Annotated in this window: 53 protein-coding genes, 6 tRNA genes and 1 riboswitch (1 of these 60 running past the window's edge); of the genes, 39 read left to right on the forward strand and 20 right to left on the reverse strand. The window is 49.6% G+C overall.

Annotation, left to right across the window (positions count from 1 at the left end; translation table 11 throughout):
- Nucleotides 1-239: 239 nt before the first annotated feature.
- From gtfA to CK797_RS04000, 7 genes are all read right to left on the reverse strand, one after another.
- Nucleotides 240-1,697 carry a sucrose phosphorylase gene (gtfA, locus tag CK797_RS03970; protein ID WP_104688508.1) on the reverse strand — a complete coding sequence of 486 codons (1,458 nt, stop codon included), beginning with the start codon at nucleotides 1,695-1,697 and terminating at the stop codon, nucleotides 240-242.
- Between the two features lie 25 nt (nucleotides 1,698-1,722).
- Nucleotides 1,723-2,940, reverse strand: coding sequence for an MFS transporter (locus tag CK797_RS03975; protein WP_104688509.1), 1,218 nt, complete (start codon nucleotides 2,938-2,940; stop codon nucleotides 1,723-1,725).
- Between the two features lie 260 nt (nucleotides 2,941-3,200).
- Entirely contained in the window at nucleotides 3,201-3,848 is a 648-nt protein-coding gene (pcp, locus tag CK797_RS03980; protein WP_104688510.1) for a pyroglutamyl-peptidase I, read from the reverse strand.
- Nucleotides 3,849-3,871: 23 nt separating this feature from the next.
- Entirely contained in the window at nucleotides 3,872-4,786 is a 915-nt protein-coding gene (locus tag CK797_RS03985; protein WP_104688511.1) for a DUF979 domain-containing protein, read from the reverse strand.
- Between the two features lies 1 nt (nucleotide 4,787).
- Nucleotides 4,788-5,459, reverse strand: coding sequence for a DUF969 domain-containing protein (locus CK797_RS03990; protein ID WP_104688512.1), 672 nt, complete (start codon nucleotides 5,457-5,459; stop codon nucleotides 4,788-4,790).
- A gap of 191 nt (nucleotides 5,460-5,650) precedes the next feature.
- Complete coding sequence (locus tag CK797_RS03995) at nucleotides 5,651-6,493, reverse strand: aldo/keto reductase (RefSeq protein ID WP_104688513.1); 843 nt, start codon at nucleotides 6,491-6,493, stop codon at nucleotides 5,651-5,653.
- A gap of 64 nt (nucleotides 6,494-6,557) precedes the next feature.
- Nucleotides 6,558-7,349: a serine hydrolase gene (locus tag CK797_RS04000; RefSeq protein WP_104688514.1), complete on the reverse strand. Its 792-nt coding sequence runs from the start codon at nucleotides 7,347-7,349 to the stop codon at nucleotides 6,558-6,560.
- A gap of 190 nt (nucleotides 7,350-7,539) precedes the next feature.
- Between CK797_RS04000 and CK797_RS04005 the strand changes: the two genes are divergently transcribed.
- Entirely contained in the window at nucleotides 7,540-8,781 is a 1,242-nt protein-coding gene (locus CK797_RS04005) for a serine hydrolase (RefSeq protein ID WP_225365021.1), read from the forward strand.
- 240 nt (nucleotides 8,782-9,021) lie between these two features.
- Nucleotides 9,022-10,491 (forward strand): C69 family dipeptidase, encoded by a 1,470-nt coding sequence (locus tag CK797_RS04010; RefSeq protein WP_225365022.1) that lies wholly within the window; start codon nucleotides 9,022-9,024, stop codon nucleotides 10,489-10,491.
- A gap of 133 nt (nucleotides 10,492-10,624) precedes the next feature.
- Here the strand turns inward: CK797_RS04010 and CK797_RS04015 are convergent, their stop codons facing one another.
- Entirely contained in the window at nucleotides 10,625-11,662 is a 1,038-nt protein-coding gene (locus tag CK797_RS04015; RefSeq protein WP_104688516.1) for an aldose epimerase family protein, read from the reverse strand.
- A gap of 165 nt (nucleotides 11,663-11,827) precedes the next feature.
- Between CK797_RS04015 and CK797_RS09075 the strand changes: the two genes are divergently transcribed.
- Nucleotides 11,828-12,004, forward strand: a complete 177-nt coding sequence (locus CK797_RS09075) for a hypothetical protein (protein ID WP_181049518.1) — start codon at nucleotides 11,828-11,830, stop codon at nucleotides 12,002-12,004.
- Nucleotides 12,005-12,053: 49 nt separating this feature from the next.
- Here CK797_RS09075 and CK797_RS04025 read toward each other — a convergent pair whose 3' ends face one another.
- Nucleotides 12,054-13,442: a DUF2252 domain-containing protein gene (locus tag CK797_RS04025; RefSeq protein ID WP_104688518.1), complete on the reverse strand. Its 1,389-nt coding sequence runs from the start codon at nucleotides 13,440-13,442 to the stop codon at nucleotides 12,054-12,056.
- Nucleotides 13,443-13,581: 139 nt separating this feature from the next.
- On the opposite strand from CK797_RS04025, the gene CK797_RS04030 reads away from it, so the two are divergent.
- From CK797_RS04030 to CK797_RS04040, 3 genes are all read left to right on the forward strand, one after another.
- Nucleotides 13,582-15,120, forward strand: a complete 1,539-nt coding sequence (locus CK797_RS04030; RefSeq protein WP_104688519.1) for a plasmid pRiA4b ORF-3 family protein — start codon at nucleotides 13,582-13,584, stop codon at nucleotides 15,118-15,120.
- 79 nt (nucleotides 15,121-15,199) lie between these two features.
- Entirely contained in the window at nucleotides 15,200-16,249 is a 1,050-nt protein-coding gene (locus CK797_RS04035) for a zinc-dependent alcohol dehydrogenase family protein (protein ID WP_104688520.1), read from the forward strand.
- A gap of 45 nt (nucleotides 16,250-16,294) precedes the next feature.
- On the forward strand, nucleotides 16,295-16,879 hold the full coding sequence (locus CK797_RS04040; protein ID WP_104688521.1) for a peptidylprolyl isomerase: 585 nt from the start codon (nucleotides 16,295-16,297) through the stop codon (nucleotides 16,877-16,879).
- Between the two features lie 60 nt (nucleotides 16,880-16,939).
- Here the strand turns inward: CK797_RS04040 and CK797_RS04045 are convergent, their stop codons facing one another.
- Nucleotides 16,940-17,815, reverse strand: a complete 876-nt coding sequence (locus CK797_RS04045) for a LysR family transcriptional regulator (protein ID WP_104688522.1) — start codon at nucleotides 17,813-17,815, stop codon at nucleotides 16,940-16,942.
- 129 nt (nucleotides 17,816-17,944) lie between these two features.
- Here CK797_RS04045 and CK797_RS04050 point away from each other — a divergent pair, with 129 nt between their 5' ends.
- From CK797_RS04050 to CK797_RS04085, 8 genes are all read left to right on the forward strand, one after another.
- On the forward strand, nucleotides 17,945-19,564 hold the full coding sequence (locus tag CK797_RS04050) for a malolactic enzyme (RefSeq protein WP_104688523.1): 1,620 nt from the start codon (nucleotides 17,945-17,947) through the stop codon (nucleotides 19,562-19,564).
- Nucleotides 19,565-19,875: 311 nt separating this feature from the next.
- On the forward strand, nucleotides 19,876-21,267 hold the full coding sequence (locus tag CK797_RS04055) for a class II fumarate hydratase (RefSeq protein WP_104688524.1): 1,392 nt from the start codon (nucleotides 19,876-19,878) through the stop codon (nucleotides 21,265-21,267).
- 70 nt (nucleotides 21,268-21,337) lie between these two features.
- Complete coding sequence (locus tag CK797_RS04060; RefSeq protein WP_104688525.1) at nucleotides 21,338-22,732, forward strand: flavocytochrome c; 1,395 nt, start codon at nucleotides 21,338-21,340, stop codon at nucleotides 22,730-22,732.
- Nucleotides 22,733-22,816: 84 nt separating this feature from the next.
- Nucleotides 22,817-24,238, forward strand: a complete 1,422-nt coding sequence (locus CK797_RS04065) for an anion permease (RefSeq protein ID WP_104688526.1) — start codon at nucleotides 22,817-22,819, stop codon at nucleotides 24,236-24,238.
- A gap of 120 nt (nucleotides 24,239-24,358) precedes the next feature.
- The gene (locus CK797_RS04070) at nucleotides 24,359-25,246 is read left to right on the forward strand and encodes a LysR family transcriptional regulator (protein ID WP_104688527.1); all 888 of its coding nucleotides are present in this window, start codon (nucleotides 24,359-24,361) and stop codon (nucleotides 25,244-25,246) included.
- An 84-nt stretch (nucleotides 25,247-25,330) separates the two neighbouring features.
- Nucleotides 25,331-26,695 carry a threonine/serine ThrE exporter family protein gene (locus CK797_RS04075; protein WP_104688528.1) on the forward strand — a complete coding sequence of 455 codons (1,365 nt, stop codon included), beginning with the start codon at nucleotides 25,331-25,333 and terminating at the stop codon, nucleotides 26,693-26,695.
- Between the two features lie 13 nt (nucleotides 26,696-26,708).
- Nucleotides 26,709-27,362 (forward strand): uracil-DNA glycosylase, encoded by a 654-nt coding sequence (locus CK797_RS04080; RefSeq protein WP_104688529.1) that lies wholly within the window; start codon nucleotides 26,709-26,711, stop codon nucleotides 27,360-27,362.
- A 112-nt stretch (nucleotides 27,363-27,474) separates the two neighbouring features.
- Nucleotides 27,475-28,953, forward strand: coding sequence for an MFS transporter (locus CK797_RS04085; RefSeq protein WP_104688530.1), 1,479 nt, complete (start codon nucleotides 27,475-27,477; stop codon nucleotides 28,951-28,953).
- Nucleotides 28,954-29,145: 192 nt separating this feature from the next.
- On the opposite strand, the gene CK797_RS04090 is transcribed toward CK797_RS04085, so the two are convergent.
- On the reverse strand, nucleotides 29,146-30,480 hold the full coding sequence (locus tag CK797_RS04090; RefSeq protein WP_104688531.1) for a replication-associated recombination protein A: 1,335 nt from the start codon (nucleotides 30,478-30,480) through the stop codon (nucleotides 29,146-29,148).
- A 108-nt stretch (nucleotides 30,481-30,588) separates the two neighbouring features.
- Here CK797_RS04090 and CK797_RS04095 point away from each other — a divergent pair, with 108 nt between their 5' ends.
- Together CK797_RS04095 and CK797_RS04100 are read left to right on the forward strand one after the other, a co-directional pair.
- Nucleotides 30,589-31,575 carry an alpha/beta hydrolase fold domain-containing protein gene (locus CK797_RS04095; protein ID WP_104688532.1) on the forward strand — a complete coding sequence of 329 codons (987 nt, stop codon included), beginning with the start codon at nucleotides 30,589-30,591 and terminating at the stop codon, nucleotides 31,573-31,575.
- A 15-nt stretch (nucleotides 31,576-31,590) separates the two neighbouring features.
- Complete coding sequence (locus CK797_RS04100) at nucleotides 31,591-32,163, forward strand: DJ-1 family glyoxalase III (RefSeq protein ID WP_104688533.1); 573 nt, start codon at nucleotides 31,591-31,593, stop codon at nucleotides 32,161-32,163.
- Between the two features lie 107 nt (nucleotides 32,164-32,270).
- Here the strand turns inward: CK797_RS04100 and mprF are convergent, their stop codons facing one another.
- Nucleotides 32,271-34,859, reverse strand: coding sequence for a bifunctional lysylphosphatidylglycerol flippase/synthetase MprF (gene mprF, locus CK797_RS04105; RefSeq protein WP_104688534.1), 2,589 nt, complete (start codon nucleotides 34,857-34,859; stop codon nucleotides 32,271-32,273).
- Nucleotides 34,860-34,990: 131 nt separating this feature from the next.
- On the opposite strand from mprF, the gene CK797_RS04110 reads away from it, so the two are divergent.
- Together CK797_RS04110 and CK797_RS04115 are read left to right on the forward strand one after the other, a co-directional pair.
- A tRNA-Asp gene (locus CK797_RS04110) sits at nucleotides 34,991-35,065 on the forward strand.
- Between the two features lie 61 nt (nucleotides 35,066-35,126).
- Nucleotides 35,127-36,002 carry an RluA family pseudouridine synthase gene (locus CK797_RS04115; RefSeq protein WP_104688535.1) on the forward strand — a complete coding sequence of 292 codons (876 nt, stop codon included), beginning with the start codon at nucleotides 35,127-35,129 and terminating at the stop codon, nucleotides 36,000-36,002.
- A 131-nt stretch (nucleotides 36,003-36,133) separates the two neighbouring features.
- Here the strand turns inward: CK797_RS04115 and CK797_RS04120 are convergent, their stop codons facing one another.
- Entirely contained in the window at nucleotides 36,134-36,850 is a 717-nt protein-coding gene (locus CK797_RS04120; protein WP_104688536.1) for a DUF4811 domain-containing protein, read from the reverse strand.
- The gene (locus CK797_RS04125) at nucleotides 36,850-38,295 is read right to left on the reverse strand and encodes an MDR family MFS transporter (protein ID WP_104688664.1); all 1,446 of its coding nucleotides are present in this window, start codon (nucleotides 38,293-38,295) and stop codon (nucleotides 36,850-36,852) included. The genes CK797_RS04120 and CK797_RS04125 overlap by 1 nt, the downstream gene beginning before the upstream one ends.
- A 190-nt stretch (nucleotides 38,296-38,485) precedes the next feature.
- Here CK797_RS04125 and CK797_RS04130 point away from each other — a divergent pair, with 190 nt between their 5' ends.
- From CK797_RS04130 to CK797_RS04145, 4 genes are all read left to right on the forward strand, one after another.
- Nucleotides 38,486-38,935: a MerR family transcriptional regulator gene (locus CK797_RS04130; protein ID WP_104688537.1), complete on the forward strand. Its 450-nt coding sequence runs from the start codon at nucleotides 38,486-38,488 to the stop codon at nucleotides 38,933-38,935.
- A gap of 70 nt (nucleotides 38,936-39,005) precedes the next feature.
- Nucleotides 39,006-39,353: a hypothetical protein gene (locus CK797_RS04135; RefSeq protein WP_104688538.1), complete on the forward strand. Its 348-nt coding sequence runs from the start codon at nucleotides 39,006-39,008 to the stop codon at nucleotides 39,351-39,353.
- Between the two features lie 225 nt (nucleotides 39,354-39,578).
- Nucleotides 39,579-41,438 carry a ribonuclease J1 gene (gene rnjA, locus CK797_RS04140; protein WP_104688539.1) on the forward strand — a complete coding sequence of 620 codons (1,860 nt, stop codon included), beginning with the start codon at nucleotides 39,579-39,581 and terminating at the stop codon, nucleotides 41,436-41,438.
- Nucleotides 41,439-41,583: 145 nt separating this feature from the next.
- A complete protein-coding gene (locus CK797_RS04145) occupies nucleotides 41,584-42,771 on the forward strand; it encodes a CPBP family intramembrane glutamic endopeptidase (protein WP_104688540.1) in 1,188 nt (395 codons plus the stop codon).
- A gap of 73 nt (nucleotides 42,772-42,844) precedes the next feature.
- Here the strand turns inward: CK797_RS04145 and CK797_RS04150 are convergent, their stop codons facing one another.
- The 4 genes from CK797_RS04150 to CK797_RS04165 are packed head-to-tail and all read right to left on the reverse strand — an operon-like array spanning nucleotide 42,845 to nucleotide 45,740.
- Nucleotides 42,845-43,498: an amino acid ABC transporter permease gene (locus CK797_RS04150; RefSeq protein ID WP_104688541.1), complete on the reverse strand. Its 654-nt coding sequence runs from the start codon at nucleotides 43,496-43,498 to the stop codon at nucleotides 42,845-42,847.
- A 13-nt stretch (nucleotides 43,499-43,511) separates the two neighbouring features.
- Nucleotides 43,512-44,150 carry an amino acid ABC transporter permease gene (locus tag CK797_RS04155; RefSeq protein WP_104688542.1) on the reverse strand — a complete coding sequence of 213 codons (639 nt, stop codon included), beginning with the start codon at nucleotides 44,148-44,150 and terminating at the stop codon, nucleotides 43,512-43,514.
- Nucleotides 44,150-44,980, reverse strand: a complete 831-nt coding sequence (locus CK797_RS04160) for a transporter substrate-binding domain-containing protein (protein WP_104688543.1) — start codon at nucleotides 44,978-44,980, stop codon at nucleotides 44,150-44,152. Before CK797_RS04160 ends, CK797_RS04155 begins: the two co-directional genes overlap by 1 nt.
- A gap of 13 nt (nucleotides 44,981-44,993) precedes the next feature.
- The gene (locus CK797_RS04165; RefSeq protein WP_104688544.1) at nucleotides 44,994-45,740 is read right to left on the reverse strand and encodes an amino acid ABC transporter ATP-binding protein; all 747 of its coding nucleotides are present in this window, start codon (nucleotides 45,738-45,740) and stop codon (nucleotides 44,994-44,996) included.
- A 266-nt stretch (nucleotides 45,741-46,006) separates the two neighbouring features.
- Here CK797_RS04165 and CK797_RS04170 point away from each other — a divergent pair, with 266 nt between their 5' ends.
- The 3 genes from CK797_RS04170 (at nucleotide 46,007) to CK797_RS04180 (ending at nucleotide 48,061) form a co-directional block, all read left to right on the forward strand.
- Nucleotides 46,007-46,483, forward strand: a complete 477-nt coding sequence (locus tag CK797_RS04170; RefSeq protein WP_104688545.1) for a universal stress protein — start codon at nucleotides 46,007-46,009, stop codon at nucleotides 46,481-46,483.
- 194 nt (nucleotides 46,484-46,677) lie between these two features.
- Entirely contained in the window at nucleotides 46,678-47,361 is a 684-nt protein-coding gene (locus tag CK797_RS04175) for a VIT family protein (protein ID WP_104688546.1), read from the forward strand.
- A gap of 13 nt (nucleotides 47,362-47,374) precedes the next feature.
- Nucleotides 47,375-48,061 carry a VIT family protein gene (locus CK797_RS04180; RefSeq protein ID WP_104688547.1) on the forward strand — a complete coding sequence of 229 codons (687 nt, stop codon included), beginning with the start codon at nucleotides 47,375-47,377 and terminating at the stop codon, nucleotides 48,059-48,061.
- Between the two features lie 57 nt (nucleotides 48,062-48,118).
- Here CK797_RS04180 and CK797_RS04185 read toward each other — a convergent pair whose 3' ends face one another.
- Nucleotides 48,119-49,045 (reverse strand): cation diffusion facilitator family transporter, encoded by a 927-nt coding sequence (locus CK797_RS04185; RefSeq protein ID WP_104688548.1) that lies wholly within the window; start codon nucleotides 49,043-49,045, stop codon nucleotides 48,119-48,121.
- 211 nt (nucleotides 49,046-49,256) lie between these two features.
- Here CK797_RS04185 and CK797_RS04190 point away from each other — a divergent pair, with 211 nt between their 5' ends.
- From CK797_RS04190 to CK797_RS04255, 14 genes are all read left to right on the forward strand, one after another.
- A complete protein-coding gene (locus CK797_RS04190) occupies nucleotides 49,257-49,904 on the forward strand; it encodes a metal-dependent transcriptional regulator (RefSeq protein ID WP_104688665.1) in 648 nt (215 codons plus the stop codon).
- 173 nt (nucleotides 49,905-50,077) lie between these two features.
- A complete protein-coding gene (locus CK797_RS04195) occupies nucleotides 50,078-50,278 on the forward strand; it encodes a cold-shock protein (protein WP_104688549.1) in 201 nt (66 codons plus the stop codon).
- An 88-nt stretch (nucleotides 50,279-50,366) separates the two neighbouring features.
- Entirely contained in the window at nucleotides 50,367-51,122 is a 756-nt protein-coding gene (locus CK797_RS04200; RefSeq protein WP_104688550.1) for a threonine/serine exporter family protein, read from the forward strand.
- A gap of 12 nt (nucleotides 51,123-51,134) precedes the next feature.
- Nucleotides 51,135-51,602 (forward strand): threonine/serine exporter family protein, encoded by a 468-nt coding sequence (locus CK797_RS04205; protein ID WP_104688551.1) that lies wholly within the window; start codon nucleotides 51,135-51,137, stop codon nucleotides 51,600-51,602.
- Nucleotides 51,603-51,662: 60 nt separating this feature from the next.
- Nucleotides 51,663-52,337 (forward strand): phosphatase PAP2 family protein, encoded by a 675-nt coding sequence (locus tag CK797_RS04210; RefSeq protein WP_104688552.1) that lies wholly within the window; start codon nucleotides 51,663-51,665, stop codon nucleotides 52,335-52,337.
- Nucleotides 52,338-52,387: 50 nt separating this feature from the next.
- Complete coding sequence (locus CK797_RS04215; protein ID WP_181049519.1) at nucleotides 52,388-52,843, forward strand: GNAT family N-acetyltransferase; 456 nt, start codon at nucleotides 52,388-52,390, stop codon at nucleotides 52,841-52,843.
- Between the two features lie 5 nt (nucleotides 52,844-52,848).
- A riboswitch (Lysine riboswitch) is annotated at nucleotides 52,849-53,021 on the forward strand.
- A gap of 83 nt (nucleotides 53,022-53,104) precedes the next feature.
- The gene (locus tag CK797_RS04220; RefSeq protein ID WP_104688554.1) at nucleotides 53,105-54,598 is read left to right on the forward strand and encodes an amino acid permease; all 1,494 of its coding nucleotides are present in this window, start codon (nucleotides 53,105-53,107) and stop codon (nucleotides 54,596-54,598) included.
- A gap of 109 nt (nucleotides 54,599-54,707) precedes the next feature.
- On the forward strand, nucleotides 54,708-55,349 hold the full coding sequence (locus CK797_RS04225; protein ID WP_104688555.1) for a deoxynucleoside kinase: 642 nt from the start codon (nucleotides 54,708-54,710) through the stop codon (nucleotides 55,347-55,349).
- A gap of 63 nt (nucleotides 55,350-55,412) precedes the next feature.
- Nucleotides 55,413-55,485: transfer RNA gene (locus CK797_RS04230), tRNA-Val, on the forward strand.
- A 3-nt stretch (nucleotides 55,486-55,488) separates the two neighbouring features.
- Nucleotides 55,489-55,571: transfer RNA gene (locus CK797_RS04235), tRNA-Leu, on the forward strand.
- A gap of 99 nt (nucleotides 55,572-55,670) precedes the next feature.
- Nucleotides 55,671-55,742 (forward strand) — tRNA-Gly (locus CK797_RS04240).
- 5 nt (nucleotides 55,743-55,747) lie between these two features.
- Nucleotides 55,748-55,821, forward strand: a tRNA-Arg gene (locus tag CK797_RS04245).
- Nucleotides 55,822-55,874: 53 nt separating this feature from the next.
- A tRNA-Pro gene (locus tag CK797_RS04250) sits at nucleotides 55,875-55,948 on the forward strand.
- 75 nt (nucleotides 55,949-56,023) lie between these two features.
- Nucleotides 56,024-56,875, forward strand: a complete 852-nt coding sequence (locus CK797_RS04255; RefSeq protein ID WP_104688666.1) for a TrmH family RNA methyltransferase — start codon at nucleotides 56,024-56,026, stop codon at nucleotides 56,873-56,875.
- A gap of 296 nt (nucleotides 56,876-57,171) precedes the next feature.
- Here the strand turns inward: CK797_RS04255 and CK797_RS04260 are convergent, their stop codons facing one another.
- Nucleotides 57,172-57,671 carry the 3' portion of an SDR family NAD(P)-dependent oxidoreductase gene (locus CK797_RS04260; RefSeq protein WP_104688556.1) on the reverse strand. The gene runs 271 nt beyond the window's last position, so 500 of the gene's 771 nt are visible here — the last part of the coding sequence; its start codon lies beyond the right edge, outside the window — the gene reads right to left on this strand; the stop codon is at nucleotides 57,172-57,174.

The raw sequence follows: 57,671 nt of genomic DNA on the forward strand, positions 1-57,671 counted from the left end.
CTAGAATGACTTAATTCGTTTAATATCGATAGCTTTTCTTCTGTACTATATTTTGAATTCCTATCCACAAAAAATGCCCTCCAAGTATATAAGATGAATTTTCTATTTCATCTGTATACTTAGAGGGCATTATAGCCTGATGGTTCTGACCGGCGTTTCGTATTTAACAAGCGATTGTAAGTGAAGTGTATTGAGAGAGATTGTAGTATGCTTGTTATTTATGGAAAGAAATTAATGGATTACTTTTGTTCCATAACCGTTTCACCGTTAGCGGTGATCTTAAAGGTCTTGTTAGCAGCGTCGGCATCGAGCACGGCAACGTTAGCACCGTCCTTGTCCTTCCGGGTGATCTTGATGGTCGTGTCAGTTGGTGTTTCAACATCGATGGAGCCATCCAGGTCGAAGGCGGCGAATTTGTTCCGCCAGGAAAGCAGGTTCAATAGGTTCTTAACAACTGGCCGTTGCACTTCCTTGGCAACTTCTTCCTTGCTGTAGTAGTGACGGTTGATGTTTCGGCCTTCCTTGGTCTTTTCAAGGAGTTCCAGGTCATTTGAGCCAGCCAGCAGACCAACATAGTAGATCATTGGGATACCAGGAGCGAAGATTTGGAATGCCCGGGCCATCAGGTAGGCCTTATCATTATCACCAAGGGCGGAGTAGAAGGTCGTGTTGATCTGGTAGATGTCCAGGTTGTGGTATTCAGCACTGGAGTACTTCTTCTTGACGTTGGCACCGACCTTGTAGAGTTCCTTAGAGGTGTAGTCGATTTCGTCATCAGTCAGGATATCCTTGGCATCAACGACCCCGATCCCGTCATGAGTATCTAGGGTGGTGAACTGCTTCATTGGACTCATCTTCAGCCAGTTAGCCAGTCGGTTAGTCTTTCCGGAGTACAGGGTGTAGAGGGTGGTCATTGGCAGTACGAAGTCGTAGATGAAGTAGTTGTGTTGGGAAATCTTTTGCGGCATGGTGTAGTGCTCGTGGATTTCTGGCAGAATTTCAGCTTGGTAAGGAGCCAGAATCTTACGAACTTCTTCCAGCAGGTCCCAGATCTCCGGTTCTACGAAGAAGTCGTTGGTGTCAGCCTTCTTAACAGCATAAGCAAAGGCGTCCAGCCGGATCAGGTCGGCACCGTGCTTAACCATGGAGGTCAAGGTCTGCTTGAAGAATTCGTTAGCGACCTTGCTCTTGACGTTGATGTCGATTTGTTCCTCGCCAAAGGTGTTCCAGAGGTGTTCCTTGGTACCATCGTCGAAGTCAATTTCTTGTTCTGGGGCCCGGTCCTTACGTTTGTAGATCATGTCAATGTCTTTTTGGGTTGGGCGGCCCTTACCAGCAGCTTCCCAGAACTTTTCCCAACGGATAAAGAAGTCGTTGTACTTAGAAGCGTCGTGGTTCTTCTTGAAGTCTTGGTACATCACGGACTTCTTGGAGATGTGATTGATCATGAAGTCAAACATCAAGTAGTAGTCCTTACCGAGGGCTTCAACGTCATCCCAGTCACCGAACGCGGAATCTACCACGTCGTAACGGTACGGGGCAAAACCACGGTCACCGGTAGAAGGGAAGAACGGCAGGAGGTGAACACCACCGATGGCATCGCCGATGTATTCCTTCAGTACTTCGTGCGTTTCTTTGATGTTCTTGGCCATGGAGTCAGAATAGGTGATTAACATTGCTTTGTTTTGAATTGGCATAGTAAAACCTCCAAATTAAATTAGATTACTTGTGAGCAGTGCGACGGGTAGCAAAGAAAATGATTAGGGCGATGATGATCAACCCCACCCCGTAGACCGGGAATGGTGCTGCAAGTCCCATACCTGATAGCGGCTGGCCTAACAAGTGGTTAGTCCACTCGGCGATCGACGGGGAGAAGAAGGCTCCGAAATTAAAGCCGATCAAACACAGAGATGTAACCAGCGGCTGGCGGTTGGCAGGAGCCAGATCCGGCAGGAGGTTGAAGATCAACGGTGAGACCAGCTGAAGCGGGAAACCGATCAGCAGCAGGCCGACTACCATCAGAAGGTAGTTGTGACCAGCAAAGCCAAACAGGAAGTTGGATAGGGCCATCAAACCTAGTCCCAGGTAGACGGTGCCAAAGCCCAAGCGTTTCTGGATGGCACCGTAACAGATTCCACCCAGTGTGGCGCCGATCAACATCAGAGACAGGAACATCGAAGAACCGGTGTAGTTACTGCCGTTGATCGCCACGGCCAGACCAGGGAAACGGTTCTCCATTCCAACATAGTCCACAACCAGCAGGAATGCAAAGAGAACGAGCAGGTAGACTACCGGACTGATCTTGGTAATTGTCTGCTCTTCGTTTTCACCAAGGTCTTCAGCTAGGTTGTCTTCGTCGACCTCCTTATCCTGAGCCTGACTGTCGTCTGGAACGCGGAGTGCGAAGAAGATCAGGACAACAAAGGCCAGGGCGTAGACCGCAAAGGACTGATGCCATCCCGCATAACTCAAGATCAAGCCGGCGATAGTCAGTGTAGCGGCCTGACCGATCTGCTCAGCGGCGGCCCGCCAGCCCAACATCTGGGCCCGCTCCGTGCCGTCATACCAGACGGAGATCATCGAGATAGCTTGGGAGTTATAAAGTCCGTAACCAGCACCGAGGATCAAGCGTGAGATCAAGATCGTCATGTAGTTGTTGACAAACAATGGTACCAAACCAGCGACGCCGACGATTGTGACCCCGGCCATGATGATCTTTTTATCGGAGATGTGGAACCACTCTTGAATGAGTGGGGAGAGAACCACGAAGATCATAACGGCAAAGGACGGGGTGGTTACCAGATACTCAGACTGGGTTTGGGTAATCCCCAGAGCAGCCTTAAGTTGCGGCAGGGAACCCTGAATCGCATAAGCACTGGTGACCATGAATGATACCGACAGGAACGCCAGTTTAGTAATCATGGAATGCTTGTTATTCATATTATCAATTCTGCTTTCTTACTTATTGTTACCCAAATGATAAACGTTTATCATTTGGGTACGTGAATAATATACTATGCCTTTTTCTAAATGTCAAACGTTTATCAAAAAATATGTAATCATTTTCATCTCTTTTATGACAAGATTCCTAAAAAGAAGGGGAAGCTGATCAGAGATGAGCTCTCAAATTACAATTGTGAAATGAATATCAAAAAACTGTGTACATCAATAATGACTGTACACAGTTTTTGAATATTTGATTAAGCAATTGTTCCTTCAATTGCTTTGATATCCCCTTTGCCATCTCGGTCAACAATGGCCTCAAGAGCAGCCGTTAAGCCGCGAACATCATCCTCCAGTGATAATGAAGGAGTATCAGGTCGGTGGATAATCTGGTCAGGCAAGAACGGGATGTGAATAAAGCCCGCCTTAATATTTGGAAATTCAGTTGCTCGCATATACTGAACCTGGTACATGATATGGTTGCAGACAAAGGTTCCTGCTGAATTAGAAACTGCTGCAGGCAATCCTGCTTGGCGAATCGCCTTAACAATTGCCTTAACTGGGAGCTGGGTAAAGTAAGCAGTGTCACCGTTTGCCTGGATCGGCTGGTCAATTGGCTGATAACCAGCATTATCCTTGATTCGCCCGTCATCTAAGTTAATGGCAACTCGTTCAGGAGTAAGAGCAAAACGTCCCCCGGCTTGGCCAATGTTGATTACATAGTCAGGATGATACTTTTCGATTGCAGCTTTGGTGACTGTCGCAGCCTTGCCAAAGATCGTTGGAATCTGTACTTTGATAATCTGGGCGCCCTTAACTGTATCTGGGAGACGTTTAACGGCCTCAATAGCTGGATTGATCTTATCTGTACCAAAAGGGTCAAAACCCGTTACGAGAATTTTCATTTGAATAGCTCCTTTCAATTAATTTAGAAGGCCAAGAAGTACATCAGGGCGATCTGGGTAATGAGCATGATTAGTGCAATTGGCCATTGTTGTTTGATTACTCCCATCTGGTCCTTCATGCCCATTAATGCTACCGGCAAGCTATTAAAGTTTGCGGCCATTGGTGTTACCAAGGTTCCACAGTAGCCTGAGGTCATTCCTAAAGCAGCAACCACTGCTGGGTTACCACCCTGAGCAATCACGAATGGAATACCGACTGCTGCCGTAATGACGGCAAAGGCAGCAAAACCATTCCCCATGATAATGGTGAAGACGGCCATCGAAACACAATAGAGAACAACCCCCACAAGGTGATTACCAGCGGGAACCATCCCAGCGACGATTTTGGCCGTTAGTGTGCCCACCCCGGCGGTTGTAAAGACGACACCAAGCATTGCAAGCAGTTGTGGCAAAATACCAGCGGTTCCAACTGAGCGAACCATTCTTTCAGAATCAGTATATACCATTGACAGTGGTGCCTTGGTTTCAAACATTGCTACCAGAAGAGAAAGAATAGCACCAATTCCGATGCCGACCTGGCCGCCAAGCTTAGTAAACTGAGCAATGCAGATCGAAACAACGGCCAAGATAACACTAGGAAGGAATACCCAAGCACCTAATTTTTTAGCAAATTCGGTGGCGTGACTGGCATCGATATTCTTAATATGGCCAATCCGAATCTGCTTAAAGAGGGCAAGTAAACCAATGATGACGATCAAACCGCCAGTAACAGGATAAGGAATCAATTTACCAAACGCAAAAATGATCCCTAGGATAATCCAAAAAGCGCCAGTTCCCCACCGTGCTGGGTTGCTAGTGTCACGAAATGATTCAATACCGGCAATCGCCATGACGATGCCGATGAGGGCGTAAAGAAATTCAAGAATGGCATTAACCATTTTATTCGCCCTCCTTTCCGGTTAGAAAGCGATGGTCAAATAGTTTATTGTAGATTGCAACCGCAATTAGTGAAATAATGGCGACCGGGACCTCATATAAGACAATCTTGTTAGGGGTAACGGCATATTTGAGCGAGCTCATGGTACTGGAGATCAGTAGAACACCGGACGAAGCGACAAAGAGGTTTTGAGCGAAAAAGTTCCCAAAATTATCAACTGCGGCTGACCGGGCCTTAATGAGTTCGACATCCTTTGGGGAGAGCTTCTTCTCAACCTCAGCAGCGGCTGTAACCATTGGTGAGATCAGTGGACGGACAAACTGTACCTGTCCTTGTAAAGAGATACCAAACACGCCACCGATTTCCCGAATGACCAGGTAGATATTGAGAATGCGGCTAGGCGTCAGTTTTTTGAGCTTCTGGATACCATTGATGGCAACCTCTTTTAACCCGTGGCTTTCAATCAGACCGATCATTGGCAGGGTTAAGAAGAACAGTGATACCATCCGGTTTTCAACAAAGCTTTTTCCGAGTGTCGTTAATAAACTGGTGATGTCCATTCCGGAAAAAATTCCAGTCACTACAGCGGCAATCACCACCACCGCCACGCTGTCCCACTTGAGAGCAAAGCCGATGATGATGATTAGAATGCCAATTAACTTTAAGTATTCCAAAATAATTCCTCTAATCTATAAATATTTGATACGTACTGATTATAAAATTTTCCTAGGAAATTGTTAATAGAAAACAAATCAAGAAATGAGCTTCTTAAGTGACCTGCCTGGCTAGTTGGAAGAGCAATATTATAAGAAATTAAAAGCGGCTGGAGGAAACAAAATTTTCTTCCAGTCGCATTAATTCTAAATTAATATTGGTGATCATATTCATAGGTCAGTTCCGGTTCCCGACCGGTCCGCTGATAGTTATTGAGGGCATCAATTTGGTGCATCTCATCCGGAGATAGCGCGAAGTCGTAGATGTCGGCATTTTGCTGGATTCGGGCGGTGTGAACCGACTTTGGAATGAAGGATACCCCATTCTGCAAGTGCCAGCGTAGGATTACCTGAGCTGGTGACTTACCGTGGGCAGTACCGATCTCTTTTAAGACTGGCTCACCGAGGACAGCCCCACGCCCCAAAGGACTCCAAGCCTGAGTGATGATTCGGTGGTCATGATTGAACTTCAACAGCGGTTTCTGGGTCAGAAGCGGGTGTAGCTCGATCTGGTCGACGACTGGCATCTCATCGGCCTTGGTGGCCAGGTACTGGAGATGGATCATTTGGTAATTGCTTACCCCGATCGACTTAGCTAAGCCAGCACGCTTAAGCTCTTCAAGGGCCCGCCAAGTTTCAAAAAAGGACCGTTCGATTGGCCAGTGGACGAGGAGGAGGTCGACGTAGTCTGTCTGCAGTTTCTTCAATGACTCCTGAACCGATTTGATTGTTTGGTCGTAACCCTGATTATCCTCGGCGACCTTAGTGGTGAGGAAGAGCTGGTCCCGGGGGATTTGGAGATTCTTGAAGGCTGTCCCAACCGCCGCCTCATTGCCGTAAAGCTGGGCAGTGTCAAAAAGGCGGTACCCCGCCTTGTAAGCATCCCTAATGGTATTAGTCATTGTCTCCTGACCGTCAACCTTATAGAGGCCAAATCCTTCCTGTGGCATTTGGTTGCCGTCCGCCAGTTTTAACCAATTATCTTTAATATTCATTATTTGTCATCCCTTTTATCCTAAATGGTAACATTGCTTTTGCGGTTTAGAAATGTGACAGTGCTTAATTCATGATTGACTTGGTGGTCCGGGCTAATTGTTCGATCGTCTGCTGACCGGTCGTCATGTTATTGTTCTTATCGGTGTAAACAGCGATAGTGTAGCTGGTCCCGTTGGCATTTTTGACGTACCCGATACTGTTGACGATCCAATTATCGTTCCCGTAGCTCAGCCAACCGTTCTTGATTGCAAAGTTGTTGCTACCAGCTGAAATCCCCCAGGTCTGGTCAGACTCAACATTACTCATCAAGTTCCGGATCATGGTTTGCTCCTGATTGGAGAGAAATTTGGAATGGTAGAAAATGTTATTGAGCAGCTTGACTTGGTCCTTTGGGGTGGTGGTGGTTAGCCCCCAGCTTTTATGGGCAACCGAGTTCTTCATGTCAAACTTATCAAAGACTTCTTGGAGCCCTGCTTGGCCTCCTAACTCGTTGAAGAGGGTGGTAGTGGCGTTGTTGTCGCTTTGTTCAATCATCTTCTTGGCTAAGGAGGTCTGGGTGCTGCTCAGCGGAGACTGCTGCTTGAGCATGAGACCGGCGAGAATACTGACCTTAACGGTGCTGGCCGTGTGAAATTTGTGGCGGGGAGCATTCGTTGAGGTGTAGATACGGTGCGTTTTGGGGGAATAGACTGCAATGCTGACGTTATTGCTGGAGGTATAAACAATCTTATTCCAATTGGACTTGAGGCGGCTTCCCAATGATAGGAAGTGGTGCAGGCCGAAAATGATGACCAGGATCAGGAAAATAATTAGAATTGGCCGTGGCTGGCGACGGGTGTGCTGAGCACGCTGCATGATGTAGGTTCCTTTCTTTTTGATGTGCGTACTTTACTAATCATACTTGTGAAACTAGAAAAAGAAAACAGGTTAATTGTGAATTTAACCAATAGTTTGAGAATTTGCTTGAATATTTAGTGAACTTCACTAATAATTCAAAGTTAAGAGCTATTCTAGTAATGTAATAATCTGAGAAGGGGTTAATAAATTGAAGAGAATTGGTCGTAAACTAATTTGTTGTTTACTATTAATTTTGTCGTTTAATTTAAGCCTGGTTGGCTTGGAGAGTCAGGCACATGCTAGTACGGGCTCCTTTTATGACATGAAAGCCCGAGCGGCCTATGCAATCGATGCTCAGACGGGTCAGGTACTCTACCAGAAGAATGCCAATAAGGTTTATCCGATTGCCTCTTTGACTAAGATCCTGACACTGGCGGTGATCGAACAGGATATCCGTGATCATCGGCTGAGCTGGAAACAGAAGGTCAAGATTACGCCCGCGGTAGCAAAGGTAGCCAACGATTGGCACTTTTCCAATGTTCAGCTTAATGCCGGTGAAGAGTACAGTATCCGGCAGCTGGCTGAGTCGATGATGATAGTTTCGGCTGACGGAAGTGCGGAGGCTTTAGCTCTGGCAAGTGCTGGCAGCACCGCGGCCTTTAATCAGAAGATGCAGAAGGTGGCGCGGGCAGCTGGTGTCCACGATGCTAAGATTTATAACATGATTGGCCTTTCTAACGATAGTTTGGGCAAACACCGGCTCAAAGGGGTGGCTAAAGACGCAGAAAACGAGATGTCAGCTAAAGACCTTGCCTTGATTTCCCGTTACGTGATTACTAAGTATCCAGAAACATTGAAGATTACCAAGATAAAGACCGCTAATTTTGACGTGGCACTAGGGCAACAGTATTTGATGACCAACATCAATGCCCTTTTGCCACAAAATGGTTTTGCTCCGAATGGCTGGACGATTGATGGTTTGAAGACTGGTAACACTGACGCAGCCGGTAAGTGTATTGTAACGACCGGGACCTATGCCGGACGACGGGTTATTCTAGTGGCCCTTCATACCGAAGGAGACTGGAATAACCAGTCGAAGATGCAGAAGGAATTCTACGAGGCCTTGGCGGCTAACTATCAGCCGGTTAAATTGCAGAAGATCACCGACCTGCCTAAGAGTGTTCATCAGACTAAGGTGGTTAACGCTAAGGGGCGTCACCATGTTCGTTTGCAACTGGACCATTCCCAGTGGGTTTGGATGCAGAAGGGGGACGATTGGCGAGCTGCCAAGCCACAGTTTGTCGTAGATCCGACTCACCGTTCTGTTACTGGTAAGCTGAAGGCCCCACTGAAGAAGGGGGAGCGAATCGGTAAGATTGAATTACAGATCAAGGGGATGCCGATGCTGGACGTACCGGTAACCAGTGGTCAAACGGTTGTAAAACAATAGTAAACGGATGAAAAGATTTACATGTGTTGTAGATCTTTTTTTATTGAATAATTTTTCTTAATTTTGTGAAATGCTGAATTTATATACTTGATAGGGCAATCACGGCCCATTCTTTTGGACAGCACTGTATACGGTATTCGCCGACCTGTCCTATCATTGACCATTTGCTTGAATTTGTTTAAAAATGGTGATACCGTAGCATTGTAAATGAAAGCGCTACCATTAGGGAGGTAATTGATGATGATAAACCGATTTAAGTGTTTAGTAGGACTGGCCACTTTTGGGATGGTAATGGGGACCATCAGCACAGCCAGTGCCTGTACTACGGTTTTGGTTGGTAAGAAAGCCAGTACGGACGGTTCCACGATGATCGCACGGAACGAAGATGTCGACACGGCCTGGGCCAAACACTATGTTTTCCACGCTGCTAATAGCAACGGGCCGACCCAGTACGTATCCAAGGATAACCACTTTACAGTTGATCTGCCGGCTGACCAACAGCGCTACACGAGCACACCAGATTGGCAAAAGGAAGACGGTCAGGATCAGTTTGGTGAAGATGGGATCAACGGCAGCAATGTAGCAATGAGTGCCACTGAGTCTGGAACCACCAATAAGAAGGCCCAGAAAGCGGACCCGTTTGTCAAAAATGGACTGGAAGAACAATCGATGCTGGATGTTGTCCTGCCATATATTCACTCTGCCCGTGAAGGGGTCCAGCGTCTCGGCCATATCATTGAGACGAAGGGTTCCGCTGAGAATAACGGGGTCATTTTTTCCGACAAGGACTCTATCTGGTACATGGAAATTGTCTCTGGTCACCATTGGGCAGCGGTTCGGGTACCAAACAATAAGTATGCCGTCATTCCAAACCAAACGATGATTGGCAACGTTAATACCAAGAAGGATAACTACATGGCCTCTAAGAACCTGGCCTCCTTCGTCAAGAAGCACGACCTGAATGGTTATGTTGACGGTCACCAGGTCAACTTGGCCAAAGCCTTCGGGACCAATAACAAGGAAGATGCCACCTATAACCGGCCACGGGTATGGGATGGTCAACGGATCCTGACTCCAAGCAAGAAACAGTCGATCAACCAGAAGCACTTCACGATGTTCATGAAGCCAGATAAGAAGATCTCTGTTGCCAAGGTACAGAAGGTCTTGGGTTCACACTTCACGGGCACCAAGTACGACAGCAACGGTAAGTGGGTCGGCGGTTACCGGCCAATCAACGTGCCAACGGATGTTGAATCGCATATCCTGCAGATCCGGAATAACGTGCCAAGTGACATTGCCGGGATCCAATGGTTAGCGATGGCCTCACCAGCTACGAGTGTATATGTTCCATTCTACACAAATATCACTAACACCCCTGCAAATTACCAAAAGGGTACTGACAAGCCGGATAACGACTCTGCCTACTGGACTTATAAGATGACTCGAGTACTGACGGACCCATACAAGAACAAGTTGATCAACAAGGATGTTTTACCTGTTCAAAAGAAAGTTCAAAAGCACCTTGATCAGAACCTGGCTAAGTCTGATAAGCAGGCTGAATCATTGCCGAGTTATCAAGTCGCTGACTACTTGACACAATGCAACCAGGAGAACGCCGACTACGCCCAGAAGCAATTCCAGAAGCTGAATCAGAAGCTGACCGTAGATGCTACGCGGCAGACTAAGATTGTTCAAGACAAGAACTTGTAATAGGATGCTAAATTAATACCAATCAAAACGAAAATCATCGAATCGTTACGTGATGCGTTATCTCATGTGACGATTCGGTGGTTTTTTATAACAAAAAGAGCCATCGCACGGATGACTCTTTTACTAATTCAGATTAGTATTCAACGTGCCACTTAATGGTACAGTTCTTCTTCTCGTTTGGCCGCAGGGTGATGTCACCAAACTCTGGATGGTGTGGGGCATCTGACAAAGTCTGAGCCTCCATTGCAATTCCAAGGTGTGGGTGAACCTGACCGTGGTTGTAGACGGCTTGATCGTCGGAATTCATAGTGTACATTACCAGGCCGTTCCGGTCGGAGAATAATTCCATCTTCCGGCCGCTGGCCTTATCTTCCAGGGTGGCAACTGGCTTGGTCAGGCTTGGTTCAACGACCCAGATATCGTCAAAGCCATTTTCCTTGGTCGAAGCCATCTGCTCCAGGGCGTCACCGAGGCGTGTCGGCTTAGAGAAATCAAACGGTGTTCCAGCATTGGCAATCTTCTCACCCGTTGGAATCTTGCCTCCGTCAACAGCTAGGTGATACTGGGAGTTGACCTGCAGAATCAGGTTATCGACCGTCTTGACATCTGCATGGGCCATGTTCCAGTAGGTGTGGTTGGTTGGGTTGAAGACGGTATCAGAATCGCTGGTAGCACCAAACTTCAGCGTCAGGTTATCGTCGTTGTCAAGAGTATAGGTTGCGGTGACGTGAATGGTACCGGGGAAGGTGTCGTCCTTTTCACTCAGGGTTAGGCTGAGGGTAATTGAGGCATAATCACCAGTGACGTTGGTATCGTCGACGTGCCAGATATGATTATAGAAACCGTTGGTCCCACCATGTAGAGTGTTTTCCCCTTCGTTCTGCTCCAGCTTGACAGTCTTGCCGAAGATCTTAAATTCCCCGTGAGCAATTCGGCCGGCCACCCGACCAATCAGCCGGTTGGTGCAGAAACCATTGTTAGTAAACTCGTCCAGGTTTTCCGAGGTTAGGACCATATCGGCCATGCCACCATCCTTAGTAGGAACCTTAAATGATTGGAGCAGGCCAGCAAAGTCGAGAATCCCGACCTGAACTCCATTATCGTTGGTCATCACATACTTGGTGACCTGGTCACCCTTGAAGTGTCCAAACGGAACCTGTGCAATATCCATTATAAAAACCTCCTTGAAAAGTAAGCGCTTTAAACTTCACTTAATATTCTAGCACAATTTTTACCAGTATGTGCAAACGTTTGCGCAAATGATATTTTTTTGACAGTGCCAACGCTAATCCCTAAAATTAAATTTAGTAATAAGCAAGTGAGGACGGATATGGATATGGCAAAATTTAGTTGGGATCGGTTCAAGGAGTCCTGTCAGCACAACTTCATGGACTTTCTCGGGATTTTCGCGGCCGAGGACCGCTTTATTCACGAGCATAAAAATAAAAGTAGCCGGATCGCTGAGCAAAATCGTTACGGTACTGTTGATGATGACCAGAAAGATAATCAATAACAAAACGGCGGCTGGGGATATTTCCCCGGTCGCCGTTTTCGTCTAACGGTTATTCGCCGATATGCTTCTTGAAGGCTTGAAAGTCCTGTCCAACCTGGTCAACGTAGTGCAGGGCCCAATCGGCCAATCCCTGGTCGAGGGATTTTTGATGACGCAGGTAACCCCGCAGCATCGGTGATGTTGGACTCTGAGCGTGAGCCATTGCCAGACAGAAGGCGCAGGTTTGGCAGTAGAGACGATAGCTATCAAGGTCAAGTTTATCGATCCTGATTGATTCCTTCATATCACGAAACTGACGGACGTAGTAGCTCCGTTGACCGAACTTAGTACTGGCCAGGAAGGGGTCAGAGGTTGACTGGAGAACACGCTGGGCTGTTACAATTCGCTGTCCTGCCTGCAGACCGTTGGCAATAGCCTGTTGAACCTGGAGGGTGAGGAGGTTATACCGCAGGGGCATTGCTTCCTTAACCTGAAGGACCAGGTGGCTACCGTCAATTCCGGTCAACAGGATCAAGAAGCAACGGGTGCCAAAACTGCCGACGCCGACACTATAACGGATGATATCGGTGATATGGAAGTTGGCCAAGTAGATCTTGATATCTTGACGAACGTTTTCCCGATACTTCTCATAACCACTAGTGACAGACTGGTACGCTGCGGCACTGAGGTGTTTAGCGCGAGGCGGGTTGTCCCGGAAGACTAGCTGGCCGCGGTTATTGATGGTGCCCATCTTACGGATGATTTCCTCGGAGTTGCTGTGTTGACTTTTCTTGAGAATGTTCTGCAGGACTGTTGCCATCTGTTCCGGAGTATCACCGTCCCCAAGCTTGTTGATATTTTCGATCATGTCATGAATCTCGAAAGAGTAATAGAAGACCGTCGATAGCGGAAGCTTATTAGCGCTCTTGATGGCATGGCGGTAGGTTTTGGTGGTTAGCTGGAGGAGCTTGTAGAGGTCGCTCTTCTTGAAGCCGTTCTCCTCACCGGCCAGCTCGATACTGACAAGGAGACGCTTGACGTCGCTTTCCCAGTTGCCGATCCGGGCCTCGTCAAAGTCGTTGAGACCGAAGAGCAGTTTACGTTCGGGAGAGGCATAGAAGCCGAAGTTATTCACGTGGGCATCACCGCAAATTACGACGGGCATATTGCTTTGGTATTGTTGCTTGAGATCGCGTTCCATCAATTCAGCGGTTCCCCGGAAGAAGGAAAAACGACTGGCAAGCATTCGCTGGTGACGCATGGGGAGCAGTTCAGGGATCATTTTCGCCTCAGTATGTTCGATGGCGGCTACCGGGTCCCGGTTAACGGGGACAAAGGTGCTCAGCTCTTGACTTGAGACCTCCTTCTGACGTTGTTTGCCAACCTGTTCCAGTTCAGCCTTACTCTTATTGATCTTGATCTTTTTTAAATCAAAAATATCTAGTCGTTGTTGGTCCATGATACCGCTTTCCTCTTTACTTAAAATTTTAATTACCCTTCATTTTAATGAATTCTTTAAAATTGTAAATATTGCTTGGCCTTTCCCTAGCGACTCTGCCACAATTGTGATAGAGAATAAAATCTGAGGAGCTGATAACGTGATTATTACCGTTGAAAAATCGGTTGCCCAGCACCTGCATGTTAACCCCCAGCGGGTCAACGTCCAGGACCTGACAACGCCGGAAGCATGGTCGGTTCGCATCTGTGGGGATTTCATGATCGTCATGAATAATCTGCTGATGTTACCGGTAATTGTTCGCCATCCCCAGCGTTTTAATGATTCCCGATCCTTTCTCACCGCCTTCAAGCAGGAGTTCCTGCAATTGATGGAGTTGGCACCGATCCCGAATGCTAAGATTCGACTGGTTCGCGATTCACAGTTCCAAGACGTTTGCTTCACCAGCCAACAGGTTGCCGCAACCGCAATGCATTTGCAGACTTATCAGAACATCTTGACGGTTCCTGACTCGACCATTGATTGGGATTGCCACCCATCCAATGCCAACTTGGCTCTTCAACTTGCTAACCAGACTGTGCTTCACGATGCTGATACCGATGAGGGACTAACGGTGACCGGCCTATTTGAAAATTACGTGATGCAAAACTTTGCCCTGCCGGCACACCCGACCTTAAACGAGCATAATCGTAACTACCGCTACCGGAGTGGGTCACTGAACGACGTAATGAATGCAGTCGCGGTGGGTGAGCACCTGCTCAATGACTACCGGCGCTACCTGGAGAACCGGGATAAGAGTGATCAGATTATCGACCGGAATGTCGACACTGCCGACGACTACTTCAGCTTCTGTGACGGTTATGAGAAGACTCTCTTTGACGACCTCACCTTAGTTTACAATTACCTGATTCACTATGAGGAGGTAAACCAGACCCGTCTAAGCGCTACCCAGCTGCGGGATAAAGGAATTGCCCTGCGGGAGCTCGGGCGCTTTATGCGCTACCAACGTCTCTTCTCCGCCGATGATTTCGACCGCTTTGTTCAGGCAATTGGTCAGGGGATCAAGGATCTTAATTCAACGGAGCGAACCTATTATTTCCAACGTCTGCTGCGCAATGTCCAAGACCAGCGGGATGCGCTAGCCGGGGCTTATCATTACAGTCATCAACGCTACCAGCTGACGGTGACCCTGGAAGACTATCAGCCAACTATGTGGCGGCGACTTGTCCTTGGTGGCGACACCCGGTTGGACCTCTTGTGCTACCAGATCTTGGCAAGTTTTCGGGCCAACGGTAGCCACCTCTTTACCCTTCAGGATGGGAGACACGACTATCAGTTGCCAGTTTTCAGCAGCGATCGCAGTGCCCGAGAGAACCTGCAGGCTCACTGGCTTGGTGAGTACCAGGTCGGTGATGAGCTGATTCTGACTTACGACTTTGGAGATGGTTGGCGGTTTAAAATTAGGATTGATGCGATTACCACCCGGTCACGGTTACGGGGGTCAGGGGCTGCTAAGTTGATGGCTGGTAGTGGCCGGGGGATTATCGATGATATCGGTGGAACTAGTGGCCTGATTAATGTCGCTAGGGACGATTTAGCTATTGACCGGCCATTAAACGTCAACCAAGAGCAGGCAGCCTGGTTGAAACGAACCGATCAGCTCAGGGAAAGCTACCGTTAGACCAATGTAGATTGCTTCACAAGGCCACAAAAAGGATTACAATGGACATGTGAGTTCAATACAAGTGAGGCTGATAGACATGGAAAAGCAAATTGATGATTTACCGAAGACAATGCGGGCTTGGGCCGTGACTACGCCGGGACCGATCGATGGCGACCGAGCGCCGTTGAAAATGGTGGAGAAGCCGGTGCCAACGCCAGGGCGGGGTGAAGTTCTGGTTAAGGTGCTGACCTGCGGAGTTTGCCACACCGATCTTCATGTAACTGAGGGCGACTTGCCTGTCCATCAAGAACACGTTACCCCAGGTCACGAGATTGTTGGTACGGTGGTTGCTGCAGGGCCAGAGACCCAACGTTTTAATCTTGGTGAACGGATCGGTATTCCATGGTTCCGGCATGCTTGCGGAGTTTGTAAGTTTTGCCGGTCGGGTCACGAAAATCTCTGTCCTCACTCAACTTATACTGGTTGGGATCACGACGGCGGTTATGCCCAATACGTAACGGTGCCGGAGGGCTTTGCCTACCGGATTCCGGAAAAGTTTAATTCCTTGGAGGCGGCCCCGTTGCTTTGTGCTGGAATCATCGGCTACCGGGCCTTTGAGCGGGCTAACGTACCTGCGGGCGGTCGACTGGGCCTGTATGGCTTCGGTGGTTCGGCCCACATTACAGCCCAAATCGCCATGGCCCAGGGGATAGAGGTTCACGTCTTCACCCGGGGTGCTGATGCCCGCCGTTTTGCCCTCCAACTGGGCTGTGCCTCCGCACATGGGGCCTATGATCGTTCCGACGTGCCGTTAGACTCTTCAATCATCTTTGCTCCGGTTGGTGACATTGTATTGCCAGCAATGGCCAGTCTGATTCCAGGTGGTACCCTGGCCCTGGCTGGGATTCACATGACCGACGTGCCGGCACTTAACTACCAGCAGCACCTCTTCCACGAGAAGACGATCACCAGTGTTGAGAGTAATACCCGGCGTGATGGTGAGGAGTTCTTGACTTTGGCTGACCGGCTGGATATTCGTCCAGAGGTTCACGAGTATCCATTTGAAAAGGCGGATGAGGCCCTGAGGTACGTCAAGCGTGGCGATATTGAAGGGGCTTGCGTTCTGCGAATTAGCCAGGATGCTTAGTCAATGATATACTAGAGCACATCATAATTGAAATGGGGAGAGAATATGGATTATCCACAACTAGACCTGGCTGCGGCACAGGGACCAAAAGCCACAATCAAAACCAATCAGGGAGAAATCGTCGTTCAGCTCTTTGAAAAGCTAGCACCCAAGACCGTTAAGAACTTCATTGAACTGGCCAACAAGGGTTACTATGACGGGGTGACCTTTCACCGGGTTATTCCAGACTTTATGATCCAGGGCGGCGACCCAACAGGGACTGGTCGCGGTGGTGAAAGTACCTATGGACACCCGTTTGAGGACGAGTTTAGTGACCAGCTGTTTAATTTTAACGGGGCCCTTTCGATGGCCAACGCCGGCCCCAACACCAATGGCAGTCAGTTCTTTATTGTTTCTAATGAACATGTGCCGGCTAACATGATCGACCAGATGAAGATGGTTGGTTATCCACAGGCAGTTATTGATTACTACCAAGAGCATGGTGGTACGCCGTGGCTTGATCATCGCCACACCGTCTTCGGTCAGGTGATCAAGGGGATGGATGTTGTCCAGGCTATCAGCAAGGTTCAGCGCGACCAGATGGACAAGCCTAAGGATGATGTCGTGATGGAGAAGGTCACAATCGAATAGTGGATAAGTAAAGACGCGTGCGGAACGTAAATTTTCGCACGCGTCTTTGTTTTAAATTTACTAGTTATTGGTAAGCAGGTCCCATAACTCCTGCCTACGGGGTGTTAACTCCTCTGTTTCCCGCATTGCTACGGATAGGTGGAAGATCGGCAGGTCGGATCCCGTGATCTGGACCTGGCTGAGGGCATCGCCTGGTTCGATGGCGAGACTGGTCAGGAAGGTGATGCCGAGGTTCTCGCTGACCATCGCCTTGATGACGTGGATATCGGCGGTACGGTAGAGAACGTGGGGACGAAAGTGGGCTCGGCGGCACATCTGTTTGAAGGCCTGATCGTGGAAGAATTCGGTGTCGGGGATGATGAACTGTTCATCCTTTAATGCAGCAAAGTCAACTGCCGTCTTCTTGGCCAGGGGATGGTTGGCGCCGACGATGATCTGAAAGGGAAAACGGGCCAATTCCTGGGCTTTCAGCCTGGCCTCCTTGAGTGGCAACAGTGAACCGAGCAGGGCCATATCGAGCTCACCATGCTGGAGCATCTTCAGCAGTTCCTTGGAACCATGTTCGTAGGTTTCTAGTGCTGACATCAAATGGTGACGCATCAGTTGGGGGGTCAACGGCGGGAAGTAGTAGTTGCCGATGATCGGCGGCAGACCGAAGCGAACCCTGGTGGAATTAGCCCGGGCGATCTCCTGACGGGCGACTTGAAGTTCGTTGAGGATCAAGGCAACGTGATTAGCGAACTGCTGACCGGTCGCGGTGACCCGCAATTCCCGATGAACGTGATCGCGAACAAAGAAGGTGGTATTAAAATCGTGTTCCAGGCGTTGGATAGCCATGGTGATCGTCGGCTGACTGACCCCAAAATGCTGGGCTACCTTGGAGAAATTTTTATTTTTAATCAGCTGTTGATAGTATTCTAAATCTTTAATTTTCATATAAATCCCTTCGTGCCAGTGATTTAGTTGGGGCTCATCAAGTTTATTTATATCATAGCACGAATTTGACTATAGAATCGTCGACTTCCTATGATAGTGATAATCAAATGAAAAGGAAGACGATTATTAATGAATAAGGCAATGGCAATCTTAAACGATCCCTTTAAGAACAAGGGGACCGCATTTACACTGGAAGAACGGGAACAACTGGGTCTGATGGGGGCCCTGCCACCACGCGTCAAGACGATCGCGGAACAGGCTGCGGAAACTTACGCCCTCTTCGAAACCAAGACAAGCAACATTGAGAAGCGCCACTTCTTGATGGAGGTCTTTAATACCAACCGGACCCTCTTCTTCTACTTGATGGGTCAGCACATCACCGAATTCATGCCGATTGTGTATGACCCGGTAATTGCCGAATCAATCGAAAACTATAATGAACGTTACCAACGGCCGCAAGATGCTGCTTACCTCTCTGTCAAGCACCCCGAACGAATCAAAGAAAGCCTGGCCAACGTCAGCGGTGACCGGGATATTCGTCTGATCGTGGTTACCGACGCCCAGGGGATCCTTGGTATCGGCGACTGGGGAGTTGACGGGGTCGATATCGCAGTCGGCAAGCTGATGGTTTATACGGCTGCCGCCGGGATCAATCCGGCCCAGGTTCTTCCGGTTTCTATTGATGCTGGGACCGATAACCAAAAGCTGTTAGATGATCCGAACTATCTTGGTGAACGCCATCACCGGATCAGTGGGCAGAAGTACTTTGATTTCATTGATCGTTTTGTCGACGAGGTTGAAAAGCTCTACCCGAAGAGTCTGCTTCACTTTGAGGACTTTGGCCGGGGGACAGCGGCCCGGATCCTTGACAAGTACCAGGATAAGATTCTGACCTTCAACGATGACATTCAAGGGACCGGGATCATTGCCCTTGCCGGGGTTCTTGGTGCCATGAATATCTCCAAGGAGAAGCTGGTTGACCAAACCTTCTTGACCTTTGGTGCCGGGACCGCTGGCATGGGGATCGCTAAGATGCTCTACGACGAATTGATCCGGCAGGGACTAACCCCAGAGGATGCTAAAAAGCACTTCTACCTGGTCGATAAGCAAGGCTTGTTATTCGACGATACTGAAGGCCTGACCGATAAGCAGAAGCCATTCACCCGGCAACGGAGTGAATTTGCTAACGCCACTGAGCTGACCAACCTGCTGGCCGTGGTTAAGGCGGTTCATCCAACTGTGATGATTGGGACATCCACCCAGCCGGGAACCTTTGACGAGGCCGTGGTCAAGGAGATGGCCGCTCACACTAAGCGTCCGGTAATCTTCCCACTGTCCAACCCAACCAAGCTAGCCGAGGCCAAGGCCGCTGATCTGCTGAAGTGGACTGACGGCCGCGCACTCGTGGCCACCGGGATTCCGGTTGATGACATTACCTACCAGGGAGTTACCTACCAGATCGGTCAGGCTAACAATGCCCTGATCTACCCTGGGGTCGGCTTTGGAGCTCTCGCTGTCCAGGCAAGCAAGCTAAATGACAATATGCTGGCTGCTGCCGCCCATGCCCTATCTGGTCTGGTCGATCCTGATCAGCCCGGAGCTGCTGTCCTGCCGCCAGTTTCTAAACTAGCCGAATTCTCTCAGCGGGTTGCTCAACGAGTTGCTCAGTCCGCTATTGATCAAGGCCTGACTGATAAGACCGATGCCAAGGAAGCGGTTGCTAATGCCAAGTGGGTGGCTAAGTACTGATAAATAGAGCTGACTGGACAGAAGCGATCGTTAAAGTATAAAAAGTTTGTGATTATAGTCTTAAAATTAAAAATTCTCAAGACTTTATTAAATGAATTTCTTGAGAATTTTTTGTTTGTCCACTTGTGAAGAAATTACGAATAGAAGATGGAAACGCCTTTACCACGGGCTGTAAACTAATTGCCATAAGTGAAATTTATAAAAAGCTTAAAGTTTGACTATGCCGGGGACGGCGGGTTAGGATAGTGGTGTAACGATGTGTAACATTTCACAAATAGCAACTTTTGATTACACTTTTGGAGGCGTCAAAAATGACAGAATACCGTACTGAAGAAGACACCTTGGGTCCCGTTAAGATTCCCGCTGATGCATTATGGGGACCACAGACGGAACGGAGTCGTAACAATTTCCCAACTGGTCAATACATGCCACTGGCGATCATCCGGGCACTGCTGAACATCAAGAAGGCCGCTGCCCAGGCTAACATGGCAACCAAGGCTATCTCTGATGAGAAGGGAAACCTGATCGTTAAGGCTATTGACGAACTTTTGGCTCTGAGTGACGAGGACCTCCGCAAGGACTTCCCACTGAAGGTTTACCAGACCGGTTCTGGTACCCAGACCAATATGAACACGAATGAGGTTGTTGCTCACAAGGCTCACCAGCTCAACCCGGATATTGAAATTCTGCCAAACGACGATGTTAACAAGGGGCAAAGCTCTAATGATACCTTCCCAACAGCCATGAACGTGGTTGCTCTGGAAGCAGTTAATAAGTTGAAGCCCGCTGTTCAACACCTGATCGATGAACTGAAGGTTAAGCAGGATAAGTACTGGAAGACGGTCAAGGTTGGCCGGACCCACCTGCAGGATGCTGTACCATTGACGTTTGGTCAGGAAGTTTCCGGTTATGTTGCGGCCTTGGAACACGACCTGGACTACATTAAGACTCTGGAACCAACCTTAAACGAACTGGCCATCGGGGGCACTGCCGTTGGTACTGGTTTAAACGCTGCTGCGGGGATGCCTGAGAAGATTGCCGAAAAGCTCTCTGAAGTTTACGGCCTAAACCTGACTGCCAAGAGTAACAAGTTCTACGGCCTGGCTAACCACTCCGGCTTAAATGTTGTTCACGGTGCCTTGAAGACCCTAGCTGCTGATATGTTTAAGATTGCTCAGGATATTCGTTTCCTCGCTTCTGGTCCACGGGCTGGTTACGATGAATTGAACATTCCGGCAAATGAACCTGGTTCATCCATCATGCCTGGTAAGGTTAACCCAACCCAGGCTGAGGCTGTTACGATGGCTGCACTCCGGGTCTTTGGCAACGATACTGTTGTTACAATGGCTTCCTCTCAAGGTAATTTTGAGATGAACGTCTACAAGCCAGTCATGATCGACGCCTTCCTTGAGTCTGCCGACCTGCTGACTGGGACGATTACTGGCTTTACTGACCGTTGCGTCAAGGGCCTGACTGTCAACGAGAAGCGGATGGCTGAATTGGTTGATAACTCCTTGATGACGGTTACGGCATTGTCCCCACACATTGGCTACCATGATAGTGCCAAGATTGCCCAAGCCGCAGACAAGGCCGGCAGCACGCTGAAGGAAGCTGCTTTGAAGTCTGGTAAGGTTACGGAAGAACAATACGATGAGTGGATGGACATGTTGAAGATGACTAACGCTGATCGTAAGGACAAGTAATTAAATGGTACGGGGGCAGGCGCACATCGGCTGCCTCTTTGCCTGGCTAAGTAAAAAGGAGCGCATTATAATGGCAGAAAATTTTCAACCATTATCTGTAAGCAAGTTGGCGGACAGCTATGACGCCGTTATCATCGGTTCTGGCGGTACTGGACTGTCTGCTGCCATCCAGGCCCATGAGCTGGGCTTGAAGGTGGCCGTCTTCGAAAAGGAAGAGGAATTAGGTGGAAACACTAACCGGGCTTCCTCTGGGATGAACGCTGCCGAGACCAACGTGCAACTGCAGCACGGGGTAATCGACAACGTGGCAGATTTCTACCATGAAACCTACAAGGACGGCGGTCGACTGAATGATAAGGACATGCTGGGCTACTTTGTCTACCATACGGCACCGGCAATCGACTGGCTGGCTGATCATGGTATCAAGCTGGACGACATTACGGTAACCGGGGGGATGTCCAAGAAGCGGACTCACCGTCCGGCCAGCATGGCCCCAATTGGCGGCTTCCTGGTCAAGAACCTATTAGATGTGGTTGCCAAGGAGAACATTCCGGTTTTCAACAAAACTAAGGTTACTAGCCTGGTCCAAGACGAGGACGGCAAGATTGCCGGGGTCAAGGTTAACGCCAATGGTTTGATCAAGACAATCGACGCCAAGGCGGTCATCCTGGCTACTGGTGGTTTTGGGGCCTCCAAGGAGTACATTGAACGTTTCCGTCCCGACCTCAAAGATTACAAGACCACGAACCAGCCAGGTGCTACTGGCGATGGTCTCAAACTTGCTGAGAACGTTGGCGCCGAGCTAATGCAGATGAACTTGGTTCAGGTCCACCCAACGGTTCAACAGGATCATCCTCATGTTTACCTGATCGGCGAAGCGGTTCGTGGCGAGGGGGCCATCCTGGTCAATGCCCAGGGGAAGCGATTCGTCAACGAACTTAACACTCGTAAGATTGTTTCCAACAGCATCACTGCCCTACCGGAGCATAGTGCCTACCTGATTTTTGATCAGGGTATCCGTGATCGGGCCAAGGCCATTGAGTTCTACGACAAGGTTGGCTTGGTGGTTCATGGCGACACTATTGCGGATCTGGCTAAGAATCTGAAGATGGATCCAGACACGCTGACCCAGACAGTTGCCACCTGGAACCAGGCGGTAGAGAGTCATAATGACGCTGAATTTGGTCGGACCACTGGGATGGACCGTGGAATTACCAAGCCCGGCTTTTTCGCCATCCATATTGCCCCAGCCATCCACTACACAATGGGTGGGATCCACGTCACGCCGAAGACTCAGGTGCTTGACGGTAACGGTGATGTGATCAAAGGCCTGTTTGCGGCTGGTGAGGTTGCTGGTGGACTTCACGGTAATAACCGGGTTGGCGGTAACTCCATCGCTGAAACAGTGGTCTTTGGTCGTCAGGCTGGTCAGCAGGTTACCCTGTACGTTCGCAAGCAAAAGTAGTTGGCATACCGGTCGGAAACTACCGGCCGACTTGCCTTGCAATTATTATCAACGATGAGATACATTAAGAGGAATTATTGAAAGATGAAAAAATTAGAACACGTTAACTACCGTGGCTTCATCTTGCCAGTCGTCGTGGGATTGATTCTCTGGCTGATGACGCCAATCAAACCGGCCGCGGTACCAGTTGCCGGTTGGCATATGTTTGCCTTGTTTGTAGGAACAATCATCGCCTGCATCACTCGGCCGCTGCCAATCGGTGGGGTTTCCATTGTTGCTTTTGCCTTAACTGTTTTGACCAAGACGGTACCAATGGATAAGGCGATTGTCGGCTTCGGGAACGCCTCCATCTGGATGATCGCAATGGCATTCTTCATTGCTCGGGGGTTCATCAAGACCGGTCTCGGTCGGCGAATTGCCCTCAACTTTGTCAAGACATTCGGTAAGCGGACCCTAGGACTAGCCTACTCCCTGATCGGGGTTGACCTGATCCTAGCACCAGCCACGCCAAGTAACACGGCCCGGGCTGGTGGGGTTTTGTACCCAATTATCAAGTCATTGTCCCAGTCCTTTGGTTCCGAGCCGAAAAACGGAACCCAGCGTAAGATCGGTTCTTTCCTGATCTTTGCCGAATACCATGGTGATATGATCACCGCGGCCATGTTTATGACTGCCATGGCTGCCAACCCGCTGGTCCAAACCCTGGCCAAGGGGAGCGGTGTTGATATTACCTGGGGTGGCTGGTTCCTAGCTGCCCTGGTTCCGGGGATTATCTCATTGATTGTTGTTCCATGGCTGATCTACAAGATGTATCCGCCGGAAATCAAGGAAACGCCGAACGCTAAGCAATGGGCAGAAGACCAGCTTAGCGAGATGGGACCGATGAGTATGGCCGAAAAGATCATGGCTGTCATCTTCGTCCTAGCTTTAATCCTATGGATGACTGGGAGCTTTATCGGCATCGATGCCACTCTGGCAGCCTTCATCGCCTTGGCCCTGTTGCTTCTAACCGGGGTGCTGAGCTGGCAGGACGTTCTGCAAGAGAGCGGTGCTTGGAATACCCTGACCTGGTTCTCTGTTCTGGTCATGATGGCCGGTTCTCTGACCAGCTTAGGCTTCATTCCATGGCTTAGTAAGGCTATCAGCAGTTCCCTGCACGGGATGAACTGGGTCCTCGTTTTGATCATCCTGATTGTCTTCTACTTCTACAGTCATTACCTGTTTGCCAGTTCAACGGCTCACGTTACGGCGATGTACAGTGCACTGCTGGCCGTTGCCATCTCCGCAAACGTGCCACCAATGCTGGCGGCCCTCTTGCTTGGGTTCTTTGGTAACCTGATGGCCTCCACGACCCACTACGCTTCTGGTCCGGCGCCAGTTCTCTTCGGTTCTGGTTACGTTCCACAGTCCAAGTGGTGGTCACTGAACTTCGTCTTAGGGATCTTCTACCTGGTCGTTTGGATTGGGATCGGCAGTCTCTGGATGAAACTAATTGGTATGTGGTAATCAAATATTAGTACAAGAGTCTGATTAGCAACTTGCTAATTAGGCTCTTTTTGTTTTCTCCCACAAATAATTGCTATAATGAATTATTGAAAATGAAATCTGCCCGATGGAGGAAAGCAAATGAACACGCGTGATCTACAGTATTTTGTCGCCTTGGTCAAACATAAGAACTACACTCAGGTGGCTAAGCAATTTCAGGTGTCCCAGCCTACGATTACCCAGGCGATTCAGCGGCTTGAGCGTGAGTTTGGCGCTCCTTTAGTTCGGAAAGACCGGGTCCACCGCGACGAGATGATCACCCGAAGCGGTCGTCTGCTCTATGCCAACGCCCAGCTGATTAATGAGAAGATCGAGCTGACCCATAAGGAGATCCGCCGGGCCAACCAGAAGCAGATTCGTTTTGGGATGCCGCCAATCATTGGCAAACTTTATATTTCCAAGATCGTCAGCGAGTTTTCCAAGGACCTCCTATCACGACTCAAGATCACGTCGGTTGGGTCCCACGAGCTGTTGAATCAGGTCCGCAACGGAAAGATTGATATTGCCCTGCTGGGATCGACCGCACCGATCAACGAGCCTGGAGTATTTGCAAATCTGATTTCAGCCCGGCACTTCGGGGTAATCGTCAGCGCGGTAAATCCGCTGGCTAAACGTGACCAGGTCAGCTTCAAGGAGCTGGCGGATGAGCGTTTCATCAGCTTTGACCAGCAGTACGTTCACCAGGCTGCCTTTCGGGCTTATTGTACCTACGCCCAGATCAATCCGGCCGTGGTGATGTATCGAATCCCTAATATTTCTTGGATCAAGGAGCTGGTGCGTCAGAATATTGGAATCAGTCTGATGGCCAAGGATGCCGTAGCCAATGAACCGGGAATTAAATTTGTTGAGATTACTGACCCCTTGCCGGAGCGCTTCTATATCTCAGTAGCCACCCGGGAGGGCTATGTGCTGAGTGTTGACGAGCAGGACTTTCTTGACCGGCTTCGCAAGCTCCACGTCCAGAACTAGTGTCAGCTATTGACAAGGGTCGTATAATGATTAGTGATATTTTGACAAGCCTTAATTAACTGATTTTGGGGGACATTGAGAGTCATGAGCAAAGATGATGAACTCATGTCGGCGTTCGAGCCGGCGCGGCACCTATCCGCAAAACACCACATGGCAATTCCGTGGCAGGACTTCTTCACGAACGACAACTTTACACCGGCCAGTGAGGCTAACCTGGTTGAACGGGCAGCGATCGTCGGTCGGATCGGATTGATGATGCTTTCCTATGGAACCGGGGCTTGGCGGGTACGGGATTCGATGAACATTGTAGCCCGCAAGCTCAAGATGACATGTACTGTCGATATCGGTTTGGTGTCACTTGAGTATACCTGCATGGATGCTCACCACAGCTACACTCAGGCGGTTTCGCTACCTAGTACTGGGGTCAACACGACCAAGCTCTCTAAGATGGAACGCTTCATCGACGAATTTAATGACCACGGCGATGAGCTGACAATTGGGGAGATCCATGCCCACCTGGAGCAGATCGCTCATTCTAAAGGTAATTATGCTCCGTATCAGGTGGGGTTGGCGGCAGCCCTAGCCTGCAGTGCCTTCGTTTTCCTCCTTGGTGGGGGACCAATCGAGATGATCTGCAGCTTCATTGGGGCTGGGTTGGGTAACTTTGTCCGGCGGAAGCTGATCGACCGTCATATCACCCTCTTTGCCTGCATCGCGGTGGCGGTGGCGGTAGCCTGTCTGACTTATCTACTGTCGCTGAGCCTTCTACAGCTCTGTCTTAATGTCAGTTCGCGTCATGAGGCTGGTTACATTGGGGCGATGCTCTTCATCATTCCGGGATTTCCTTTCATTACCAGCGGTCTGGACATCTCCAAACTTGACATGCGGTCCGGTTTAGAGCGGATGGCCTACGCGATCGCCATTATCATGGTGGCGACCCTGGTGGGCTGGATCGTGGCCCTGGCGGTAAATCTGCGGCCGGAGAATTTTGCGGCATTACCACTGTCAACCATGGCGATGCTGCTGTTGCGGATTCCCGCCAGCTTCTGTGGGGTTTTCGGCTTCTCAATCATGTTTAACAGCACGCCGCGGATGGCAGCGATTGCTGGCTTGATTGGGGCGGTCGCCAACACTACCCGCCTGGAGCTGGTCGACTTAACGATGATTCCGGCGGGGGCTGCGGCCTTTATTGGTGCCCTGGTAGCCGGCCTGTTAGCGGCGGTTGCCAAACGCAAGGTTCGTTTTCCCCAGATCTCGATCACGGTTCCATCGATCGTCATTATGGTGCCGGGCCTCTATCTCTACCGGGGGATGTACAATCTTGGGCTGACTTCGATCAGCGTCGGGGCTCTCTGGATTACCAAAGCACTGCTGATTGTTGTCTTTTTACCGCTTGGTCTGATTGCGGCCCGAATCTTGACCGATACCAAGTGGCGTCACAACGGTTAACGGGGGTGTGCAGATGATCATCCAATATCCTGCCGACCTATTGGCTCAGGTTAAGGCGGCTACTGCAGGCCGGCACTTAACTGGGTTTACCCCGGGACAGGGGCCACGTCACCCAGAGCTAATGCTGATCGGTGAGGCCCCCGGCCGGCACGAGGAAAAGGTTAATATTCCTTTCTCTGGGGCGTCAGGGCAGGAACTGATGAAGTTGGTTGAATCGATAGGCTATTCCCGGCAGACGGTTTACATTACCAGTGTTGTTCGTCAACGGCCGTACTCGATCAAGCAGGTCCGGGACAAGCAGTCCGGAAAATTAGTGAAGAAGACACCAAATCGGACACCAACCAAAAGTGAGGTTCGGGCCTTCGCACCGCTCTTTGACTGGGAGCTTCACTATGTTGATCCTCAAGTGCTGGTCCCATTGGGTAATACTGCCCTTCAACGTCTGCTTGGCCCTAAGGCTAATATTGGTCAGCTCCATGGGCACCTGATCACAGCCCCAATTCAGGAAGCTGATCCGACTGGTAAAGGCTATCGGCTGAGTCAGCATCAGTATCGAATCTTTCCAATGTACCACCCGGCGGCGATTCTCTACGCCCGCCGCCTTCAGCCTACCGTAGAAGCCGATTGGCAGCGCTTAGGCCGATTTATGCAGAAACTACATTGTTAAGAAAATAAAGTAATATACAATCGGACGGATTGCCAGTATAATAGAAACGTTGATTTTAAAACTTCTTGTTCGCAAGGAGTTTTTTTAGTTTGATAAATGGGAGGCTGAATCTGTGCTAGAAAATCAACGTCGGACAATTGTGACTGGAGCCCTACTGCTCTCCAATATCATGGCTGGGATGGACGGAACGATCGTCAATACTGCCCTGCCAGCGATCACTAGCGATCTACACGCCTTACAATACATGGGCTGGATCGTGGCCACTTTTCTGCTGGGGATGGCGGTGGCCACGCCCCTGTGGAGTAAGTTCGGGGAGCATAAGGGGAACAAGGTTGCCTACATTAGCGCTACGACAATGTTTATGATTGGGGCCATCTTTCAAGGACTGGCGCCCAACATTCTCTGGTTCATCATTGCTCGGACGGTGATGGGAATCGGTGCTGGGGGAATGAATACAATTCCCTTCATCGTCTTTGCGGAGATCTACCAAAACCTGCGGAAGCGGGCCGAGGTGCTGGGGATCTCCAGTGCCTGCTTTGGAACGGCCTCAATCATCGGTCCGTTGCTTGGTGGCTGGCTAGTTGACACCTGGAGTTGGCACTGGGTCTTTTACGTTAACGTGCCGATTGCAATCATCGCGATTACCATCATCTCAATCTTCTATCGGAACTCAGGTCAGCAGGCGGCTGGTAAGCCGGTCGACTACCTTGGTGCCACCCTCCTGGTAACCAGTCTGACTACGATCCTGGTGGCTGTTCAACTGATTGGATCAGTCTCCTGGTTAGTGGTTGGGGTCCTCTTTTTAGTCGGCGTGGGTCTGCTCTGTTGGATGGCCAGGGTCGACAACAGGGCAGCTGACCCAATCGTGCCGAGTCGGCTATTTAAGAACCGGGAGTTGGTGATCGACTTCTCGCTGTTTGTGATTATCTGGGGGTCCTTTATTGCCTTCATCACCTATATTCCGATGTGGGCTCAGGGATTGTTGGGGCTGAGCGCCCTTCTTGGAGGAATGACTCAGATTCCCGGTGCCATCACTAACTTTATCGGTTCCGAGCTGGTGCCATTTCTCCAGGACCGCTGGGGAAAGTACTGGATCGTAACCTGTGGTGCGGCCTCAATCTTCATCGCCTTCCTTGGCATCTGGATTGCCGGTGAGGATGCCCCGTTTTGGCTCTTACTGACAATGGGCGCCTTCGAGGGGATGGGGGTTGGATTAGTCTTCAATATTTTGCAGATTAACGTCCAGACCGATGCCGAGCTACGGGACGTCCCAATTGCTACCTCGATGGGCTATTTGCTGCGGATTCTTAGCCAGACCTTGATGGCGGCTGCCTACGGGGTTATCCTCAATAACCAGTTGTTTAAGGGGGTTCAGCACTCCCATGGCATTACAATGACAATGCTGAATAAGCTGTCAAATGCCGAGACAGCCGGATCGCTACCAAAGGCTTTGGTACCAACAATGCGCAACATCCTATATAACGGTTACCGTGACATTATCATTGCGGCAATCATTCTGATCGTCATCTCACTCCTGATCGTGATTCCGCTGGGTTGGAAGCACCATCTGGCGGCGCAAAAGAATGCATGACAAAAATAACGAGGCTGGGAAATAAGCTTCTCGGCGTCCTGTACGGCTAGCATAGGACGGAGGTTGACGCTGGAGGCGTCGGCCTTCGTTCGTAGCTAGACGCTAAGGACGCGCTTATTTCCCGTAACTACTTTATAATATTCGGAATTGAAAAAGGGGCTGGCGAGAAAACAGAATTTTCTCCCAGCCTCGTTATTTTTTATTATCGGGGTGCTTCCGGTGCCATTCGGCGATCTGCGCCATCCGGGCCTTGAAACGGGGTTCAAAGCCCTGGTCGCCTGGATGATAGAAGTGGCTGCCGGCAAGTTCAGGCGGCATTGTCGTCATGGTCGTTAGTTTGTCCTTGGTATCGTGAGCGTACTGGTAACCTTGACCGTAGTGGAGGTCCTCCATCAGCTTGGTCGGGGCATTACGGATCTGCAACGGTACGGACAGGTTACCGGTCTTCTTGATTGCTGCATGGGCTTCCTGGCGGGCTTGGTAGGCGGCGTTAGACTTGGGAGCAATCGCCAAGTAAATCACGCACTCGGTTAGGTGGACGTCACATTCCGGCATTCCCAGAAATTGACAGGCCTGAAAGGTGTTGATCGCCACGCGAAGTGCATTGGTGTCTGCCAGGCCAATGTCCTCACTGGCAAACCTGACCAGACGTCGAGCGATGTAGAGCGGATCCTCGCCGCCATCGATCATCCGTGAGCACCAGTAAACCGCAGCGTCCACGTCGCTATTGCGCATCGATTTATGAAGGGCCGAGATGATGTTGTAGTGCTCTTCACCGTGCTTATCGTAGCGCAAAGACTTAGTGTTGACCAGCTGGTCGAGGTCGTCAGTGGTGATGGTAACTTCTGTACCCGACCGCTGACTGTTGAGAACTGCCATCTCCAGGGTGTTGAGGGCAATCCTAGCGTCCCCATTGGCAAACTGAGCGATGGTATGGAGCTCGTCAGCTGCACAGTGGATCGTTAATCCAGGGAAACCGGCGGGATGATTAAGGGCCCGGCGCAGGACCTGCTCGACGTCCTCAGTGGTTAGTGACTTGAGGACGAAGACCCGGCAGCGGCTGAGCAGGGCCGCATTGATTTCAAACGACGGGTTTTCAGTTGTAGCTCCGATCAGGGTAATGCTACCGCGTTCGACAAAAGGAAGGAATGCGTCTTGCTGGGCCTTGTTAAACCGATGGATTTCGTCAATGAAGCAGATGGTCCGTTCCCCGTACTCGCGATTCTGATCGGCCTCTTCCATGATCTTACGGATGTCCCGGATGCTAGAGGTTACCGCACTGAAGGTGATAAAATGAGCCTTGGTCTGGTGAGCGATGATTTCCGCTAGTGTTGTTTTACCGATGCCGGGTGGCCCCCAGAAAATCATGGATGAGATCTGGTCGTTTTCAATGATGTCGCGTAGGACTTTTCCCGGCCCAAGCAGGTGGCGCTGCCCGACGAATTCATCGATGGTGGTTGGCCGTACCCGGTTAGCCAGTGGGGTGCTAGCGGCGTTGCCCTGGGCAAACAGTGACTCTTGGTGCATACTTAAAATCTCCTTTGCTCATATTCTAAACTAAATCTTAACAAAATTGTATTATGAAGCGTGTTAGGATAAGGATAAAGATAAAGAGGTTTTAAAGGGGCGGAAGAAATGGAAAAACTCAAACGGTTTCGGGGCGGATTAGCCGGTCGGTTGGTGAATAACTTAAGTAATAGTTTTCGTGATCTGCACCGGTGCGGTGAACACCGTTCCAATAAGGCCACCTTCATTGAGATGGGGATCCAGCTCAGCGGCTTTAAGCACGCCCTTGCTGAACCTGCCGCGTATGACGAGCTGATCCGAACGGCCCGGCAGACTAATGCCCAGCGCTATGAACTGCCACAGGTGACTTTCGATGTTAAATTGCGTCAGCTGAAACACTACCGGATTCCAGTTTACGTTTTAAACGAGCGTGGCATTAACCAGCGGGTGATTGTCTACCTGGCCGGTGGTGCTTACATTCAGCCCGCTGATAAGACTCACTGGCAGTACCTGAACCGCCTGGCCCAGGCAACTGGAGCCCGGATTTACGTTCCGATATACTCCTTGGCCCCCCAGCATAACTTTCGGGCCGCCTACCAGGAGGTTGCCCAACTGTATGGTAACCTCTACCAACAGGCACCGGCGAGCGATATAACCTTAATGGGTGACTCTGCTGGGGCGGGACTGGCATTGGGGTTCAGCGAATATTTAGGCCAGCGAGGTCTGCCTCAGCCTGGCCATTTGATCTTGATCTCGCCGTGGCTGGATCTTGATCTGGCCAACCCAGTGATCGGCCGTTACGAGCATGATGATGTTACCCTGGCCTGCTACGGGTTGCGGCGGATTGCCGACCTGTGGGCGGGCGACACCAATCACCGCGATTACCGATTGAGCCCGTTGGATGGTAATCTGGATCAGCTCTGTGACGTACACGTTTATGCTGGTACCAGGGAGATTATGTATCCTGATGCTGCCCGGTTGGTGGAGCGGCTCAAGAATAGCCGAATTCCGGTGAACTTCACAGTGGGGCGGGGGATGTTCCATATCTACCCACTCTATCCGGTTCCCGAGGCCGATGTTGTGATGAAACAAGTTGTTAAGATTGTGAATAGTTAGGATGGAGTGATTATTTTGACAAAGGTAGCAGTTGTATTTGCACCTGGTTGTGAAGAAGTTGAAGGATTATCGATTATTGATGTGTTGCGGCGCATGGGGATCGAAGCGGCAATGGTAGGACTGGAAGAAATTAAGGTTCCTGGGGCGCACGGGATCGAATTGACCTGTGACCAAACCGTTGATGAACACTTGCTTGATTATGACTTGGTTGCCTTCCCTGGTGGTCGGGGTGGGGCTGAGAAGCTCCGTGACAACAGTCGGCTGGCGGACTTAATGCGTCAGCGAAACCAGCTGGGTAAGTGGAACGCCGCTATGTGTGCAGCACCGATTGCCCTGGCTAAGTATGGCCTGTTGGACGGGCGCAACTATACCTGCTTTCCAGGATTCAATGAGGAGGTTGATCGTCTGGCTAAGGATGCCCACTTCAAGGAGACAATCACCGTGGTTGACCCTGCCGGCAAGGTGGTTACAAGCCGCGGCCCGGCTACGGCCCTGGCCTTTGCCTATCAGATTGCTGAGGTCCTTGGATATGATACTAAACAGATCAAGCATGAGATGCTCTATGACTATTTAATGGACCAGCGTTAAAAGTTACTAAAAGGAGCGGCACGTTTGTAAAAGCGTGCCGCTCCTTTTATCATCTTAATCAAAACAAGCCAGTGCAACTGAATAGTTGGCACCGACTTGTTCGTAAACTAATTCTTGTTCAGCCAGAAGAAGAAAAGGTGGCGGTTCTGTTGATCGACTCGTTGGTTGACGACGCTGACTAGAATCAGCATGGTGGCGATCAGGGAATTCTTCTTCCGGTAGGCAATATAGCGTGGATACCAGACTGAAGCGTACTTATCTTTGTAACGACGCAGACCCTGGAAGCCGTAGAGGTGGTAGCCATACTCATAGATGAAGTGAGCCGCCTTTTCTTCGATGAAGCTGAATTGGTACTCGCCAACGTTGGAAAGGGGCGCCATCCCAAGGTCAAAGTAGGTGTAGCCGTTCTTCTGACCGTACTGGTACATGCTGATGAAGATTTTATCCATGATCCCGGACGGGGCATCCTTGCTGTGCCGCATCAGGTCAATGGTTAAAATTTCCTTGCCACCGGTTGGCATGAAGGTCGCAAAGGCAACCATCTTGCCATTTTGGTCGCGAACGACACCAACCGGGGCCTGGTTAATGTAGTAAGGATCAAAGAAACCTAGGGAGAATCCCTTCTCAACCTGAGCGCCCAACCAGCTGTCTGAGACTCGCTTCAGTTCGGCCAATTGATCGGAAGTAAACGGCGGCTGTTCAACAGTGAAGGTGTAACCTTCCCGGTCAAACTTGTGCATTAGTGCTCGTTGTGAACGTTGCTTCTTCCCGGCCAAAGTAAAGTCGGCAAGTTTGACTAAGCCAGTTTCCCCAGTCTTGATGAAGTCAAAGCCAAACTCGTGCAAGAGGAGGGTGACCTCACTGGAGACCTCATAGAAGACCAACTGGTAGTCATACTTATCCGCCGTCCGGATGAATTGCCGGAAGGCTGGGCGCCAGACATCCTTGTTGCCGATCGGGTCGCCCATCACGACGAGACGGTCGTTTTTCTTACGGTACATGAAGAAGAGCTGGTCATGCTTGTCTTCCTGATAGTAGTAAATTGCCTTATCCCTTAAGAATGCTAGGTGGCTGGTGGAGGACCCACCGAATTCGTTGATTACGCCTCGTACCCGATCGGCATCAAAATTGTGGACTACGTTGAAGGGATCCCGGCCATATGTGAAGTAGCGTAGGATCAGTAATATCAGGATCAATCCGAGGAATAGGCCGATTAATCCGGAGAACCAGACACTTTCACCGGGGAAGAAGAGAAAGTCAGGGATATGGTGCTTGCTGATGTACTGTGGCGTGTTGATTACCCCGACAATTACGTAGAGGATGAAACTGCCGACGAAAATAATCCCATCAATCATAAATTTACCGACGGAGTACTGGAGTTTCTCTCGGTAGAGGACGTGACGAGACATTAACACGAGGAGCAAGACGATAACCAGGTAAATGGTCAAACCAAGTGTTCCTAAGTTCCAGATGGTGTTGACAATTCCAATCAACAGCAAGATCAAGGTCGGCCAGTAAGCTTTTTTGACCTTAGCCTGAAGTCCCCGAGCGCAAGCCAGCATAGCAACCGCAAACAGGATTGTGGTCATTTGGTGGAGGAAGAAGAAGGTGTAGGGATAGAGACGCTGGATGAGCTTGTTCTGGCTGGTCAGATCCGGCACTGAAGCAGTCAGCAGCATCAGAATTCCAGAGATATACATGAAGGCGGTGATCAAGAAGTAGGCTGTTTTGCGTACCATCATCACCGGTAGGCCGTCAAAAAATTCGTTAACTTGTTCGGCCAGGTTGTGTAGGAACATGACTGCTGCCAGGATTAACGGAACGATGTAGTAGAAAATCCGGAAGAGTAGCAGCCAGATGATAATAGTTGTCTGCGGTACCCCGAGAAGGGATAGTTCAAAGATCATCATAATGTCGAAGGAACCCAACGCACCAGGGATCATGGAGATAACCCCGAGAACTTGGGCGACGACGTAAAGGGGCAAGACACTGATCAGGTTGTCACGTACTCCGAGACACCAGCCAACCAGCAGGAAGAAGAGGGCTACGAAAAGCCATTCAAAGGTTGAGCTGGTGACAATGAAGGCTTCTAAACGGGGTGTAATATCCTTGAAGATGTTACTGTTATAGATCTGGGTGATGAAGAAGACAATTGGGAAGTAGAGCCCACCAGCAATTAACCAAATTGCATATTGGTTGAAATGACCGCCTTCGTGAAAGCCAAACATGATAATCAGAGCGACCCAGCAGAGAACCGATAGTCCGGATAGCAGGAAGATGGCAATCTTTGAGATTGCTAGCAGGATTTCCTTTTTGCTGGCATTTTTGCGGTAAAAATAGGCCCGTAGTGACGATCCAAGCAGGCCCCCAAAGCCCGCAATGTTGGTTAGTGTATTGGTGATCCATCCGCAACGAACTATGTAGGATCGCTTAAATTTCCCGGGTAATAATCGGGTAACCGCAAAGTCATAACCGAGCATTGGGATCACGGCGATGCATCCGGCCACTGCCAGTAGCAGGATCTGCTCCCAGGTAAGGCCGGCGAGGCCAACGCCTACTTTATGCCAATCGACGGTCTTAAAAAAGTTACCGAGTGCATGGACGACAAACACAAGAACTGAGGTCACAAACAGTAGCTTGATGATTCGCGAGTACTTTTCCCACCAGGATTCCAAATGTCTACCTAGTGATTTCATTAAAACTCCTCCTTAGATTAGATAGCTAACGTAATTATTATAAGCCATTTACCAGATCGTCGGGGAGACAATGCTAAATTAGTGGTTGACGGTTGAAGTAATTTCACGTATACTCATAGATGTTGTCAAATGGTCCGTTGGTCTAGTTGGTTTAGGACGCATCCCTGTCACGGATGAGATCACGAGTTCGAGTCTCGTACGGACCGTCGTTAAAAAGTTGAGTCAGTTGACTCAACTTTTTTTGTATGCAAAATGAGGAGGCAAATAATGGAAGCAAGTTGGCAGTACACGGGTACCGAGCCGATCAAAATCAAGAAGTTCTTACAGTCGTTAGGAATGGGGCACCGTCTCTTTAACGATATCAAGAAGGGGCAGGGGGAGTTCCTGGTTGATCACCGTCCGGTTCGACCAACCACCAAAATTCTGCCCAATCAGCCGCTGACAATCAGAGTCAATCCTGAACCAGCTGATCCGACGGTGGCGGTTAGTCACGATCCATTGCAGGTTGTTTACGAAGACGATAATTGGATGGTCATTGATAAGCCAGCCGGGGTAACCTCAATCCCGGGACCCAGCGTGACTAACGGAACGATTCTAAACCGGGTCACTGGCTACCTGCTTGACCAGCAGTCTTCTGACCAACGGCCTCACCTGATTACTCGGCTTGATCGTGATACTGGCGGCCTTTTGCTGGTAGCTAAGCACCATGTTGCTTCAAGTATGATCAGTCAGCAGGTTCAGCAACACCAAATGGTGAAGGAGTACACGGCCTTGGTGGGCGGCCATCTCACTAAAGATCATGGAATTATTGATAAGCCAATTGCTCGTGTGGCCGGTCAGGTCCAGCGAGTGGTGTCTGCCGAGGGTCAGCCAGCATCAACCGAATACTGGGTAGAGGCCGAGGGGACAGGCTGGACCCGCATTCGCGTTCGTCTACATACCGGTCGAACTCACCAGATTCGGGTTCACTTTGCCGCAATTGGCCATCCCTTACTTGGTGATGCCCTCTATGGCGGCGATACCAGTCAGGGTGACCACCAATTGCTTCACGCCAGTCGTCTGGCTTTTCGTGATCCATTTAGCCAGCGTCGGCTCAGCTTTACTTCTCCGCTGCCAGCATCTTTTACGAAAATTATGATATAGATGGGATAGGACTATCTTACTAGTTCATTTTCATCCCCCTTACAAGCACGAAGAGGCCTCCAGTGTTCGGAAGATCCGAATACTGGAGGCCTTTTGTGTACTGTGTTGTTTCATTTATCTACGTTGGTAAGTTACTTCAATAAGGCTCGAACCATCTTGGCCTGGAACTCTTGTTCAGCCTGCTGGGCGACAGTTCTGATCTGGGCAGCAGTCATGTGCGGGTTCTTAACCATAGCGGCTTGAACCCGGCCGGTAACGTAGGCCTGTCCCTGCTGACGGGCCATTGCTTGGGCCTGTTGACCAGCTGGTGACTTGGCACGAGCCTGCAGCTGCTTTGCTTGTTTGGTAGTTAACAGGACATAGGCCCGTGGGTATTCCAAAGTATTGGTCCGCTTGACCAGCGTACCATCCATCCCGGACCAGGCATAGAGAATCTTATAAAAGTTATTCTTGAATCGCCAGCGAGTTGTGGTGGTCACAAGCCGGGGAGTGCCGGACTGCTTCCACTTGACCTGACTGTGGGTATATTCGTTGGCTTGGGTGTGGCTTGGCTTAGTCTGGGTCGGCTTGGCCTTGTAAATGTAGACGTCATCCTTGCCACTAGTACCAACCGGCTGGTAAAGGGCCAGCGGCATTTTAGCGTTAACTGGATAGATCCGACGGCTGGTGGTTGTAGTGACCTGGTGCATACCGAAGTGGTGGCTATAGTTGAGGGTCATCAAGGCTGTTGAGCCGATGAAGACCAGGCCGGTGATGGTTGCCAGGATAATACGGGGAATCCGTCCTTGAACAAACATGATACTGAGGAAGAAGCAGACAGCTCCGAGGAAGGTTAAGATAATAACCATTAATTAGCACCTCCCTTATCGTTGAGGATATCTTCACTGTCGATCCGCTGGTGAATCCCATTACCAGGGGTGACAAAGAAGGTCAGAAGTAGCCCCAGAAAGGCGAAAGCGATGGCAAACCAGAAGGCGGCGTGGTAGCCCATCAGGGTAGCGTCAAACATCTTGGCCTTATATTGTAGTGGGGACTGGGCCAACAGGGCGTGCCCCGGTTTATGACTGTTGGTGATGTTGGTCAAAACTGAGATCATAATCGCCGTTCCGACCGAGGTAGCCACCTGTCGGATGGTGTTGTTGACTGCGGTTCCGTGAGAGATTAGCTGGTAGGGCAGGGAGTTCATCCCGGCGGTTGTTACCGGCATCATGACCATTGAGATCCCAAACATCCGGACCGCATAGAGAAAAACGATATCGATGGTTGGGGTGTCGCGGGTGATGAAGGCAAAGGGCAGGGTTCCGACACAGAGGATAAACATCCCGGTAACGGCCAGCCGCTTGGCCCCATAGCGGTCAAAGAGATTCCCGGTGATTGGACTCATCAATCCCATAAAAATGGCCCCAAAGAGCAGGGTCAGTCCGGAGTGGAAAGCTGACATTCCGTGAATGATCTGCAGGTAAAGCGGGATGACTAATTCGACACCGACCATCGCCATCATAACGATGGAACTGAGGGCGGTAGCGAGGGTAAATTCACCGCTCTCAAAAACCTTGAATTCTAGGAATGGTTCATCCAGCTTGCCCTGACGCCAAACCAAGATCGCAACCAGAATAGCGCCGACGATGATGGTCGTAATTACTACTGGGTTGGTCCATCCTTTATCACCGACGCTGGAGAAACCGTAGAGCATACTACCGAAGCCCAGTGTTGAGATGGCGACGGACAACCAGTCGAGGTGGGGACGTCGATTCGGGATAACGTTCTTGACGAGAGCAAAGCTGGCCAAGATAACCGCCGCAGCGATCGGGACAATCATTCCGAACAACCACCGCCAGCTGAAGTTATCGATGACCCATCCGGACAAGGTTGGGCCGATTGCTGGAGCCAGGCCGATCACCAGACCGTTGATTCCCATGGCGGCACCACGCTTCTCAGGCGGGTAAATGGTCAGCATGATATTTTGCATTAGTGGCATGTTGATCCCAACACCGACTGCCTGAATGAGTCGTCCCACGAGCAGGACAGCAAAGGACGGGGCTAGCCAGGATAGGATGGTCCCAACCTCAAAGGTAGACATCGCGAGGATGAATAGCAGCTTGGTATTGAAGCGGCTACTCAGGTAGGCACTGACCGGGATCATAATCCCGTTGACCATTAGGAAGCCAGTGGTCAGCCATTGAACCGTGGAAGTGCTAATATTAAAGGCATTCATCAATGCTGGAAAAGCGGTTGATAGGATTGTCTGGTTTAGAATCGTACAAAAAGCCCCGATCAAGAGGACCAGGACCATCAGACTACGATTATAAGGTTTACCAGTGATATCAACCGCTTGATTATTGTGATTCACAAGTAAGGACCCCTTTTCGCAAAAATAAGTAATGTGAAAAATATAATACAATCGGCTATCTTTGTCAAATAATTTGACAAAGATAGCCGATTAAATAATAATAATAGGATCAGCAGAAAACGGAGGGAATATTATGGATGCATTGGGAAAACAATTCCGCGAAATCTTTAAGAGCGACGATATCAAGATTGGTATGAGTGAGTTAGCCAAGGTAACCGGGGTATCTTCGAGCCAGATACGCTATTGGGAGCGTAAGGGTTACATTCACTCGCAGCAGGACCAGCAGAACAAAAACCACCACTTTAGTCTGATGACGGCTTACCAGGTACGGATCATCAAGTTTTACCTCGACCAGGGCTACACTCTGCAAGTAGCTGTCCAGAAGGAGCGGGAACGGCGGGCTCTCGGAAAGGTTTTTCGCCACTTTATAAGCGATCGAATTCAGGGGATCGAGCAGGATAGTGATGGAGATGGTCTGGTTCGGCTAGGGAAACTTGACGACGACCCGACCAGAGAGGTTTATGCCAGAGTCGACAAGAACGGTCAGACGACCCTGCATCTGCGGGTGGTCCAGGAAGACTAGTTAACCTGACCGGATTATTGTGGTATGGTGTAATTGAGTATTTATTTTTTACATGAAAGGGACGAGTTTTGTGAGTGAAGAAGGATTACGTTATTCTGACCTGAGCGCCACAGCCCAGGAGCATGCCTTGAAGTCGTTTATCAATTACTACGTTAAGCAGTACCGGCAGGGAAACCTGGAGATCTTGGGGGCCAAGGTTTCCAACGGAGTCATGGGCACGATCAATGAAACACTCAACCTGAATAAATTCATGGACCACAGTGCATTGGTTGCCGAAAGCTATCGCCTATCCAAGAGCGCCTATGTTGAGATTATGAAGCAGCTTACTGATGTACGATACCAAGAGGACGGTGAACCGGTCGTGGACTGGGATGCTGCTTGGGAGAAGCAGGAAGAACAATTACCAAGTGAGGACTAACTTGAATCTATCATTAGAGACCGCGAAATAGTTTCGCGGCCTTTTTTATTGTCCTGGTTTTCAGACTTGTGGTAAAATAAATACAGTTTTACGTACGGATAAAATTAACCCAAAATAAGAAAACTGAATAAATGTTAGCCGTCCTTGCTGACCTGCAAACGGTTCTTTTGGCTTACTTATTTTCCGTTAGTATAGTCACGCTAAAAATAGAAAAGGAAAGGTATTATGGCAAAGTTAAAAATTAAGAATAACGAAGTTGCCTTTTTCGCCATGGGTGGCCTTGGTGAAATTGGTAAGAACATGTACTGTGTCCAGTTCCAAGATGAGATCATCATTATTGACTGTGGGGTACTCTTCCCGGAAGACGAGCTTCTCGGGGTTGATTACGTTATCCAGAATTATGACTACTTGATTGAGAATAAGGATAAGATCAAGGGGATCTTCATCACCCACGGCCACGAAGACCACATTGGTGGATTGCCCTTCTTCCTCCAAAAGGTAAATGTGCCAATTTACGCAACGCCATTTGCGATGTCCTTGATCAAGGGTAAACTGGACGAGAAACATCTCCTGCGAAGTGCCGAGCTGCACGAGATCGACGAGTTCGATGAAGTCCACTTTAAGAAGCTTTGGGTCAGCTTCTTCCGGACAACCCACTCTATCCCCGACACGATTGGGGTGGCGGTTCACACACCGCAAGGGACGATTGTTCAGACTGGAGACTTTAAGTTTGACCTGACTCCGGTTGGCCACTTACCGGGTCCCAACCTCCAGCAGATGGCCAAGTTGGGCTCGGATGGAGTTCTGTTGCTGACGTCCGACAGTACTAACGCCGAACGACCGCAATTCACCAAGTCAGAACGGTGGGTTGATATTCATATTCGTCGGATCTTTGAGCGGATCAAGGGACGAATTATTTTCGCCTCCTTTGCTTCCAACGTTTACCGACTGCGTGAAGCTTCAGATGCCGCTATTGCCCAGGGCCGCAAAATTGCCGTCTTTGGCCGTAGCATGGAGAATGCTATTGCCGCGGGTCAGGAGCTCGGCTACTTGAATATTCCCAAGGATTCTTTGATCGATCAGAATGAGATTAACAACTACCCACCGGAGAAGGTTCTGATCATGTGTACCGGATCCCAGGGTGAACCGATGGCTGCATTGAGTCGGATCGCTAACGGAACCCACCGTCAGATCTCAATCCAGCCCGGCGATACTGTGGTCTTTTCCAGTAATCCAATTCCAGGAAACACCACTAGTGTTAACGCTCTGATTAACAAGTTGGAAGAAAACGGTGCCGCGGTTATCCACGGTTACGTCAACAACATCCACACCTCTGGGCATGGTGGTCAGATTGATGAAGAATTTATGTTACGGCTGATGAAGCCAAAGTTCTTCGCCCCAGTCCATGGCGAGTACCGGATGCAGAAGATCCACACTAAGTTGGCACAGATGACTGGGGTGCCAAAGGAAAACTGTTTCATTCTCGAAAACGGGGATGTTCTGGCCCTGACCAAGGACTCCTGCCGTCTGGCTGATCATATTGACAGCGTCGCAGACGTCTACATTGATGGCCGGGATGCCGGTGACACCGTTGGTAATCCAGAGATTCGCGAGCGGCGGCTGCTTTCCGAAGAAGGGGTCGTAACCGCCATTGCCGTGGTGGATCTCAAGGACTATCAGATTGTGGCTGGCCCTGACATTGTTTCTCGGGGATTTGTCTACATGCACGAATCCCAGGAGCTGATTAAGGCCGCTAATCATGAGGTCTTCTGGGCAATTCTGAATACCTTCAAGAATCACAAGGTAGTTGACCAGCGGGCGTTGAACCGGACAATTGTCAGTCGATTGCAAAAGCTGCTCTTTGATCGAACCGGCCGAAAACCGGTGATCATTCCAATGATTACCATTTTGAATGGTGATCATCGGGCCGAAAACCACCACTACCGCCATTCTAACCGAAAGGGCGGCCAACATACGGGTAAAAAGGAACATCAGGGCAATAACCACAGTGAAAATCACCAACACCGTTCCCGTAACCATCATAATAAGAAACACGAACAGGAAACGCCGGTTGCCAGCAAGTAACCGGTAGGTCAAAGGTTTGCAATTGCTATTTTGACAATTGCGAACCTTTTTTCGTCTTTTCATTAAATAAGTGCCGCTTTTCTGGTATTATCGAGGGGAGCAATTATTATTTTGTAACCTATTTTTAGAGAGGAAGGTACTCCAGATGTCTGGAAGTGATTACCTAAAAATCTGGTACCGAGTGCAGATCGGTGCCACCTTACTAATTCTCGCCATGATGATGATCCGGAACTATGAGTTTAATCGTCACCGGATTGCGGTTCTGCTCTTGTTTACGGTTGTGATTCTGGCAATCGCTCTGGTGGTAGAGCTTTGGGCACAGTTGCCCCTTGCTATCAAGCGGGTCAATGCCTGGCTGCAGGCCCTGACCCAGCCATTGATTTTAATCCTGGCATGGGACGTTATTACCCGGGAAATAATTGTGCTTCTGCACTTGCCGTCTCGGGGGGTAGTAACATTGATGATCGCATACTACTTCATCATGTTTGCCCCGTTTGCCAGTGTGATTGGCAGTCAGTTGACCTCTAGCATTGAACGCTTTATCTTTGTTTTCTGGATGGTGCCGGTTGTTTTCCTGCCCTTGCTGGCCCTGCCAACCGACCTGATTGATAATCACTTTCTGCTGTTAGCCCTATCGACCGGCGCAGTTGGGACGGTGGCCTACTTCATCTTGATAACAACGGCTATGCGAGCCTGGAAGCTATCATGGCCGGGACTGCGGCCACATTGGAGCGGTGATTTCAATTGGTGGATCCTGTTGGGGCTAGTCGTCATCGATCTTCTCTTCACTGGACTCAATATCGGTCAATGGCCGAATCTTCACCTGGCTAGCTGGCACCTCACAATGTCGGCCTTTGAGGCAGGGGTGATGGAGGAAACCCTTTTCCGTTTTGCCATTCTGGGGATCCTCTTCGCTGCCTGGCGAAACGTTAAGCAGCGTTTGCCTCTGGCAATTGTTACCAGTGCCCTGTTGTTTGGCCTGGTTCACCTGTCCAACGCCATGTTGCAACATTGGGATATGACAATTCTCCAGGCAGTCAGCGCCTTTTCCTTGGGGCTATTTTTCGCTGTGGTCTACGTCTACACTGGCCAGCTCTGGTTGACGATGGTGATGCACGGTTTGCTGGATTGGACGAGTTTCGTTGTAACCGGGAGTGACCTTATGAAAGGGACCACGAATTGGACTGACTGGGTTAGCGTAATCCTGGAACTGGTTGTCTTTGCAGGTATCGCTGCTTGGATGATGTTTGGCCAGCGGCGCAAGGTCATGGAACGTCACGTTGCCCGTCTGACAGGTGAGCATCAGCACTTCGGATTCATGGTGCGTTACTAATCTGAGTAATTTAGGCAAAAAACAACCACCCACGTCGATTTCGACGGGGTGGTTGTTTTTTATAGAACCGCCACTAGGCGAGGTGACGATGCAGGTAGTCTGCCAATAATGATAGGGAATAACAGACGATAAAGTAGAGGATCGCCAGGGCCACGAACATCGGAATAATGTAATTGGTGTTCTGTCCATAGATGATCTGAGCATGGTACATCAGTTCCGGCAGGACGATGATCGTTGCCAAGGACGTGTCCTTGACCAGTGAAATGAACTGGCTGACCAGGGCCGGGGTCATGTTCTTGATTGCCTGGGGGAGGACAATGATCCGCAAGGCCTGCCAACGGGTCAGACCATTGGCCAGGGCCCCCTCCGTTTGGCCCTTGTCGATCGAGTTGATACCGGAGCGGACAATTTCGGCGACCATGGCTGACTCGAAGATCGACATTGCCATGATAGCGGCCGGGATAATTTCAGGCTTGATTCCAATATTGGGCAAGCCAAAGTAGGTGAAGAAAATAATTAGCAGGAGAGGTAGGTTTCGGATGATGTCGATGATGAAACCGACAATTGCCGAGATATACTTAATCTTTTCGTAACGGATTATCCCCAATAGGGTACCGACGATGAAACTGATCACGATCGACGCCACGGAAATTTCAATAGTGATCCACAGCCCCTGCAAGAGGAAGCGGACATTGATCCAGGAATAAGCATCAATAAAATTTTGCATACTCAATCACCTCCTAGGCCAGTTTCTTTTCCAGATGCCGCATGTAGTAGCTGAGCGGCAACGTGATGATCAGATACATGACTCCAACAATGAAATAGGTTGGAATCGTTTGTAGGGTGTCGTTGGCAATCAGGTTCCCCTGGTACATCAGGTCGAACCCGGCCACGAAGGCCAGTACCGATGAGTTCTTAACCAGGTTAATGAACTGGTTGCCCAGCGGTGGAATCACAACTCGGAAAGCCTGCGGGAGGATGATGTAGCGCATTGCCTGGTGGTAGGTCATTCCGTTGGAGAGGGCTCCTTCCAGCTGACCACCCTCGACAGAGTTAATTCCGGACCGGACAGTCTCCGCAATGAAGGCGGAAGTATAGAGGGTCAACCCAATCGTTCCGGCTGTGAAACCGTTGATCTTAGCGATGTACATCGGAACAATCAGGAAGAAGGCCATTGTGATGACCAGCAGGGGGATGTTCCGAAAGACCTCAACGTAGACCTTTCCGATGACCCGCAGGACCCGATTTTGTGAGATTTCGAGAAGTGCAAAGAGTGTTCCAATGATTAGGCTGCCGACAAGGGCGATGATGCTACAGAGGATGGTGTTCCAGAGGCCCATTAACAACGGCTGCCATTGTGTTGCAATTAAGTTAGCCATTAGCGTTTCATCTCCTGATAATTAAAGCCTTTAACGTTACCGAACCACTTGAGAAGGAGACGGTTGTAAGTACCGTCTCGTTCAACTTCCTTCAGGGCCCAGTTCAGTTTGTTACGGAAACGCGCCTGGTTTTTGTTGACAGCGATTCCGTAGGGTTCTTTGGTGAAGTTACCGCCGACGACTTCGTATCCGGGGTTCTCGGCAGCCATCCCGTACAAGATTCCATTATCGGTGGTTAGGGCGTCACCCTGCTTCGACTTGAGGGCTGTCATCGCCTGCGCATAGTCAGAGAGCTGAAGGACTCGAGCCCTGGGTGCATGTTTGGCAACGTTCTTAACTGAATTGGATCCAGAGACCCCAAGGACGACTTTGCCGGGCTGATTTAGGTCGTGAATGTTTTTGATTGGGCTGCCTTTCTTGACTAGCAGAGACTGACCGGCGTCAAAATAGGAGTGGGTAAAGTCGACCTGCTTTTCTCGCTCTGGCGTGATTGTCATGGTGGCCATGATAGCATCGATGTTTCCGTTCTTCAGCAGGGGTACCCGGGTACCACTGGTGACGGGAACGAAGACGCATTTACCATTGGGACCGAGGATCTTCTTGGTCATTGCCTTAGCCAGGTCAATTTCAAATCCTTCCAACTTACCGGTCCGAATATTTTCTAGGCCAAACAAGCGGGTATCGGACTTAACCCCCCAGGTGATCTGTTTACTTTGTTCATCACGGGCTAGTACATCCTGTTTAGCCACAGATTGTCCACAGGCCGACAGGGTCAGGAGCATTGCAGCTAGCAGGGTTCCTAGTCCTAATAAGTGCCATAATCTTTTCATGACGAGGCCTCCTTTAGATGATGTGTCCGCTGATCTTACTCATAAACTCCTGGGCCCGCTTAGTACTTGGCTGTTGACCAAAAAACTTGGCGGTTGTGTCATCTTCGAGAATCTGGCCGTCTGCCATGAAGATGACCCGGTCGGCAACGGCACGGGCAAAGCTCATTTCGTGGGTGACTACCAGCATCGTCATGTTAGAGTTTTCAGCAATATCCTTCATGACGTCGAGGACATCATCAATCATCTCAGGGTCCAGGGCGCTGGTTGGTTCATCGAAGAGCAGGCACTTTGGCTTCATTGCCAGACTGCGGGCGATGGCAATCCGTTGTTTCTGCCCCCCGGAAAGCTGAGCTGGCATATTATCTGCCTTGCTGGCTAAGCCAACCTTATCCAGAAGCTTCATTGCCAGTTCGCGATTTTCGTCCTCGGGTCGTTTGAGGACGATCCGTGGGGCGAGCATGATGTTTTCGATGACAGATTTATTATTATAGAGGTTGAAGTGTTGGAAGACCATTCCGACCTCACGCCGAATCTTATTGATATTGGTCTTCTTGTCCGACAGGTCATACCCATTGACAATCAGCTGACCGGACTGAATCGGGTCGAGACCGTTAATAGTCCGGATCAAAGTACTTTTTCCAGAGCCGGATGGTCCGATCAGGACAACCGTCTCTCCGCTATCAATTGTGAGGTTGATGTTTTTCAGTGCATGAAACTTACCATAATACTTTTCTACGTTATGGAATTCGATCATTGACATAGGTATACTCCCCAATCCATATAAACTTAGTTATGGCCTCAATACGGGCATAATCCCCTTAATTATAAATCTCATGGGAGAGGGCGTCAAAAGTAAATTTCATGCTAATTTTATAAAAAGTCTGATCAAGAAGACTTTTGTTTTAGGATAGCCAAAAATAATTATTTACAAACCGCAGATAAGTAGTAACATAGGGAGTGTAATTTAACGAAGACGAGCGCGAAATGCTTTCATCGTTAAATGAGAACATAGAGAGGGGTATACTAATGTTCGAAATTAAGCCAAAGAAGTTCAAGCGAATCCTCGTTGGGGTTGATGACGCACCGGATGCCCGGGCTGCCTTTGCCTATGCAGTAGACAAGGCTAAGCGTGACGGTTCTGAAATTGGAATTGTTTCTATTTTAGAAACGGGGCATGTCAGCGTCTACCAAATTTTGGATAAGGACTATGTCCACAGTAGTGAAGAAGAATTGCGCAAGCGGATCAACGAATACGTCCAGGCCGCTATCGACTACGGTGTTGACCCGAAGAAGATCACAGCGATTGTCGATCACGGTGAACGGCCAGCTGAACGGATCTGCAACCACGTTATCCCAGCTTTCCAACCGGACTTGCTGGTGGTCGGTTCTATCGGTAAGTGGGGTAACCGCAAGGCCGTTGGTTCCCAGGCTTCTTACATGACCCGTCACGCTGGAACGTCTGTCTTCGTCATCCGGACGACAGCAGTTCAAACATACGAATAAGATTACGCTTGTATTTAGTATTGCGGTGCCCCGTTAGGGTAACATGAAAGAGGCTGAGTTGATGCTCAGCCTCTTTTTCCATACTTATACTATTTTGAATCTTTCTAAACTAGTGAATATGGATGTGATAAAATAGTTGTATCACCAAAGATTAATGTTATAATGATTCTAAACTAAAAAGAGAAGGCGAAACTATGCCAAAAAAGAAAATGTCATTGGCCCAGAAGGTTAACGTCCTGCAGACAAGCGTTATGGGTGCCAATGATGGGATCATCTCTGTTGCCGGGATTGTCATTGGGGTGGCTGCGGCAACAAGCAATCCCTATTCAATCTTAATTTCTGGACTATCCGGGAGTCTAGCCGGGACAATTTCCATGTGTATGGGGGAATATGTATCAGTTTCTACCCAGAAGGATTCTCAGAAGATGGCTCTGATTAGTGAACGCCAACGGTTGACTAATCAATACCAGCAGGAGTTTGATTACGTCCAGCAACAATATGAGAAACAGGATATCGACCCCCGGCTGGCTAATCAGGCCACCCGTGAGTTGATGGACAAGGATGCCTTGTCGACTGTAGTTCAGGAACGTTACGGCTTCAATCCCAAGGAGTTTACCAGTCCTTATGCGGCAGCGATTGCCTCATTCATCTCGTTCCCAACGGGTTCAATTTTACCGATGGTGGCGGTGACGATGGCTCCGGAACATGTCCGAATCTTTGCTACCATGGTTGCTGTCCTGATTGCCTTGCTAATTACCGGTTACTTTGCGGCAGTTTTAAGTAAGGCCAACCGGGTCAAGTCAATGCTGCGCAACGCTACGGCGGGTCTGCTGACGATGTGTGTAACCTACCTGATTGGTCAATTGTTTGCTCGTTAAAGGAGGAGCGTTCATGGCAAAAATCAAACGGAAAAAGCAAACGATGGAAGAAAAATTGAACACGCTCCGGGCAGGGGTACTCGGTTCCAACGACGGGATCCTGACGGTTGTCGGGGTCTTGGTTTCCGTGGCGGCGGCCACGACCGACCGGTTCACGATCTTCATTGCCGGTCTGTCCGACCTGTTAGCCTGTGCCTTCTCAATGGCCTGCGGAGAGTATGCATCTGTTTCCACTCAGCGTGACACTGAGGAGTCAGCGGTAAGTACTGAGCAGCACCTGCTTAAGACCAACTTTGCGGGTGAATTAGATACGGTTAAACAGTACTACGTCGATAAGGGGGTTACACCGGCAACCTCTTTGGCAATTGCTAAGGACCTGTTGAGCAAGAAGCCTCTGGAGACGATGGTTCGGGTCAAGTATGATATCGAGTTGGGGCACTTCTTAAGCCCATGGGATGCCGCCTTTTCGTCCCTCTTCAGTGCGGCGGCTGGTGGTCTCTTCCCGTTGATGGCGATGACCTTTGCGCCGAATGCCGTTAAGTGGTACGCGGTGATCCTGGCGGTGGTACTAACCAGTGCTTTAACGGGGTTCATCAGCTCCAAGCTGGGAAACGGTTTGGTCAAGATAGCTGTCATCCGAAACATTGTCATCGGATTGATTACGATCACAATCCACTACGGAGTTGGTCGACTCTTCTAAACCAAACAAAAATGCGACTGGTGAAAATTCGCCAGCCGCATTTTTATAATTCGTAGATTAGTGCCGATGTTTATAGCCGTCAGACTTGATGACGTTTTCTTCATCGACCGGGGTATTGAAGAGCTCCTCGCCCCTTCCCCGAGTGCATTCCGCCTGGAGGGTGATGTGGCAGATACCATACTTCTGTCGGAGAATGTTTTCAACCTGGGTATAAATACCCTCAACCTGACTGAGCGGGAGGTCCTGGCAATTGAGGTGGGCGGAGAAGATGATCCGGTGTTCGTCGATCATCCAGGCGTGGACGTGGTGAACATTCTCAACACCAGGTACCCGTTTGATGTCCTTGGCGATGTTGTCGTAGTCCAAATCAGGGGATGACTGCATCAGGATCTTGATAGTCTGGACAATGATTGGCCAGGACTCGTAGGCAATGTAGAGAGCCACTGCGATGGTCAGTGCCGGGTCGAGCCAGGGGACGTTAACGAAGGTTAAGATCAACCCGCCAATGATAACGGCAACCGAGGAGAGGGCATCACTGAGTACATGGAGGTAAGTAGCCTTGACGTTTAAGCTATCGTGGCTGCCGGCGTGCAATAACAAGGCCGAGGCCAGATTAGCAATTAGACCGATGATAGCCACGGTCAGCATGATGCCACCGTTGATGTGCTGGGGATGATTGAGTCGCTGAATTGCTTCACCGATTAAGAAGATCGCAATGATGACCAGTAGGAGACTATTAGTCAATGCCGATAGAATCTCTGCCCGACGGTATCCATAGGTTCGTTGCCGAGTCTCGGGATGATTGCCGATGTACTGGGCGAAGTAGCCAAGGACGATTGAGAAAGAATCTCCCATGTTGTGGAAGGCATCGGAGAGCAGGGCCAAGCTGCCTGAGATTAGGCCCCCAATGATCTCAACAACCGTGATTAAGACGTTCAAGAGGGTAACCGCTAAGAAGCGCTTACCAGTGATTTTTTCTTCCATATTATAATGGTCGCTCCTTAAATATAGATATGAATTGCAATTTTTAATCCCATAGCATTATAATAGCTAAATGTTATTAACAGAAAAGTTAGGGCTTCCAAACTACTCTTTCATGATATGCTATAATGTTATTATGTTCAATGTTTGACGAGGAGTATTATTTTCGTGACCGTTTGAAGGCCAGAAATTCTTATTTAGAGGTGAATTGATGTTGACTCCAATGAAGGAAGACTACTTGAAAATTATTTTTGAGCTGGGCGGCAGTCACAAAAAAGTATCGAATAAGGAGATTTCACTGGGCCTGGGCATTGCCGCTGGATCAGTCACTGAAATGATCTCCAAGCTGGCCGATGAAGGCTTAGTTGTCCACGAGCCGTACGCGGGAATCTCTTTAACGGCAGAGGGGCAACGCTATGCGGCTGAACTGGTTCGTAAGCACCGTCTCTGGGAAACATTTCTGGTGGATAAGCTCCACTATAACTTTGCCGATGTTCACTCAGAGGCTGAGGTCCTCGAACACCAGACCAGTGACCGCCTTGCTACAGCCCTGGATAATTTTCTCGATCACCCGCAGAACTGTCCCCATGGTGGGGTAATTCCTGCCGCTAACGGCCATTTTCCGGATGTTAGTCACCGTCTGCTGGCGGATGCTGATGATGGCGAGGAGGTCGAATTGGAGCGGTTCTTGGATAATCATGAGTTGCTGACCTACCTTGAGGAGCTCAACTTGCGGCCCCAGGACAAGGTGAAAGTCATCCGGCACGAGCCGTTTGAAGGCCCAATTGTGATTACCAAGGGTGACGCTTCGCAGCCGGTTAGTGTTTCTTATAAAGCGGCCCACAATATTTTTATTAAGTAGCAACGCTCATCGAGAAGTGATCGCTTTTTTCGTATGGACATGGTACAATTAACCTTGTAGTTTTTATGTGCGGTTGGCTCGATTTGTTTCACTTAGTTAAAGCGATCTTCCATCTTCACCAATGATTATTACAAATATAGACGTGCCATCGTGCACAGGAGGATTCAATACTAATGGAACAAGGAACTGTTAAATGGTTTAACAACGACAAGGGCTACGGTTTTATCAACCGTGAGAGTGGCGACGACGTATTTGTCCACTTCTCCGCCATCCAAGGTGATGGCTTCAAGAGCTTGGAAGAGGGTCAGCACGTGACCTTTGACGTCGAGGAAGGCGACCGAGGTCTTCAAGCGGTCAACGTTGTTAAGGATTAAATGGTTAAATCTAGCAGGTACTGCTGACAATGCAAATTGTTAGTGGTACCTTTTTTAGTAGAGTTAATTGAATAAAGGAAGTGGGCAGATGCTAACGAAAAAGCGGCGCCGACTGGCCTTGCGGACGTGTTCGCTAGCTGGGCGGCTTCTCATCGAGAATGGTTCCAATATGGAGCGGGTCAATGATACTCTCCACCGGATGGCCCACACGGCTGGCCTTCAAGATTTTCAGGCTTTCACGACGGTGACGGGGATCGTTCTCGGGGCCAACAATATGCCTAATGCAATGGTGATGAACATTCGCCGGCGCAGGAACGACCTCAGTAAGGTGACCGCGGTCAATGAGATTTCCCGGGAAATGTCCCAGGGATTGATTACCCTTCCCGAAGCATATGCCCAGCTGAAATGGGTTGACCGCCAGGGTCCGTACAAATACCAAAACCTGGTTGAGGCGGTGGCGGCGGCCGTTTTGAGCATGGCGTTAATGATTGTTTTTACTGGTGATTACCGGGATTCCTGGGTTGGCTTCATTGACGGTGGAATCGGCTATGCTGTTTTCTCTTACGTGATCCGCAAGTTTAAGATACAGTACCTGGGTGAATTCTGTTCGTCCTTGGTAATCGGCTTTCTGGCGGTTTTGATGGTCAAATTTGGCTGGGCCCACAACATCAACGACATCATTATCGGTGCTGTCATGCCACTAGTACCGGGGATCCCGCTGACCAACGCAGCCCGGGATTTGGTGTCAGGTAACTTGATCTCGGGGCCGACTCGGGGAATTGAGGCCGTCTTGACGGCGGTCTCAATCGGTAGTGCAATCGTGATTGTCCTGCACTTTGCTTAGGGGGGTGGCAGAATGCATTATTGCTTAAACCTAGCTTTACAGTTCTTCCTCTCCTATGTTTCAACGGTCTGCTTCGGGATCCTTCTCCATATCCCGCCCCGTGCCTACAACGTAGCCGGGGTTATCGGTGGGGGCACTTGGGTTATTTACTGGATTATGTACTATCAGGATGGGGTGGGGCTAGCTTTCAGCAACCTCCTGGCCGCCATTCTGATTGCCGTATGCAGCCGGTGGGCGGCCCAACACAAGAAGATGCCAGCAATCGTTTTTGAAGTTCCGGCCTTGGTCCCCTTCGTTCCCGGCGGTCAGGCTTATAAGATGGTTCGCAACTTTGCTATCGGCAACTACCACTTGGTTACCGTCTATTTTTACCAGGTGGTAGTTATCGTTGGTGCAATTACCTTGGGCTTTGGATTAGGGGAACTTCTGAACCGGATTGTCCACTACCGCCATTGGAAAATTGTGAAAAAGAACCGTTGACCGTGGGACAGTGTGGTATACTCAGTTAATGTCATTAATATCGAAATAGGAGATTTATCAATGTTTATTGAACGCGATCAGCACCGATGGTGGCGCTTTGCCATCAGCGGTGGTGCTTTTATCATTTTAATGCTGCTTATCAAGTTTAACTCAACGGTGGCCACCATGATTGATGCCGTTCTTCAGTCACTCTTTACTGGACAACATATCGAGAGTGCGGGTTGGTTTCATGCCCTGATGACCCTGCTGTCATTTTTGGCGAGCCCAAAGATGGATCTGCTCTGGGTGGTCATTATTGCTGTCTTTTTGTGGTACAAGCGTTACCAGATTCCAGCGCTGTGGGCTCTAGGTACGATTGTTGGCGGGGATGTCCTCGGTGAGCTCTTCAAGCATATCGTTAAGCGGGCTCGTCCGGCACAGCACCTGGCTGCTGATGACGGATACAGTTTTCCAAGCGGCCACACCCTCGGGGTCTTTTTAGTGGCAGCTATTCTCCTACTGGTTGTGGTACCATTGATCAAGAAGCATTCTACCCGGACAATTTGTCAGCTCTTGATCGTTTTCGTGGTCTTCTTCCTGGCGATCTCTAGAGTCTACCTGTACGCCCACTGGCCCTTTGACACAATTAGTGCAATGCTGCTGGCCTACGCCTGGCTCCAAGTGGCCGAATGGCTTTATGTGGCCTGGGCACCGCGCTTGCGAGAGGTTCCGTTCTTATCAACGTCCGAAATTTAGCGATTACTGCCGTGCCCTTATGCACGGCTTTTTTGTTAGGAGGCAGAATAATGTCAGAGATCAAGCTTGATATAGCCCTTCCAGATGATCGGCCGGCGATCGCTAAAGTCCTGGCTGATCCACTGGTGCGGCAGCGGGCTCACTTACTGGTTATGCCCGATCCAACTGCCGTAGCGATGCTGATGGATAGCGTCCATCTGCTGACGATTCGATATGATGGTCGGGTGGTAGGAATTATCACTCTCGACCGGGTCAGTACGGACTGTTGGGAGTTGGGGTACCTGCTAAACCGGGCTGACTGGGGCCGGGGGATCATGACGACGGCGGTCGGCCTCTTGTGTGACCGTATGAAACCGGGGACCCAATTGACTGCAACCGTCGACAATGAGAACGTTGCCTCTCAGCGGGTTCTGATTAAGAATGGCTTTACCCGAGTACGCGACGATGGTGAGCGGGGGATCTGGATTTATAAAAGGGACTTGCGTCAATCTAATATTAGAGTATAATTAAAAAACAATGAAGAGGTTGCATTTCTTATTAGTATTCTGCAGCAGGTGAATAAGCACCGAATGGCGGATGAAAGGGAGAGGTGCCGAAACGGGTAGCGGCTTATTACGGTATTCCGTTGGGTCATGGCTGAATAAGTCATGGACTGTCGCAAAAGTGCGGGGCGCTTCCAAAAATGATTCACCGTGGTTATTACCAGGTCTTCTGATGGATGCCCCGTTAGAAGACTTTTTTATTTACTATTTGGAGGAATGAGTTACATGGCAGAAACAAGTCACAGTGACGGTACCAGCGGCCATATTAAACGGTCACTGAAGACGCGTCACCTCTCAATGATTGCTCTCGGTGGGACGATTGGGACCGGACTCTTTATCACCAGTGGTGAAGCGATCTCGACCGCCGGACCCGGTGGAGCCCTCGTTGCCTACGTCGTAATGGGAATGATGGTCTACTTCCTAATGACCAGCCTTGGTGAGATGGCGACCTACATGCCACTGACCGGATCCTTTTCAGCCTATGCTACCAAGTTTATCGATCCAGCACTCGGCTTTGCCATGGGGTGGAACTACTGGCTGAATTGGGCCGTCACCATCCCTGTGGAGGCAACGACGGCGGGGATCATTATGAACTACTGGCTGCCATCGGTTCCGCAATGGATCTTCAGTGTTACCGTCTTGGCCTTGATCTTCTTGATCAATTATCTTTCTGTCCGTTCCTACGGTGAAACAGAGTATTGGCTGGCCCTAGTTAAGATCATAACCGTGGTCGTCTTCCTGATTGTCGGGGTGGCAATCATTTTTGGGATCATGGGTGGTCACGCTGTGGGAGTCAGCAATTTCCACTACAAGAAAGCGCCGTTTGTCGGTGGTATTCCGGCTATCATTAGTATCTTCCTAATTGCTGGATTCTCCTTTCAAGGGACTGAGCTGGTTGGAATCACGGCCGGTGAGGCGGCCACACCAGAGGTTTCAGTTTCTAAAGCCATTCACTCTACCTTCTGGCGAATTCTGATCTTCTATATTTGTACAATTTTCGTGATTGCATGTATCCTGCCGTACACTGACAAGAACCTGTTGAATCAAGATGTCTCTAATATCACGATGAGTCCGTTTACCATCGTCTTCAAGCGTGCCGGCCTGGCTGTTGCTGCCAGTGTTATGAACGCGGTGATCCTGACGGCGGTGGTTTCCTCCGCTAACTCCGGCCTATATGCCTCAACGCGAATGCTTTTCTCCCAGGCACGTGAAGGATACGCATGGCGTTTCTTCGGCTACGTCAACAGACGGGGGATCCCAATCTATGCCCTGCTTGGGACTATGCTGGTCTCAACGCTGATCTACCTGACCCAGTTCATCGGTCCCCAGGCATATAATTACCTGATCAGTGCTTCAGGGTTGTGCGGGTTTATCGCCTGGCTCGGAATTGCCGCCTCTCACTGGCGGTTCCGGCGGGCCTATGTCAGTCAGGGGCGTGACCTCAACGATCTGAAGTATAGGTCATCCTTCTTCCCATTCGGGCCGATCTTTGCCTTTATCCTCTGCTTTATCGTGATCTGTGGGCAGAATGTTGATGCATTTATCAAGTGGGACTGGCAGAACATTGCCATTTCCTACATGAGTGTGCCAATCTTCTTGATCTTGTTCATCTACTATAAAGTTCGTTACAAGACTCACGTCATCCCATTGGACAAGGTTGACCTATCACCAAGTACAAAGGGTGAACGCTATGTGGCACCAGATGATGAGGATAAATAAATATTAACCACAAAATATGGTCACTTTCGGGTGGCCATTTTGTTTTTTAGTGTTAAAATTGTAATCGTGAAATTTTTAAGACTCTAATTTAAGAAAGGGAACGTTATTAATGATTGCTTTAGCCGGAACAATTGGTGCTGGGAAGACCAGCTTGACGCAACTCTTAGCCGACCACCTGAACAGCCAAGCCTTCTACGAATCAGTTGAGGGGAATAAAATTCTGCCACTTTTCTATAAGGACCCGAAAAAGTACGGCTTCCTCCTGCAGATCTACTTCCTAAACAAGCGCTTGGATGAGATCAAGGCCTCTTACGGCAATGACCTGAACGTCTTAGACCGGTCAATCTTTGAAGATGCCCTTCTGTTTAAATTGAATGCTGACATGGGGCGAGCCACTGAGACCGAGTCAGATATCTATTCATCATTGTTAAGTAATATGATGGAGGAGCTGCCAGACCAGGTTCACCAAAAGGCACCTAACCTGCTGATTACCATTCAGGTTTCCTTTGATACCATGCTGAAGCGGATTAAGAAGCGGGGTCGCTCGTATGAACAGATCGCTAATGACCCATCCTTGTATAGCTACTACAAAAATCTGAACGAACGCTATGTCGATTGGTATGAGCAATATGATGAGAGTCCGAAGATGCTGATTGATGGCGATAAGTATGACTTTGTCGAGGATGATCAGGCTGCCCAACAGGTACTGGGGATGATTGATCGGAAGCTGGAAGAATTAAATCTCAAGTAGCCCTTGACGATATATTAGAATGATGTTATATTAATTAAGCTGATTTGTTTCAGTTTAATTTTTGGAGGATTAGCTCAGTTGGGAGAGCATCTGCCTTACAAGCAGAGGGTCACAGGTTCGAGCCCTGTATCCTCCATATGCGGATGTGGCGGAATTGGCAGACGCGCAAGATTTAGGATCTTGTATCTTTTTGATGTGAGGGTTCAAGTCCCTCCGTCCGCATACGGCTTTACATCTATTTGTAAAAAGCTGTTGACAATGTCTGATTTATCATGTATAGTTTATAACTGTTGATACGGAACGTGTCAAAAACTTAAATATGCGGAAGTAGTTCAGTGGTAGAACATCACCTTGCCATGGTGGGGGTCGCGGGTTCGAATCCCGTCTTCCGCTCTTATGCACCCATAGCGCAATTGGATAGAGTGTCTGACTACGAATCAGAAGGTTGAAGGTTCGACTCCTTCTGGGTGCATCATTAAAGCGTGACAGTTATCTCGTTGAGATGGGTGTGGCGCTTATTTTTTTCGGAAATTAGCTCAGCTTGGTAGAGCGCTGCGTTCGGGACGCAGAGGTCGCAAGTTCGAATCTTGTATTTCCGACTGCTAAGAAGCCCATTGCAGTAATCATTGCTGCAATGGGCTTCTTTAATTTTATTGTAAAAGGGTAGGTGCATGATGCACAACTTGATTTATCTTACTGACCTGGATGATGCTGCTTTGGATCCTTACGTACGGCTTAATGAAGCCCAGCTTTCGCACGCTTTAAAGCCGGGTCTGTTTATTGCGGAAAGCCCTAAGGTGATTGAACGTGCTTTGCGGGCAGGGTACCGCCCAGCTTCACTGATGGTAGAAGAAAAGTTCTTGGAACGTGACCTGGCAGACTTGGATCATGAAATGGCCGTTAACAAAACTGCTGGATTAGGCCATACGCCGATCTATGTTGCTAACAGCGACTTAGTCCGACAACTGCCTGGCTATAATCTTTTAAGGGGAGCACTTGCCGCAATGTATCGGATAAGCCGGCCCCGCCTTACAGATTTCTTGACCACCCTGCCAACTAGTCACCCGCGAATTGCGATCTTGGAAAGCGTGGTTAATCCGGCCAACATCGGGGCGATCTTTCGTTCTGCAGCTGCTTTGGGGATCGATGGTGTGGTTGTAACGAGCGATTCCGCAGACCCGCTTTATCGGCGGTCCTCGCGAGTGGCGATGGGAACTGTCTTCCAAGTACCATGGACCTATATCGATGCCAAAAGCTGGCAGAACGATGGAATCACCCTCCTTCACCAGCTAGGTTACCAGACAGCGGCGATGGCCCTGCGTCATAACACCGTCAGTATTGATGATCCACGGCTAAATAGGGTGGATAAGTTGGCCATTATCCTTGGCGCGGAAGGCCCAGGTCTAAGGGAGTCCACGATTGTCCAGAGTGATTTTACGATTAAGATTCCAATGGCTCCCGGTGTTGATTCCCTGAATGTTGCTGCAGCCTCGGCCTTGGCCTTTTGGGAGCTAGGGAACCGGTAAGTAGTGATACTGACGTGCCATAAAAGTTCTTGAATCAAAAACCCGTCTGGCAGCCATTGTGGTGACAGACGGATTTGTAATTTTAAATTGATTTTAGTCAATGGCAATGGATGGGGACTGGCGCTTCTTAGCATGCACAGGTTTTGGAGAGTTAAGCGTCCAGAAGTGCGGTGGGACCCGACTCACTCAGTTATTGCCAGAGCAGGATGATAACAATTATTAGATTATAATGATTAAAGAGCCTTCGCTAACAAGTCGATAGACTGGTCAGCGAAGGCAAAATAGCTAATATTAATTTAACCACGGACGGACTGGCCGCCGTCAACAATCAGCTCAGCACCATTAACATACTTGGCCTCATCGCTGGCGAGGAAGAGAACCGGGTAGGCAACGTCCTCGGGATCACCAAGGTGGCCGAGTGGAATTCCATTGATCAGCGAATCGAGTAGCGGCTTATTGAGAGTGAAGGCTTGCATCATCGGCGTAACGATCCAGCCGGGCAGGACGGAATTGACGCGGATGTTATACTTGCCAAGGTCACGGGCTGCTCCCTTGGTAAATGCTCGTGAGGCCCCCTTAGAAGCGGTGTAGGGGGATGCACCGGCGATTCCCTGGACACTGGCAAGGGAGGAGATGTTGATGATTGACCCGCCGCCGTTCTTCTTCATTTCAGGGACGACGTGCTTCATCCCTAGAAAGTGGGCCATGGCGTTGGTGTCCATAAACCGCCGCCAATCGGCAATTGTGGAGTCGGTCAAACCGGACGTTTTATCGGTAACCCCGATCCCGGCGTTGT

The organism is Limosilactobacillus pontis (genome assembly GCF_002940945.1).
Lineage (GTDB): Bacteria > Bacillota > Bacilli > Lactobacillales > Lactobacillaceae > Limosilactobacillus > Limosilactobacillus pontis_A.

Coding starts and splice junctions, on each gene's coding strand:
- CK797_RS04130 (WP_104688537.1), top strand. CDS start 38,486: ATGGATGCATTGGGAAAACAATTCCGCGAAATCTTTAAGAGCGACGAT.
- pcp (WP_104688510.1), bottom strand. CDS start 3,848: ATGAAAATTCTCGTAACGGGTTTTGACCCTTTTGGTACAGATAAGATC.
- CK797_RS04065 (WP_104688526.1), top strand. CDS start 22,817: ATGAAAAAATTAGAACACGTTAACTACCGTGGCTTCATCTTGCCAGTC.
- CK797_RS04195 (WP_104688549.1), top strand. CDS start 50,078: ATGGAACAAGGAACTGTTAAATGGTTTAACAACGACAAGGGCTACGGT.
- CK797_RS04120 (WP_104688536.1), bottom strand. CDS start 36,850: ATGGTTATTATCTTAACCTTCCTCGGAGCTGTCTGCTTCTTCCTCAGT.
- CK797_RS04185 (WP_104688548.1), bottom strand. CDS start 49,045: ATGGAAGAAAAAATCACTGGTAAGCGCTTCTTAGCGGTTACCCTCTTG.
- CK797_RS03975 (WP_104688509.1), bottom strand. CDS start 2,940: ATGAATAACAAGCATTCCATGATTACTAAACTGGCGTTCCTGTCGGTA.
- CK797_RS04060 (WP_104688525.1), top strand. CDS start 21,338: ATGGCAGAAAATTTTCAACCATTATCTGTAAGCAAGTTGGCGGACAGC.
- rnjA (WP_104688539.1), top strand. CDS start 39,579: ATGGCAAAGTTAAAAATTAAGAATAACGAAGTTGCCTTTTTCGCCATG.
- CK797_RS04170 (WP_104688545.1), top strand. CDS start 46,007: ATGTTCGAAATTAAGCCAAAGAAGTTCAAGCGAATCCTCGTTGGGGTT.
- CK797_RS04200 (WP_104688550.1), top strand. CDS start 50,367: ATGCTAACGAAAAAGCGGCGCCGACTGGCCTTGCGGACGTGTTCGCTA.
- CK797_RS04075 (WP_104688528.1), top strand. CDS start 25,331: ATGAGCAAAGATGATGAACTCATGTCGGCGTTCGAGCCGGCGCGGCAC.
- CK797_RS04160 (WP_104688543.1), bottom strand. CDS start 44,980: ATGAAAAGATTATGGCACTTATTAGGACTAGGAACCCTGCTAGCTGCA.
- CK797_RS04070 (WP_104688527.1), top strand. CDS start 24,359: ATGAACACGCGTGATCTACAGTATTTTGTCGCCTTGGTCAAACATAAG.
- CK797_RS04165 (WP_104688544.1), bottom strand. CDS start 45,740: ATGTCAATGATCGAATTCCATAACGTAGAAAAGTATTATGGTAAGTTT.
- CK797_RS04040 (WP_104688521.1), top strand. CDS start 16,295: ATGGATTATCCACAACTAGACCTGGCTGCGGCACAGGGACCAAAAGCC.
- CK797_RS03995 (WP_104688513.1), bottom strand. CDS start 6,493: ATGAATATTAAAGATAATTGGTTAAAACTGGCGGACGGCAACCAAATG.
- CK797_RS04080 (WP_104688529.1), top strand. CDS start 26,709: ATGATCATCCAATATCCTGCCGACCTATTGGCTCAGGTTAAGGCGGCT.
- CK797_RS03985 (WP_104688511.1), bottom strand. CDS start 4,786: ATGGTTAATGCCATTCTTGAATTTCTTTACGCCCTCATCGGCATCGTC.
- gtfA (WP_104688508.1), bottom strand. CDS start 1,697: ATGCCAATTCAAAACAAAGCAATGTTAATCACCTATTCTGACTCCATG.
- CK797_RS04210 (WP_104688552.1), top strand. CDS start 51,663: ATGTTTATTGAACGCGATCAGCACCGATGGTGGCGCTTTGCCATCAGC.
- CK797_RS04050 (WP_104688523.1), top strand. CDS start 17,945: ATGAATAAGGCAATGGCAATCTTAAACGATCCCTTTAAGAACAAGGGG.
- CK797_RS04035 (WP_104688520.1), top strand. CDS start 15,200: ATGGAAAAGCAAATTGATGATTTACCGAAGACAATGCGGGCTTGGGCC.
- CK797_RS04175 (WP_104688546.1), top strand. CDS start 46,678: ATGCCAAAAAAGAAAATGTCATTGGCCCAGAAGGTTAACGTCCTGCAG.
- CK797_RS04255 (WP_104688666.1), top strand. CDS start 56,024: ATGCACAACTTGATTTATCTTACTGACCTGGATGATGCTGCTTTGGAT.
- CK797_RS04220 (WP_104688554.1), top strand. CDS start 53,105: ATGGCAGAAACAAGTCACAGTGACGGTACCAGCGGCCATATTAAACGG.
- CK797_RS04025 (WP_104688518.1), bottom strand. CDS start 13,442: ATGGACCAACAACGACTAGATATTTTTGATTTAAAAAAGATCAAGATC.
- CK797_RS04045 (WP_104688522.1), bottom strand. CDS start 17,815: ATGAAAATTAAAGATTTAGAATACTATCAACAGCTGATTAAAAATAAA.
- CK797_RS04000 (WP_104688514.1), bottom strand. CDS start 7,349: ATGCAGCGTGCTCAGCACACCCGTCGCCAGCCACGGCCAATTCTAATT.
- CK797_RS04215 (WP_181049519.1), top strand. CDS start 52,388: ATGTCAGAGATCAAGCTTGATATAGCCCTTCCAGATGATCGGCCGGCG.
- CK797_RS04010 (WP_225365022.1), top strand. CDS start 9,022: ATGATAAACCGATTTAAGTGTTTAGTAGGACTGGCCACTTTTGGGATG.
- CK797_RS04115 (WP_104688535.1), top strand. CDS start 35,127: ATGGAAGCAAGTTGGCAGTACACGGGTACCGAGCCGATCAAAATCAAG.
- CK797_RS09075 (WP_181049518.1), top strand. CDS start 11,828: ATGGCAAAATTTAGTTGGGATCGGTTCAAGGAGTCCTGTCAGCACAAC.
- CK797_RS04090 (WP_104688531.1), bottom strand. CDS start 30,480: ATGCACCAAGAGTCACTGTTTGCCCAGGGCAACGCCGCTAGCACCCCA.
- CK797_RS04125 (WP_104688664.1), bottom strand. CDS start 38,295: ATGGTCCTGGTCCTCTTGATCGGGGCTTTTTGTACGATTCTAAACCAG.
- CK797_RS04145 (WP_104688540.1), top strand. CDS start 41,584: ATGTCTGGAAGTGATTACCTAAAAATCTGGTACCGAGTGCAGATCGGT.
- CK797_RS04150 (WP_104688541.1), bottom strand. CDS start 43,498: ATGCAAAATTTTATTGATGCTTATTCCTGGATCAATGTCCGCTTCCTC.
- CK797_RS04205 (WP_104688551.1), top strand. CDS start 51,135: ATGCATTATTGCTTAAACCTAGCTTTACAGTTCTTCCTCTCCTATGTT.
- CK797_RS04225 (WP_104688555.1), top strand. CDS start 54,708: ATGATTGCTTTAGCCGGAACAATTGGTGCTGGGAAGACCAGCTTGACG.
- CK797_RS04055 (WP_104688524.1), top strand. CDS start 19,876: ATGACAGAATACCGTACTGAAGAAGACACCTTGGGTCCCGTTAAGATT.
- CK797_RS04155 (WP_104688542.1), bottom strand. CDS start 44,150: ATGGCTAACTTAATTGCAACACAATGGCAGCCGTTGTTAATGGGCCTC.
- CK797_RS04015 (WP_104688516.1), bottom strand. CDS start 11,662: ATGGATATTGCACAGGTTCCGTTTGGACACTTCAAGGGTGACCAGGTC.
- CK797_RS04180 (WP_104688547.1), top strand. CDS start 47,375: ATGGCAAAAATCAAACGGAAAAAGCAAACGATGGAAGAAAAATTGAAC.
- mprF (WP_104688534.1), bottom strand. CDS start 34,859: ATGAAATCACTAGGTAGACATTTGGAATCCTGGTGGGAAAAGTACTCG.
- CK797_RS04095 (WP_104688532.1), top strand. CDS start 30,589: ATGGAAAAACTCAAACGGTTTCGGGGCGGATTAGCCGGTCGGTTGGTG.